This is a genomic window from Natronococcus sp. A-GB1 (assembly GCF_029688845.1).
GTDB lineage: Archaea > Halobacteriota > Halobacteria > Halobacteriales > Natrialbaceae > Natronococcus.
The window spans coordinates 52,760-110,430 of record NZ_JARUKW010000014.1 but is presented as its reverse complement, the minus strand read 5'-3'; the positions used below and the strand labels follow the sequence as shown (position 1 = coordinate 110,430).

Sequence of the window (57,671 nt, the reverse complement as noted above, 5' to 3'; positions counted from 1 at the left end):
TTCCGACGCAAGCGAACCTTCGACGCCGGCGCGACCCCCGGCCTCGAGGAGTTCGAACGACCCGACCTCAAGTCGGTCTCCGACACCCTCGTCGACGACCTCCAGGAGATCTCCGAGCGCGAACGACGGGAGGCCGACCGGGTCAACGAGCTCGAGGCCGAACTCGAGAAGCGCGACCAGCGAATCGCGACCCTCGAGAGCGAACTCGAGTCCGCCCGCGACATCTCGACGGCGGCCCAGCAGCTCGCCGACGCCGTCGCCGGGGTCGAGACGACCCAGACCCAGCTGCCCGGAAACGACGAGGAGCGACGGCGGCTCCACGAGGAGGTCGTCGACCTCGAGGCCGAACTCGAGGACCGCGAGGAGCGCATCGAACGCCTCGGGGAGAAACTCGCCGATCGGACCGACGAACGGGATCGGCTGCGCGAGCGCGTCGCGGAGCTCGAGAACCCGGAGGCGGGCCGCGAGATCAGCTACACCGAGTTCGGCGACGAAGAAGGCGAGGAGAGCGAAGCGAGCCGCGACGGGGGCGACGTCGATATCGAGGCGCTGTTCGACGAGGAACGGGTCGCCGACCGCCTCGAGCGGGCCTGTGATCGGTCGCTGTGCTCGCTCGAGGCGGGCGAGGAGATCCTCGAGACGCTCGTCAGGGAGGGACCGCTCAAGACCGAGGCGCTGGCGTCGCGGGTCGGTCGGTCGACGATCGCAGTCCAGAGTCTCGTCTCGGAGCTGCGGACCCGATCGGTGCTCGAACGAACCGCCGACGGAGCGTACGGGCTCGAGGACAGGCTCCGATCGACGGCTGGCGAATCCCCGACGCGAGCGGACTGAGCGAGGCGGTGTCGACCGGATCGGGACCGAAACTGCGGTCCCTGACGAGACCGGTAGTACCGCGACTCGAACGTTCGGGACAGGTTACTCGACCGAATCCGGATACCCGCATCGACGATACGCCGGCGTTTGAGACCACACTGCTACAGCCGTGTCCTATAGCCACGAGACGCCGTTCGAGCGTGCTTCGGTGGCCGCTTACAGCGACCGCCTACAGTCCGCCCAGTGGTTGCATAACAAAGCCCGGACGGGCACAGCAGACGCCTATGGATGGTTCGAACGACGGAGACGGTCTTCGACTACTCGTCATCGGGCTCGACGCCGGCTGTCGGCCGATCCTCGAGCCGCTGTTCGAGGCGGGGGAGACGCCGACGTTACGGCGGCTGTTCGAGACGGGGACCAGCGGCCCCCTCGAGTCCCAGATCCCGCCGTGGACGGCCAGCGCCTGGCCGTCGCTGTACACCGGGAAGAACCCCGGCAAGCACGGCGTCTTCGACTTCCTCTCCTTCGACGGCTACGACTGGACCGTCGTCAACTCGACGCACGTTCGCGAACGCCCCGTCTGGGAGCTGCTGAGCGAGCACGGGCTCTCGAGCGTCGTGGTCAACCTCCCCGTAACCCACCCCGCACGGGAGTTCGACGGGGCGCTGATCCCGGGGATGACCGCGCCGGAGGAGCCCGACTGTCACCCCGAGGGGATCCTCGAGGAGGTTAAGAAAGCCTGCGGGGAGTACCGGATCTACCCCCAGAACGGCGCCGAGCCCGCGGAGTCGATCGAGGCCTACGAACGGGTGACGGAGCTTCGGGGGAAGGCGTTTCGCTACCTCTGTCGGCGCTTCGAACCCGACTTCGGCTTCCTGCAGTTCCAGCAGACCGATTCGGTCTTCCACGAGCGCGGCGGGGAAAAACGAGCGGTCGAGGCCGTCTACCGCGAGGTCGACCGCCAGATCGAGACGACGATCGAACGCCACGACCCGGAGAACGTCCTGATCGTCAGTGATCACGGGATGGGTCGGGTGACGGGCCACGAGTTCCGCGTCAACGAGTTCCTCAGAAACGAGGGCCTGCTCGCCGCGCAGAAGGGCGGCGAGGGGATGCCTGACTGGTCGCGGGCTTGGGAGAACGATCTGCTTGCCGGGAACGACGCCGACGACCACGAGGCCGGCCCGCTCGAGCGGGCGATGAACGTCGCGGCGACGGTCGGGATCACGACCCAGCGCGTCGCCGACGCCCTCGATCTGGTCGGGCTGAAGGAGCCGATCGGCAGGCGCGTGCCCAACGACGTGATCCGGGCGGCGAGCGCCCAGGTCGACTTCCCCGAGTCGCGGGCCTACGTCCGTTCGAAGAGCGAACTCGGGATCCGGATCAACCTCGAGGGACGCGAACCGAACGGGACGGTTCCCCCCTCGGAGTACGAGTCGATCCGCTCGGCGCTCGTCGAACGACTGTCGACGATGCGAACCCCCAGCGGGGAGCCGATGTTCGAGGCCGTCGAACCGCGGGAACGGTACTTCAGCGGCCCGTACCTCGACCACGGACCGGACGTGGTCACGGTTCCAAGCGGGTTCGACAACACGATCGTCGCCGACCTCGACAGCGCCGAATTCGCCCGACCCCGCGAGTCGTGGAACCACAAGCGGACTGGCGTCGTCGCCGCGGTCGGGTCGGCGTTCGACGAGTCGGTCGATCTCGAGGGTGCGACGATCTTCGACATCGCGCCGACAATCTGTTCGCTGTTCGACGTGCCGATCGACACTGACATGGACGGCACCGCGCTGTCGATCGTCGACGAGAGTGGCGTTACCGACTACCCCGCCTACGAGCCGGCGACACTCGCCGTCACCGACGACGGTGCCGTTGAAGACAGGCTCTCGGATCTCGGATACCTATGAGTGTCGAGGTCACTACCCTCGATCCGGAGGCAGACGCCGAGGAGTGGAACCGATACGTCGAGCGCTCCGACGGAACGAACCCGTTCAGTCGGGCGGAGGCGATCCGCCTGCAGGCCGAAGACACCGACTCGACACCGCACCTGCTCGCCGGCTTCAAGGGCCAGGAGGCCGTCGGGATCTTTCCGGTCTTCGAGTACACCAGGGGTCCGATCACGGGCGCGTTCTCGCCGGCTCCGCAGGCGTGGTCGTGTTATCTCGGCCCCTCGGTGTTGAACGTCGACAAGCTCAAACAACGCAAGGCAGACAGACGCGTCCAGCGCTTTCTCGAGGGCTGTTTCGAGTGGATCGATCGCGAACTCTCCCCGCAGTACTCCAAGTTCGTCGTCGCGGAGTTCGAGGACGTCAGACCGTTCGTCTGGAACGAGTACGACGTCAAGCCGGGATACACCTACGTCGTCGACCTCGAGGGCAGCGAGGACGACCTGCTCGATCGCTTCAGCAGTGACGCCCGGAACAACGTTCGAAACGCTGACCCCGACGCCTACGTCGTCGAGGAGGGCGACAACGACGACGTCGAGCGGATCGTCGACCAGGTCGCCGCCCGCTACGAGAGCCAGGGCCGATCGTTCCAGCTCAATCCCGAGTTCGCCCGTGCCGTCCACCGCGAACTCCCTGAGGGAGCGATCCGCCCCTACGTCTGTCGGGTCGACGGCGAGTTCGTCGGCGGGATCCTGGTCGTCGAATCTCGGACGACCCGGTACCGATGGCAAGGCGGCGTGAAGCCCGACACCGAACTCGATCTACCGATCAACGACCTACTCGACTGGCACGTCATGCGCGACGGGCTCCACGCAGGGCTCGAACGTTACGACCTCGTTGGGGCCGGTGTGCCGAGTATCAACCGCTACAAGGCGAAGTTTAACCCCCGGCTCGAGACCAACTACACGATTACGGCGGGCTCGTTCGGCCTCGATCTGCTGATCGATCGCTACAGAAAACTGCGGTAGGCGGTCCGAAACCGACTGTTTCGAACGCGAAACGAACTACTCCTCGATCCAGTACTTCGACTGTCTGGCGTCAGCGAGGCTAACCCGACTGTCGACGACGTCGTGGTCCATGAGCGTTCCCAGCGCGTACCTGACCGTTCGGGGACAGAGCCGCGACTCGAGTGCGATCTCCTCCTGGGTCATCGCGCCCTCGTACTCGAGGACTTTGTAGACGAGCTTCGAACTCGGCGGGAGCTCGGAGACGGAGGACGAGCCGGCGTCGTGCTCGGTCGCACTCATCGGCGGTCGCGGCGGCCGGGCTCGCCGGCTCGCTCGACTCCCAAGGCGGTCGGCGTCGCGGTACGAACGGGACGATTCCGCTCTCGAACGTGTGTGAGCATGCCGTCCGGACGGCCACCGCGGGGACGTATATACGATATCGACGGTTCAATTCGATAGGGGGTGGCTACCGATTCGTTCGAAGGGAGACGTAACCGCGAACGCCCCCGTCGAAAACCGACAGCGGCGGGTCGGGACCCGGAAGTCGATACATATTAACGCCGGGGCCGCCGTCACGATTCGTATGTTCGGGACCAGTGGTATCCGTGGAACCGTCGGGACGGACGTAACGGCCGCACTTGCACTTTCGGTCGGTCGTGCGGTCGCCTCCGACGGCTACGACCGTGTCGTCGTCGGCCGCGACGTTCGCGACAGCGGCCGCACGCTCGTCGACGCGATCGCCGCGGGACTTCAGGAGTGTGGCGCCGACGTCCTCGAGGTCGGCGTCGAGGCGACGCCGACGGTCGCCCGGGCGATCGACCATCTCGAGGCCGACGCGGGGATCGTCGTCACGGCCTCGCACAACCCGAAGACCGACAACGGGATCAAGCTCTGGACCCCCTCCGGGAAGGCGTTCGGTCCCGAGAAGCGCGAATCGATCTCCCGCCGAGTTCGTGAAGACGACTACGAGCTAGCCGACTGGGACGGCCAGGGACGACGGGAGCGACGCGAGGGGGTCCGCGAGCACCACGCGAGTCAGCTCGAGGCCGCGGTGGCTCTCGCCGAGCCGCTCGACGTCGTCGTCGACGTCGGCAACGGAGCCGGCGCCGTCACGGCGACGGTTCTCGCGAACCTGGGCTGCCGGGTCCGGACGCTAAACGGCCAGCCCGACGGTTCGTTCCCGGGACGGCCGAGCGAACCGAATCGGGAGACACTGGGCACGCTGATGACTGTCATGGCCGAGACCGACGCCGAACTCGGGATCGCCCACGACGGCGACGCCGATCGAATGATGGCCGTCGACGAGACCGGCGAGTTCGTGCCGAAGGACGCCCTGCTCGCGCTGTTCGCCCGGAACGCGGCCGGCGAGGGCGACCGCGTCGCAGCCCCCGTCGATACGAGCCTTGCGGTCGACGACGCGCTGGCGGCGGTCGGGGCCTCCCTGACCCGAACCCAGGTCGGGGATGTCTACGTCGCCGAGCGAACCACCGAGGACGACGTCGTCTTCGGCGGCGAACCCAGCGGCGCCTGGATCTGGCCGACCGAGACCCGCTGCCCGGATGCCCCGCTCGCGGCCTGCAAGCTCGCCGAACTGGTCTCGCGGGAGGGACCGCTCTCGAAGCTCGCCGCCGACATCGACCAGTACCCGATCCGACGGACGTCGATCGAGGTCGAGGCGAAGGAGGCCGTAATGGAGGCGGTCGAGACGACGGTCGAGGAGGAGTACGACGACGTCGACGCCCTCGACGGCGTCCGGGTCGAGACCGACGACGGCTGGTTCCTGATCCGGGCGAGCGGAACCGAGCCGGTCGTCAGGGTGACCGCGGAAGCGCGCGCGGAAGCCGACGCGGACTCGGTCTTCGCGATCGCGACGGGAATCGTCGAACGAGCGACCGAGGCGGCGAACGTTCTCGACGAACAGTAGCGAGAAGCATCAGCGGGGACTGCAGTGGCAAACGATCGTTATCGTCGCTCCTCCGGGATGAAGTCGGAGGTTTTCATCTCCCGGTAGGTCGCACAGTCGGGACAGGCGTGGACGACGTCCCGGTTGTCACCGAACACGCGGGCGAACTGCCGGGTCACCTGGTTGTCGCAGTTGACACACCGTGGCGAGGTCGTTTGCTGCCCGGACGAGATCGGCGTCCACTTCGCGTCGGTTGGTTCCGTCGACATCACCAGCGGCTAATCACAGAGCGGTATTTAATATAGGCAGCATAACGATCGCGATGAAATTTAGTCCGATCTTTCCGTTCCGAACGGTCCCTCGAGAGTGGATGCCAACCCCTCTCTCGATATCGACGGCGTCGCGGGTTGAACCTGCAGAAATTACATATTTCTGAACAGTAATGGGCCGATTAACGAGGGATAAAACCGTTCTCGATCGAACGGACGGGACCGACGCTCGAGGTTTCGGGGCGCTCTCGGAGTGTATTGGAAGAAGGGCCGTTCACCTCGGCCAGCGGTCCCGTTCGACGGGTCGAATCGGCCGGCCGAACCGGCGAGCGATTATCGGCCGTATATTAATCCCCGAAATCGAACTATGCGATCGTAATGAAAGCTGTCGTGCTTGCCGCAGGACAAGGGACGCGGATCCGACCGCTCTCCTCGTCGGTGCCGAAACCGATGTTGCCCGTCGCCGACCGACCGCTCGCCGCCCACACCGTCGACGCCGCCGTCGACGCGGGCGCCGACGAAGTGATCCTCGTCATCGGCTACGAGGCCGAAACCGTCAGGGAGTACTTCGGCGAGGAGTACCGCGGCGTGCCGATCTCGTATGCGATCCAGGAGGAACAGGCCGGAACGGCCCACGCCGTCAACGCCGCCAGCGACCACCTCGAGGGCCCTTTCGCCGTGCTGAACGGCGACAACCTCTACGATCAGGACGCGATCGACGAACTGTTCGACGAGTGTCCGGCGATCTGTGCGATCGAGGTCGAGGACCCGCGTAACTACGGCGTGCTCAGCACGACGGACGGCACCGTCACCGACATCGTCGAGAAGCCGGACGATCCGCCGACGAACCTCGCGAACGCGGGCGCCTACGCGTTTCCCCAGGAGGCCATCGAGTGGCTCGACGTCCCCGCGAGCGAGCGGGGCGAACACGAGATCACTGACGTCGTCGCGCAGGTCATCGACCAGTTTGCCGTCTCGCCAGTTACCCTCGAGCGCTGGATGGACGTCGGCCGCCCCTGGGAGCTGCTCGAGGCCAACGAGTGGAAGCTCGGCGAGCTCGAGGGCGACGTTGCGGGCGAGGTCAGCGAGGACGCCCACCTCGAGGGTGCGGTCGTCGTCGAGGAGGGTGCGACGGTCAAACCCGGCGTCGTGATCGAGGGGCCGGCCCTGATCCGATCGGGAGCGACGGTCGGGCCGAACGCCTACGTTCGCGGCGCGACGCTGATCGACGAGGGAGCGAAGGTCGGCAACGCCGTCGAGGTGAAAAACAGCGTCCTTTCGTCCGGAGCGACGGTCGGCCACCTCTCGTACGTCGGCGACAGCGTCCTCGGGCGCGACGTCAACTTCGGGGCGGGAACGACCGTCGCGAACCTCCGTCACGACGGCGGGAGTGTGAAGTTTACCGTGAAGGGCGATCGGGTGTCGACGAACCGACGGAAGTTCGGCGTGGTCGTCGGTGACGACGCGAAGACGGGCATCAACACGAGCCTGACGCCGGGGCTCAAACTCGACACGGGGGCGACGACGACGCCCGGCGAGGTCGTCGAACGAGATCGATAACGGAGCGACCCGCGAGCGCAAGGCTCGGCGGTTCTACTCGACGGTGACGCTTTTCGCGAGGTTTCTGGGCTTGTCGATCGGTCGATCCAGCAGGTCGGCCGCGTAGTAGGAGACGAGCTGCAGCTGGACGTTCGCGAGCAGCCCCGACAGCGCCGGCTCGGTGTCGGGGATCTCGAGGTGAGCGTCGGCCGTCTCGAGGGCGGGGTGGCCGTCGGGGCAGACGGCGACCAGCGGCGCCCCGCGGGTCTGGGCCTCCTCGGCGTTGTTCAGCGTCTTCGCGTCCTCCTGGCCGGTGAAGACAGCGAACACCGGCGTATCCGGGGTGACGAGCGCCAGCGGCCCGTGTTTGAGTTCCCCGGAGGCGAACCCCTCGGCGTGCTCGTAGGTAATCTCCTTGAATTTCAGCGCTCCCTCGAGCGCGACCGGGTAGCCCAGTCCGCGACCGATGAAGAAGTACGACCGGCTGCCGCGGTAGCGGCTCGCGACCGCCGCGGCGTCGGACGTCTCGAGCACGCGTTCGATCTCCGCGGGCATCCTGGCGAGCGCCGGGAGCAGCGACTCGAGGTCGGCCGGCGGCTCGCCCCGGCGGTCGGCGGCGATTCGCTGGGCGAGCAGCGTGAGCATCACGGCCTGCGAGGAGAACGTCTTGGTCGCGGCGACGCCGATCTCGGGCCCCGCGCGGATGAAGAGCGTTTCGTCGGCCTCTCTGGCGGCGGTCGAGCCGACGACGTTCGTGACAGTAACGGTCTCGGCGCCGCTGGCGCTAGCCTGTCGCAGGGCGTTCAGGGTGTCGGCGGTCTCCCCGCTCTGGGTGACTGCGATCACGAGCGTCTCGTCGTCGATGGGGGGTGCAGCGGCGCTGTACTCGTTGGCCAGCAGGGCGGTGGCCCTGATCCCAGCCTGGTTGAGCGCGAGCGAGCCGTACAGTGCGGCGTGGTAGGACGTTCCACAGGCGACGAGCTGGACGCTTGAGACGTCGGTAAACGTCCCCGGGCCGAAGTCGGCCAGCGCGATCCGTCCGTTCTCGGGGTCGATCCGCCCCTCGATCGCCTGGGCCAGCGAGGTCGGCTGCTCGTCGATCTCCTTGAGCATGAAGTGATCGTACTCGCCCTTCCCGGCCTCTTCGGGATCCCACTCGACCCTCTCGGGCTCCCGCTCGACGGGGTTGCCCTCGAGGTCGGTGAACTCGACGCCGTCGCCGTCGACGATGACGACGTCGCCGTCCCGCAGGTAGACGACGCTATCGGTGTACTCGAGGAAGGCGGGGACGTCGCTGGCGAGGAAGTACTCGCCGTCCTCGACCCCGACGACCAGCGGCGACCCCTGACGGGCCGCGTAGAGGACGTGATCGCCCGAGAACATCGCCGTGATCGCGTAACTTCCCTCGAGGTCGCCGATCGCCCTCCGGAAGGCGGTCTCGTTGTCGGCCCCGCCGTCGAGGTAGTACTGGATGAGGTGGGGGACGACCTCGGTGTCAGTGTCGCTCGTGAACTCGTAGCCGACCGCGCGCAACTCCGCGCGGAGCTCGGCGTAGTTCTCGATGATCCCGTTGTGCACGACCGCGACGTCCTCGGTTGCGTCGGTGTGAGGGTGGGCGTTCTCGTCGGTCGGTGGTCCGTGGGTGCTCCATCGGGTGTGACCGATTCCGACCCGCCCCTCGAGTGGATCGTCTGCGACCGAGTCGATCAGCGCCTCGACCTTCCCGGATCGCTTCTCGACGGCGATTCCAGAGCCGTTCTGGACGGCGACCCCTGCCGAATCGTAGCCGCGATACTCGAGATTCTCGAGGCCCGTCAGTAGCGTCTCCAGCGCGTTGCCGTCCCCGACGCGGCCGATGATTCCACACATCGACAGGTCACCGTCCCCCGTCGCCGACGCCGTCCGAGAGCGATCCCGCCGCGCCGCGAGTTCGGTCGTTGCGCGCATGCCTCAGCCGAGGGCGACGCGTCCATGCCGTTTGAGACTGATCGACCTGAGAAGCTGTTCGGGAGAACAACCGGTACGTGAACATGAGGCAGCCTAAGAGCTCCGGAACCCATTACTATAGACGGGCTACCGGCGCCCGTAGCAAACGGATACTCGACCCACAACTCCGACGAGCGATGGACGATCTCCCGTAGCGGAACCGGCTGACTCGAGCCGAATCGAAGCCGCTGAGCGACCGTTTCGACGCTCGGCGTTCCGACCGACCGATCGGCCGGGGACTCGTTTCGGGTAGTAGTGAGATCGTACACGTCCCGACGACCATGTCGGGAGGGTGGATCCGAGGTTCGGGTCTCGAGAAGGAGTCGGCTACGAAGACGTCGGCGGTCGATAACCGACCGAATGTGGTCAATAGCTCGGAATTGGTGTTCGGTTCGATGGTTCTCACCGATCTCACCGGCTACTGGGCACCAAAATCCGGAATCACGCGTTTTATTATCCGGCCACACCATCACCAGCCCACGATTGTCTCCTCTCGAACCACGCCGCGACGAAACGCGTTCCACCCGATGATAGGACTACTATACGCCCCCTCGAGTACAGCCCAGCCACGATGAACTGGACCGTGCTCTTCGTCGTCGACGGGTTCGGGTTACCGCTCGACCAGCCGGTGCTGATCTTCGCCCTCGCGATGTTGATCTTTCTCGTCGGGCCGCTGTTCGTCAAGAAACTCGGCCAGCCCGGCATCGTCGGCATCGTCGTCTTCGGGGCGATCATCGGCCCCGGTGCGACTGGTATCGTCGAACACTCGGACGCGATCGAGTTGCTCGGCGAGGTCGGACTAATCTATCTGCTGTTCACTGTGGGACTCGAGGTCGATCTCCGAGGGTTCAAGGAGGCGCCCGAGAACGCCGCCCTGTTCGGTCTGCTGAGTTTCTTCGTGCCGTTTACCGTCGGAACCCTCGCCACGACGGCCTTCCTCGGACTCGACATCTGGGCGGCGCTGTTGCTCTCGGCGGTGTTTGCCTCGCATACCCTGCTCGCCTACCCCATCGTCAACCGATTCGGTGTCACAAAAAACCGCGCCGTCTCGGCCGTCTTCGGCGGTATCCTCTTTACTGACACCCTCGCGCTGGTCGTGCTCGCGATCGTCACCGGCGCGGTCCAAGACGGGCTCTCGGTGTTGCTGTTCGGCGATATCGCGCTCTCGCTCGGACTCCTCTTTGCCGGCGTCTGGTTCCTCGTTCCACCGGCGTCCCGGTGGTTCTTCCAGAACTTCAGCGAGGAGAGCTACTTCGAGTTCCTGTTCGTGATGGTCGGGATCTTCGCGGCCGCCAGCCTCGCGGAGATCCTCGACCTGGATCCGATTCTCGGCGCGTTCGTTGCCGGGCTAGCGCTGAACCAGCTCATTCCGCAGGGTGGGACGCTGATGAATCGCATCGAGTTCGTCGGAAATGCGTTCTTCATTCCGTTCTTCCTGCTCCACGTCGGGATGCTCGTCGACCTCGGGGTCATCTTCGCCGGTCCCGAGACCCTCCAGATAGCCGCGCTCATCACGACGATCATGGTCGTGACGAAGGGCGCAGCCGCCTGGTCCGTCGCCGAGATCCAGGACTACACGAAACACGAGCGCGACGTCATCTTCGGCCTCTCGACGGGACAGGCCGCCGCCGCGCTGGCGATCACGCTCGTCGGGTTCGACGCCGGGCTCTTCAGCGAGGCGATCCTCAACGCGGTCGTCCTCCTGTTGCTGATTACTGCACTCCTCAGCCCGTGGATGACCGAACGTGCCGCCAACCGGCTCGCCCTCGACCGTGAGGTCGAGGACGACTCCGACGACGGACGGGACCCGAACATCCTGCTCCCGCTGTCGCACAACGCCGAACTCCAGCGGCGGCTGCTAGAGCTCTCGTTCGTAGTCAAGGGTGAGGGCGGAAGCAACCCGGTTCACGTGCTGACCGTCGTCCAGCCCGATACGAGCCAGTCGCCGGAGGATCAGATCAGCTCGGTCCAGGCCGAACTCAGCGAACTCGCGGCCGAGGGCAGCGCCGCGGAAGTCCCGATCGAGACGGAAGCGCGGGTCAACCACAACGTCGCCTCAGGGATCGTTCAGGGCGCCATCGAGGTACAGGCTAACCAGATTATTATGGGATGGGACGCAACCCAGAGCTTCAGCCACCGGATCTTCGGGAGCATCATCGATCAGGTGCTCGAGCGGACGAAGCTTCCGGTGCTCATCTCGCGGCTCGGGCATCCGATCAACACGACCCGACGGATCTTCGTCGTCGTCCCGATCGGTGCCGACCACCACGAGGGGTTCTACGAGGCCGTCCACTTGGTCAAGCGGATCGCAGCGAACCTCGGGGCCGAGCTGAACGTCATCGTCGTCGAGGGGCCATCGCATCAGTTCGAGCAGCTGTTCGGCCTCGTCGAGGAGGACGTCAGCGCCGAGTTCGACTCGATCGACGACTGGGGGAAGCTACTGCCGACGCTCGAGGAGCGAACCGAGGACGACGACCTCATCGTCGCGATCTCACCGCGCCGGGGAGACGTCGGCTGGCACAACGAGCTCGGAGATCTGCCGGCCCGCCTCGCTGATATGCCACCGGAGTCGTTCATCATGGTCCACCCGCGCCAGGGCGAACCGGAGTACGACCGACAGTACCTCCGGCTGAAGTAGCGCGCCATCGGCGTGGGATCCCGATCCACGGTGGCATCGAACCACCACGTCTTTTCCGCAGCCGTCCCTCGGTTCCGTCATGGGCTTTGGTAGCTACGACGAGTCCGAACAGCAACAACCACGGGACGACGAGGAAGACGTCGAGGCCGTCAGTATCCACGAACACGACCACGACGGACAGCTCGAGTTCGAGTCCGATGTCTCGACCGATCAGCTGGTCTCCCAGCTCGGGTCGATGAAGGACGAAGACGACGAGTAACGACCCGATCGGCTTCGAAACCCCGTTTTCAGGCGAACGCCGACCCACAGAGCTGCGCGATCGCTCGCCGGAGCCGCTGGGAGATCGCCGACTTCGAGACGTCGAGGCGATCGGCGAGCTCGTCCTGGGAGATCCGTCGGGGGACGTCGAAGTACCCTTCCTCGTACGCCACGGTCAGCAGTTCCCGCTGTTTCTCCGTGAGCGAAACCGGCCCACCGCCGTCGGCGTTGGCCGGTCGGAGGTGGTCGACAGTCACCGAGACGTCCCGCTCCCGACACCGGTCGTTGAACGCGACGAGGGCGTTCCGGTCGGGAAAGCGCAGCCGGAACTGCCATCCCTCCCGACAGCTCGAGCAGCCGCGGAGCCGTCCGCCGACGGCGGCGGTCGCCTCGACGAGGGTGATCGCTCGCTCGGTAAGCTCGAGTCGGTAGCTCCGGCGCTCGGGAGCGCGATCCACGAGGACGGGATCGGTAACGGTCGGATCGGTCCCGAGGGCGGTCTCGAACGCCCCGAACTCGGTGCCCAACGCGGTGACGAACAGGAGGGTTCGGTCGCCGCCCGCGTCGGTCCAGTACTCGGGCTCGAGGGAGATCTCGGGTGCGCGTCGCAGCGTCGGTCGCAACACCAGCTCCGGGTGCGAGAGGGTGAGCTGAGCCAGCACGCCGCCGTTGGCCTGCGTTCGAACGGCAACGCCGTCGGGATCCGCAGCGAGGTCGAGGCTCATCGGTTCATCCGCCGTCCGGGGAGACGGCAGCGATAAGATCTCGTTACCGGGTCCGTAGTCATCGAATGGCTGATTCGAGCGCGAACGGATGGCCGTGGGGGCTAGCTATCGACACGACCCCCCGAAGCGGGGCTATACTGATTCATCGGTCGCCGAAGCCGACTGTCGTCCGCGAGAACTCGACCGTTCACGTAGCCCGATGCTACTCGCGGTAATACGGGTCTACCGCCGTCTCGAGCTACTCGAGTCCGTCGAACTCCTCGAACAGCACCGAGAGCAGCGTCGCCTGTGCGGCCCTGACGTGACGGCTGAACGTCGGCTGGGAGACCCCCAGCGAGTCGGCGACCGCCTCACCGGTGCTCTCCCGGGGCCACTCGAAGAAGCCGGCGTAGTAGGCCGCCTCAAGCGTCTGTCGCTGTCGTTCCGAGAGTCGCTCGCGGAGGACCGAATCGAGCGCGAGCGCGTCCTCGGGGGACTGCTCGCGCTGGCGGCGGGCGACTACCTCGAGCTCCCACCCGCGCTCGAGCGCGTCGACGAACGCTCGAACGTCGGCCGATTCCGAGAGTTCGAGGACGAGTCGGGTCCGGTCGTCGGTCGGCGTCAGTGATCGGACGACGCCGCCGTGCTCGGCGACGGCTACCGCGATCGACGGCTCGTCGACGACGAGCTCGAGCAGCCGATCTCCGCCGATCGTCCCGACCGTTCGCACCGAGTCGATCCCCTCGAGCTCGGCGAGCGAGTCGACGCCCGGGAGCGGGCCGTCGGGGACGGTCACGAACACGGTTTCGCCCCCGGTGGAGCGCGGAACGACGGACCGAACCGTCAGCGGGCGACCGATCCGGTGAGCGATCGTCGCCAGGGGGTCGGGTTCGCGGAGGACGAACTCGAGTTCGGTGACGGCCTCGCCGCGAAGCCCCCGCCTGGTTTCGATCGCATCGACGACTGAGCCGCCGACGTCCCCGAGGCGTTCGATCCCGCGGCGGATCGGCCCGTCGAACGCCCCCGTCTCGGTCGAGTAGACGGTCAGCGTTCCGTACCGGAACGATCCGGATCGAAGCGGGACGCTCAGCACGGATCGGATCCCCCGCTCGAGCGCCCGCTCTCGCCAGGGCTCGTCCGGCGCCTCGGTCAGGTCGTCGTGACAGACCGTCTCCGGAGTCGGCGTCCGTTCCGTCGGCGGTGGTCGTGGGATCGCGAGCGGATCGGGTCGAACGTCGGCGTCTCCGGCGACCGCCTTGGGATCGACTCGTTCGCGGCCGTTTTCGGAGACATCGATCCAGGCGAACTCGCTCGATCCCTCGGCAAACTCGAGGGACGTAATCCCCCGACAGAGCCGTCGGTACACCGCCTCCCGGTCGCTCGCCTCGAGCAGATCCTGCTCGATCGTTCCGAGCCGTTCAAGCCGATCGAGGGTCGCCTCGAGAGCCGTCCGGTCCGACCGACACCCGCACAGTTGGGCCGCCGCGTCCCGCTCGTCGAGCGCGAGCGCGCCGATCTCGGCGAGGCTCTCGATCGGGCCGGGATCGATCGGATCGAACCCCATCGGCTCGGTCGTGGTCGCGACCAGCACCGTTGTTCCGACCGGAACCGTGAGCACCTGTTCGGCCCGGAGATCAGCCGCCTCGAGGAACGACTCGAGCGATCGGGCGTCTCGAGTCGTTGCACCAGCCCCGTCGCAAACGACGTCGTCCGGGATCACAGCGCGATCGACGACGGGAAGGCTGGACGTCCTCGAGTCGCGGCCCACGGCCGCGATCGGCCGGAGTGCCCGTTCTTCGAGTCGATACAGGGCGACGACGTCGCCGCCGGCGAGATTGACCGCGGCCTCGGCGACCGATCGTCCGACATCGGGGACGGTTTCGGCCTCACGAATCGATCCGACCGCGGCCTCGAGCGTCCGTAACGCTCCGGCCGGCGACCGCTGTCGATCCCGGATCAGACAGAGTGTTCGCTCGCCGTCGGGAAACGGGACCACGGTGACCGCGACGGAACGCCGATCCCCGAGCGCGAGGGTTCCGAAAACGGGCTCGGTCCACCTGAACGGTGCCGTCCGCCCGCGTTCGCGAACCGTCTCAGCCAGCTCCCGATCGAACAGTTCCTCGAGTTCTCGGCCGACGACGTCGGTATCGGCCAGCTCCGCCAGCCGCGCGTTCGCCAGCGTGACGACCCCGTCCTCGAGAACGCCGATCCCGTCCGGAAGCGCGTCGACGACCGATTCGGTCAGGCGAGCCGCGCTTTCGGACCGGGTCTCCGGGTCACGCAGCTGGACGACGGTTCCCGACGCCGTCGGGAAGAGGCCGACCGGGATCACCTCCTGCCGATTCGAGGGTTCGATCTCGAGGGTCGTCGCCCTCTCGTCCGTCCGAACCGCTCGAACAGCCTCGAGCAACGGCTCGCGAATCGCCTCGGGGAGCAACTCACCGAGGAGGGTCCCCGGACTCGGATCCCCCTCGAACAGATCTCTCGCTGCAGCATTAGCGTACCGCAGCTCCCAGCCGTCACCGACCTCGAAGACCGGATCGGTGATCCGATCGAGGATCGACGCGCCTCGAACCGACGGCTCGATGTCGCTCGTTGGGTAGACGGTTACCACGACGCCCTCGAGCCGGGGATCGTCGAGCCAATTTACCGTCCGAAGCTCCGCCGACCGCCACGTCCGATCGGGCCGACCGATTCTGGCCGTCACGCGCGTCGAGGTGCCGAACGCCCCCTCGAGGGTCGCCGCGAGCGCCTCGCGAACGTCGTCGCGGTCGTCCGGATGGATTGCCCGCGCCAGCATCCGTCCCTCGAGTTCGTCCGGAGGGACGTCGAGTTCGGCGTCGGTTGCCGGGTTCGCGTACGCGATCTCGCCGTTTGGCTCGATCACCCAGACGACGGCGGTGGTTCCCTCGAGTATCGACCGGTCTCTCGAGTTCGAGCCGTTCGTCTGCCGGCTTCGCTCGCCCTCGACGATGCGTTCGAGTCGGGCGAGTACGACACGGGCGGGATCGGTGGGGCCGACGACGTCGACTGCACCTGCCTCGAGCGCGCCGACGGGAGCGTCCGTGACCGCGACGATCGGCACGGTCTCGCCGGAGTCGGTCTCTCGGCGGAGTCGCTCGAGGGGCGGGCGAGCCCGGTTCGGTTCGAACTCGCAGACGATGCAGTGGACGTCGACCGTCTCGAGGCGGGCGATGGCGCTCGAGACGGTCCGCTCCCGGACCAGCGAGACGGAGTCGAACCCCGCCGTCACCGTCTCCGCCACCGAGACGATCGGTTCGGAGGCGCCGACGACGAGCACCCGGCACAGCGGCTCGAGCGTCGAGCCGGCCCGGCTCATCGGGTTTCCTCCGCACCGGCGGCTCTCCGGGGACTCGAGCGTCGGGAGAACGAACGGACGATCGCCCGCGAATCGGCTGCCTGACGGGAGGCCACGGTTGGCTCCCCTCGTGCTCCGGCGGAGTTAATTATCGCTTCCGTAGTCGTCGGTAGCGATCCATTACATCCCAAGCGACCGCTTCGTAGTCGTCGTTAGCTCTCGTCCCGGACCGTGACGACCGGTACCGGCGCGTTCCGGACGACCTCCTCGGCGACGCTGCCGACGATCAACTGGTCCAGTCCCGACCGGCCGACGGTGCCGACGACGATCAGGTCGGAACCGTGTTGCTCGGCGACATCGACGATCTCCTCCTGTGGAACGCCATGGCGGATCGTCTTTCTGACCTCGATCCCGTGGCCGGCGGCCTTCTCTTCTACCTGTTCGATCGCCTCGGCGGCCTGGTCCTCGAGGTCGGTCCGCATCTGGTCGCGCTTCGTCTCAGCGTGGGGGCCGTCCTCGGAGACCGAAACGATGTGCAGGTCCGCATCCATCTGGCGAGCGAGCTCGATCGCGTGATCGGCCGCCCGCTGAGCGCCGTCGCTGCCGTCGGTTGCGAGCAAGAGTTCCTGGTACATTTTCGTCTCGGCATTCGGCACACTGTCGAATACGTTTCATACCTGCAGTTGCCAGGGCGTTCGCTGGCTCGAGAAATGCAGGCGGGATCCGGAATCAGATCACGTCGAGGAAAAAGGCGACGTACAGCTGTCCGATACCGGCGAGGATCATCACCGCCCCGGCAACTCGTCGGAGCGTGTCGCCGTAGGCCGACAGTCGGCCCGCACCCGCGGCGAGCCCCATCCCGGTCGCGACCGTCAGCGAAACCATGAGGAGAACGACGATCCCGACGTAGGTTCCGATCACCAGCGCCCCCGACGCCGCCGGCAGCGCGGCCGCGCTGGCGACTACGCCGAGAAACACGGGTGCGACACAGCCCGCGGCGGCCAGCGCGTAGCCGGCCCCGAAGAGGCCGAAGCCGAGAGTCCCGGATCGGCGCTTCGGCAGCGCGACCGACAGCGAGGGCGCGCGATCGAAGAGAACGAGCACCCCGAAGCCGACCAGGGCGACCCCGACGAGCGCCTCGAAGATCGTGATGTCCGCGAGCACCGAGTGGCCGATCCAGAACGCGACGCCAAGTAGGACGCCGAACGTGGCGAGAACACCAGCGCCGGCGACCAGACCGCGCCCGACCGCCCTCGTGAGCGACGACTCCTCGGCGTCGGTCTGGCTCACGTAAAAGCCGACGTAGCCGGGCAGCAGGGGGTACGCACACGGCGAAAAGAAGGTGAAGACGCCGGCGGTCAGCGCGAACGCGAGCGTCGACAGCAGCGCCGCGTCGATCATTCGCTCTTGGACTTGAGAACGTCCTCGATGCGAGAGACGATCTCGTCGCTCTCCTTTCGGCCCGACTCCTCCCACCTGACGATCCCGTCGGAATCGAAGAGGACGCCGATCGGGGTCCCCGAGCCGTAGTGGACGATCAGATCCGAGGTCGCGTCCCGGCCGACCGGCCAGTGGCCGTCGTGCTCGTCCCACCAGTCGGCGATATCCGCGTCGGGGACCTGTTCCTCGTTCTCGTTAGTAACCGAGACGAACGTGACGTCGTCGCCGACCCGGTCGTAGGCCTCGCCCAGCGCGGGCATCTGTTCCTTGCACGTTCCGCAGGTCGTCGCGAACAGGTCGACGAACGTGACCGAGTCCTCGGCGGGGATCTGCTGCGTGCCGCCGCTGCTGCCGGCCGCCTCGACGGTGTCGATCGTTACGGGATCGTGTCGGGGCTCCTCGTCGTTCTCGTCGCCCGGCATGCCGTACACCGCAAGCGCTCCGGCGCCAGCAAGCGTTCCCGCGCTCGCGACTCCGGCGAGGACGTCCCGACGCCGCATCGTTACTCGACCACCGTCCGGACGTCGTCGATGATCGCCTGTGGACGGTTCTCCTCGCGGTCGTCGGTCACGTTCGGGTACGAACGCTCGACGATCCCCTGCTCGTTGACGAGGAAGACGATGTAGTAGTGGATGCTTGCGTCGTGATCGTGGTCGTCGTGGTCGTCGTGATCGTCCCCACCGTGACCATCGTGGTCGCCCTCGCCGTGGTCGTCGTGGCCGTTACCACCGACCTGGGCCGGGACACCGATCTCCTCGTTGAGCAGTTCCATCGCCTCGTCTTCCGTCTCCGGTCGGAGGAAGTGCCAGTTCTCCGCCTCGTAGTCGACGCCGTACTGCTCGCCGTACTCCCGAAGCGCGTCGGCGTCGTCGGTCTCCGGATCGAACGTCATCGCCAGCATGGCGACGTCGTCCTCGTATCCCTCCTCGGCCGCGTCTTCCTGGACCAGCCCCAGCAGGTTAGTAAGCACTCCACACTGATCCGGACAGGACGTATAAATAAACGTCAACAGGTACGCGCGTTCGTCCTCGAACTCCTCGAGCGAGACCTCCCGTCCCGCATGCGGGTCCGGAAGCGTGAACGTCGGGAACTCGTCGCCGTAGGCCGGGTGCGACGGGTTGCCTCGTGACTGCTCGGGCTCGCCCAGCGCCGTCTCGCTGTTACCGACGACCGGGAGGTCACCCAGACACCCCGCCAGTCCGCCCATTCCGGCAACCCCCAGCGTTCCCAGATACGCGCGTCGCTTCATACTCGAGTCGTAGGAGCGGGGCGTCAAATGCTCGTTGGTTCACCCGTGAAAACCCACATATCGATAGGTTTGATCCCGCTCGACGATTTTCTCCCCGAACATCTCCGCCCGTTTCGGTCACGCTCTCCTGCCACATTCATTGATTGTCACTGTCTAACAGCTCCCTAATTGGTTCACCGAATCCCGCCTCGGTCCGCAACGACTCGCCTCACCACTCTCTCCGGGACGTTCGGGAGTTCGATCGAAGACGGTCCGACCGACCGCACGCCGAGCCGTGAAACGTCCCGAAACGTCACCGTGCCTGCGGCGCGCCGGAGCTTACGACTCGGATAACTATTTCGGAGTCTTGAGTACGTCGACATATGTCACAATCTAACAACCCGGATGTGCGTGTCGGTTGCCCCCAGTGTAACGGAACCGTAAACGCATCCCTCCCGCCCGGGTCCGGTCTCGGAAGCCCAACCCCCAACCGCCTTCGCGGCACGGAAACCGAGTGCCACAACTGCGGTCACGAACTCGAGTTCTACTACTACTGAACTCGTCGTCCCCGCTTTTTTGCCGTCGTCCTCGCTCGAGGCAGCGACGCCGAGAGCCGTCGCTCGAGGATTGGCCCTCATGCGAGCCGAAAACCACCCATCTGGGATTTGAACCACGCCCAGACGTGCTCGCTACGCTGCGCGCGACTGGTCTGCTTCAAACCCAGCATACAGCATTTACTGCTCACGAGTTGTTCGCAGCAAAATGCTCCGTCTGGGATTTGAACCCAGGTCATCGGCTCGAAAGGCCGAAATGATTGGCCGGACTACACCAACGGAGCGTTCACTTCGTTCACGCTCCGAGCCCTACGTCGCTGCGCTCCGTAGGACAACGGAGTTGAACGCATTCACTGCTTGCCGAGGCCTAGTAAAAAACGTTCCGTTCCGCGGCCGTCGTGACAGGCCCCGGCACACGACCGTCCGTCCTCGAAAGGCGGTGCGATACCCGCCGCCATCTCAATCCTTTTGGAGCCGCGCTACGACCGACCGGCCATGAAATACGTGCGATTCCGTGATCCCGCTGGGGCCGTCCGCCGAGGCGAACTCGAGAGCGGTCACGTCCACTTCGCAAACGAGAGCTACGCGCTCGAGGACGACGAAATCGACGTCCTCCCGCCCTGCGAGCCATCGAAGGTGGTCTGCATCGGTCGCAACTACGCGGCCCACGCCGACGAGATGGGCAACGACGTTCCGGACCGCCCGCTGCTCTTTTTGAAGCCGCCGAACGCGCTGGCGGGCCACGGCGACACCGTCACCGCCCCCGCGGGCAAGGAACGAATCGACCACGAGGCCGAACTTGGCGTCGTCATCGGCGAGCAGTGTCGCCACGTCCCCGAGAGCGAGGCAATGGATGTCGTCGAGGGCTACACCTGCGTCAACGACATCTCGAACCGCGACGACCAGCGCGAGGAACAGAACTGGATCCGCGGCAAGGCCTTCGACGGCGCGGCGCCGATGGGGCCGGTGCTCGCGACGCCAGACGAGGTGCCCGACGACGCGACCGTTCGGACCCGCGTGAACGGTGAGACGAAACAGGACGGCTCGCTCGATCTGCTCATCTTCTCAATCCCCGAACTGATCGCCGAGATCACGACCTACATGACCCTCGAGCCCGGCGACGTGATCGCGACCGGAACCCCCGAGGGCGTCGGCCCGCTCGAGGACGGCGACGACGTCGAGATCGAAGTCGAGGGTGTCGGCACGCTCGAGCACTCGATCCGCCGACCCTGAACCACACCGCCAACGCTTTTCGCCCCGCCTCGCCAATCACCGTCCATGACTGTTCGATACGGCGCGGTCGATATCGACTGGCTCGGCTACGCGACGGTTCGCCTTGAAGGCGAGATGGGGACCGTCGTCTACATCGACCCCGGCCGATACGGGGTGCTCGACGACTACGACGCCCGCGACGGCGACCTGATTCTGGTGAGCCACGACGACCACTACGATCCCGAGGCGATTCGACGGGTGGCCCACGAGGACGCTATCGTCGTCGCCCACGAGGCGATCGACGCCGACGAGATCGACCGGGTCGACGAACGGCTCGAGGAGCTCCCCTACAAGATCGAACGAGTACGAGGCGACGAGTCGTTCGTGCTCGGCCCACTCGACCTCTATACGACCCAGGCGTACAACGAACCCGGCGGCCCCTACACCGACGACGAGGGCGAGCCCTACCACCGCGAGGGCGAGGGCTGTGGTTTCGGTGTCACGATCGACGGCGTCACCGCCTTCTGGCCCGGCGACACCGACGTCCTCCCGGTCCACGAGGAACTGGCCGTCGACGTCTTCCTGCCCCCGATCGGGGGCTCCTTTACGATGGATCGCCGCGACGCGGCCGAACTCGCGGGGACGATGCGGCCGGGCCTCGTCCTCCCGATCCACTACAACACCTTCGAGGCGCTCGAGACCGACCCCGAGGCGTTCGTCGTCGACGTCGCACGCCGTCAGGTTCCGGTCGTTCTGGACGAGTAAGCGGATCGTCGAGACGACCGACGACCGAGCGACCGACCGTCCGCTCTGCGGTCTTCGTCGCACCCTCGAGCGTTTCCGTCGACTGATAGCTCCAAAGAGTTAGTGTCGTCCTCGCCCTCCCCTCGAGTATGAGCGGTGATCGTCGGCGGGGAGGGAGTCGGGTCGCGACCGGTGGGCTGTACTGCGCTCACTGCGGGACGGGACTCGAGGCGTCGATGAACTTCTGTCCGGACTGCGGTCGTTCCACCAGCGACGACGGGTCCTCGGATCCGAACGTTCGCCCCGCCCTCGAGCGACGCGTCGCGGCCGCGATGCGAGACGGCTGGGAGCTCGAGCACGACTTCGGCGACCACGTCGTTATGGTCCGGCGATCCTTCGGCAGCGTCGACGCCCACCTCGTCGTCGCGGCGCTGACCGTCTGGTGGACGATGGGGCTGGGAAACGCCCTCTACGGCGCCTACCGGTACGTCGGCGACGCCGAACGAATGGTGTTGCGGGCCGAGCAGGCCAGCGACGAAGCGGAGACGGACTCGAGCTGGGCGACCGTAGGCCGGGTCGCCGGCGCCGGCTGTCTCGCGGCCGCGCTCGCGCTCGTCGGCTCGGCCGTCTTTCTCGCCGGCTCGACGATCGCGCCGGTTCTGGTCGCGGCCGCGATCGGACTCGCCACCGTCGGACTGGGGCTGTTTCCGGGCGTTCGGCGCCGGTTCGGACTTCGACGCTCCCCGTCGACGAACGGTTCGGCCAGAACGGTCGACGAGCGGTCGATCACCGACTACGACCGCCCCTGTGCGGCCTGTGCCGACCCCGTCGGTCGCGGGCTCGAGCGCGTCTACCGGAAGGGGTTCTACGTCCTCGGCGTGCCGGTGACGCTGTCTGAAGGGCGAAACGCCTACTGCAGACGGTGTGCGAACGCGGAAGCCGACGGCTCGCCGACGGTCGAGGAGATCACGATCCCGATCGAGGACTCGAGTTCGACGGAGCGAGAGACGGAACTCCGGCGCTGAACTCGTGAACCTGGACGCCCATCTCGCTGAGACGCTCGGTTACATCTCCCCCAGCCTCGGACCGATGACCGTCTAGATGACGCCCATCTCACTGAGACGCTCTGGGAGATACGTCTCCGTCACGAAATCGAGCCCGCGAGCCGCCAGCGACTGCTGTTCGGACTTCTTGCCGATCTCGAGCTGGAGCTCGATCTGTTCCTCCCAGTAGTCGGTCTGGAAGCGGGGGTCCTCGAGTTCGCTCTCTAAGGCGTTGATGTCCGAGTCCGACAGCGGATCCGTTGGCAGGTCGTACTCGACGATATCGGCGGGCTGGATGCCGATGTACTGAGCTTCTGGCGTCGCGAGGTACTCCGAGAGGTGGGCGGACTTGATCGAGCCGTAGGCGACCGAGCCGTAGATTCGGTACGACCACGGGTCACCGTCGGCGAAGACGGTGACTGGAAGGTCGAGCTCGTCGTGGAGCCGTTTCGTGATCCGCCGGGTCGCACGCGCGGGCTGGCCCTTGAGGTGGACGATCAGGGCGTTGTACTCCTCGTCGAACCCGTTCTCGACGAGTCGATCGCGCATCCCACCGGTCTCGACGGCGAGGATAAAGTCGGCGTCGGCGTCGAGGAACTCGATCGTGTCCGGGTTGTTCGGGATCTGGTAGCCGCCCTCCCCGACGTCCTCCTGGCAGTGGATCTCGCGCTCGCCGCGGCGGGTCTGCTCGCGGAGGTGCAGCGGCCCCATGATCGTCGCGCCGGACTCCTCCGGGCGCATGTGGAAGTCCTCGCGGGTGACCCCCGAGACGATCTCCAAGTCCTCGATGAGCCCGTTGGATTCGTCCTGATCGTTGAACTGGGCTTCTTTGTTATCCCAGCTCTCCGAGAGGTAGTACAGTTCACGCAGCGTCGAGGAGCGATCTTCCTCGAGCTGGTTCGCGAGGAACTCGATCGTGTAGACCGCCTTGAGCAGTTTGCGGGCGCCACGAACGGAGTTCGCCGAGCGGGTCGACTCGCGGTCGCCGTACACCCAGACGTTCTTCTCCTCGTCATACTCGATGTTGCTCTTCGTCCGCGTCGGCACGGACATGTGGGGGATCTCGCCCAGCTCGAACTGGTCGTAGAACTGTGCGGCGAGATCGAGCAGCTGTTCTCGGGCCTGCTGGTCGGTGTCTGCACTCATTGGTTTGTTACGGTGAGTTTCGCGCTTTCGACGCCCTTCACGTCGAGGTCGAACGCGGCGTCGTCGTCGACCTCGTACTCGAGGATGGCCTCGTCCTCGCTCGATACCTCGGGTTCCCACTTGACGAACCACTCGCCGTCCATCTCGACGGCGGTCGCGCCGTCCGAGAGGTTGCGGGGTTCGGCCGAGACGATGTCGGTGACCTCGAGCGACTCGTTCGTACTCGAATGGTTCTCGACGACCACGGAGACGGCCTGACCGTCGCCGTTGGCCTCGATTCGGCGCTCGACGAGCACGTTGTTCATGATGCGGGCGATGGCGTCGTCGATGTCGGGTTCCTCCCGACCCGTGACCTCCGCGACCTTCTCAGCCATCTCCGGGAGGATCTGTCCGAGGACGTTCTGTTTCTTCCGGCGTTTCTCCATCGAGCGGCGCTTGCTGAGGAAGCTCTTGAGTTCGCGGGCGGCCTCGCGGATCGCGAGTTCGATCTCGTCTTCGATCGCGGGGACGTTCGCGACGGCGTCTTTCGACTCGCTCGTGAACGGGACGTTCGTCGAGGCGACGTGGACCATGATGACGGCGGGGCCGTTGGGCATCCCCGAGCCGCCGGGCTGGTCGAGCCCGTAGTTTCGCCAGCCGATCGATTTGACGACGTCGGTCGTCGCACACGCCCCGCGCTGATAGACCAGCGGAACGCGGTTGGCGAAGCGAAGCACGTCGGCGCTTCCCTCGGCCGGAATCTCGCCGCCGTAGGCGATACCGGCCTCGACGACGAACGGGTCGCCAGAGTGGACCTCGGCGTCTCGAGTTGCTGCAGCGTAGAACTCGGCGTCGAACTCCTTCTCGAGGCCCGCCCGGATGAGGTCGTCGGTGATCGGCGAGAGGCACCGCGTCGGCGGCGCCATGATGTCGGTCGCCCGCATCGCATCGACGAGGTCGCTCGTCGCGTCGCGGTCGCCCGCGAGCTCTCTGACCAGCGGCGGGTCGTCGGGGACGGTCACCATCATGTCCCAGACCGCCTCGGTCACGTTCTCTCGAGCGGTGTCGCCGAAGGACACCTCGTCGTATTCCTCGGTGAGGTCGGCCGCGCGGTCGACGTGTTCGCGGAGCTGTGTGCGGGTGAGGCGGTGGCGCTCGTCGTCCTCGTCCTCGAACTTGGCCGCGAGCCGGCTCGCGAAGCCGTGGATCACGTCGTCGTCCTTGCGGGTGCTTGTCGCCCCGTCGGCGATCTCGTAGCAGTCGGTGACGAGACGGGACTCCGCGACGGCGTCCTCGTCGGGGTCGGCGGTCTCCTCGGGGGCGTCGATCAGCGCGTTCCAGACCGCGTCGGCGGCGTTCTTCTGAACCGTCTCGCCGAAGGCCGTGCCGTGTTCGTCCTCGGCGGCGTCGGCCGCCTCGGCGACGAGGTCGAGCAGTTCGTGGTGGGCGATCCGCTCGCGGTTAGCGACGGCGTCGGCGATGGCATCGGCGAAGGCGGCCGTCGGCTCGGCGCCCTTGTTCGCGGTCGCCTCGGAAACCGCTGCCCCGATGTCGATGCCTTCGGTTTCGTCGGGGGAACTCCAGCGCATCTCGCGGCCGTAGTGGCGGTCGCGGAACGCGTCGATCACCGAGTCGGCGGTCTTCTTCCCGACGCGGGTGAACTCCTCTTGGAGAAAGCCGGAGATGGTCTGGGAGTCCGTCGCCGAGAGCATCTTGATCACGGTGCCGAGTTCGACCCCGTGAGGGTGGGGTCGGATCTCCTCGGTTTCCTCGGGGAGCTGGTCGGTTCCGCGTTCGAATTTGAAGTGAGCGTTCGGTTCCTTGAGCTCGAGCCTGGCGTGGGGGTTGACGACCGCCGTGTGCTTGACGTAGTCGTGGAGCTGCTGGCGGGCGCGCATGTTGCCCTCCATCTCGAGTTCGATGCGGGTGCCGTGGGGACGATCCCAGCTCGTGGTCTCCTCGACGCTGATCTCGGGCTCGTTCTCGTCGGTGTCGACGATGAGTTCGAAGTACTCCGCCTCGCTCGAGCCCTGGGTTCGGCTGGTGATCTTCGCGGGTTTCCCGCTGGTCAGCTGGGAGTAGAGCACGGCCGCGGAGATACCGATCCCCTGCTGGCCGCGGGACTGTTCGCGGGCGTGAAAGCGGGATCCGTAGAGCAGCTTCCCGAAGACCTTCGGGAGCGACTCCTTCGTCAGTCCGGGGCCGTTGTCCTCGACGATCAGTTTGTAGTAGTCGCCCGACTCCTCGATCTCGACGTAGATATCCGGCAGAATACCGGCCTCCTCGGCGGCGTCCAGAGCGTTGTCGACGGCTTCCTTGACGGCCGTGACGAGGCCTCGAGCACCGCTGTCGAAGCCGAGCATGTGCTTGTTCTTCTCGAAGAACTCGGCGATGGAGATCGCTTGCTGGCTCTCGGCCAGCTCCTCGGCGATCCCCGACTCCTCGCCGAGTGTCGACTGGAACGACGTCATCGTCTCCCCCTACAAACGGCGAGGGTAAAAGGCGTACGCTACCGCGGTGAAAGTGAACTATCGCGAGCCGCTCTCCTCGGCGGCGTCGTCGGGACGGGGCACCGAGTCGTCGTCGTCGCCGATCGGCGGCCAGTGCCACGCGTCAGCCTGGACGACGCCCAGCAGGTTCCGCCGACGCTCGGTCAGCTCCGCGACGGCGTCCTCGAACTCCCCGTCGTCGACCGTCGGAATATCGTCCTCGCGGAGTCGCTCGAGGTCCGGCTGCGGGGGGACCTCGTCGGCCGGTTCGATGAAGGCGGTCTCGAGCGTGTCGAGGTAGCTGTCCGTGCTCGAGCGGGCGTTCTCGACCAGGGCCGGGTTGAGCTGGGTGTCGTCGTCGACGCCGTAGCGAAACAGCGTCATGGCCTCGTCGAAGATCGGGACGGCCATCGCCGAGGCCCGCTCGCCCTTCTCGCTGTGGTAGTAGTGAAGGATTGGGTACGCTTTGTGTTTATCCGCGAGTTCGGAGAGATCCGAGGCCAGCGACTCGACGGGGAGGTCCAGCCCGCCGAACTTCTCGTCGCTCCAGCCCGCGCGGACGAACTCCTCGCTTCGCTCGCCGAGCCCGGTGACGCTGTTGGCGAACGCCCGCTTCTCGGAGACCGCGCCGAGGACGGTCAGGATATAGGAGACGCCGAGCGTGACGAAGGCCATCCCCGTCGCAGTCGTAAAGGAACTCGCGATCTCCCAGGTTCCCGAGGTCGGCGAGTAATCGCCGTTTCCGTTCGTGAACATGGTGTAGGCGACGTAGTAGAAGTGTCCCGTCCAGTCCGCGGGCTCGCCCGTCTGCGGGCTGATGAGTGCGGTGTCGCCCCCGGCGAAGAGGAACGTCCAGCCGAACCACAGCAGCGCGATCCACATCGCGAGCGTCAGCGTGAGGATCAGCGGCCCGGCGATGCTGAGCGCCTTCGAGTGATCGCCCGTCAGGATCCGGAGCCCGCGCCAGACGCCCGTCGTCAGCCGACCCGAGAGCGGACCCGAGCCGCCGTCGACCCACAGCGTCGTCCAGATAATATCCACGATGACCGCGATCAGCACGACGATCCCGAGCGCGAGGTACAGCGGTTGCATTTTCAGGGGGTACGGACTCGAGCCCCGTCAACGACACCCCGGTTACTGCACCGCCGGGTGAACGAGTTCGGACTCGTCGCTATCGGTCGTCCTCGACGATATCGGCCAGCACCCGTGCAATCTTCCTGTTGGTCTGCGGACTGTAGTGGCCGCCCTCGCCGCGCTCGACGTACAGCGACTCGACGTCGCCGCCGCCCGAGAGGTGAGTCGCCATGTCGACCGTCTCGAGATCGTCGTACTCGGTGTCGAGTCGCTCCATGAGATCGCCGTAGATCGGGCCGTGCTCGGCCTCGTACTTCGCGTACCGGAGCTGCTGGACCATCACGAACACCGGGGTGAACTCCTGCTCGTCGGCGTAGTCGACGAACTCCCCGATCAGGGCGTCGAACAGGTCCTCGTGGGTGTCGAACAGCCGCTCGTGGTAGCGAACTCGGGGCCGTTCCATCCGGAGTTCGGTGCGATTTTTGGCGTCGTCGAAGTCGACTCCTGGGATCGCTCGCCCGGTTCGTTTCTCGAGTTCGATTCCACCCTCACAGAGCGCGTGGCGGACGTTCTCCGAATCGTCGAGCAGGTCGGCGGTGTAGGGCCGCGAGGCGTGGTGCGGTTTGAACCAGTGGTCGTAGTGGAAGTCGTGTTCACGCAGGAAGTCGGCCTTCGACTCCAGATCGAGCAGGTCCTCCTTCTCCTCGATCGGACTGTCGATGCGCTTCAGGGCGCCGTCCTCGAGTGTGTAGCGGGGTTTGACCGCTAAGATGTTGCCGAACTCCTGGTAGTGTTTCCACACCGAGAGGATGCGGGCGATCGAGGAGGCGGTGACCACGACGAAGACGTAGTCGGTCTCCTCCTCGGGGTACTGGCGTTTCATCCGCATCAGTGCCTGGTCTAACCCGTAGTTGCCGCCGCCGTAGTTGGCGACGTGGGTGTCGAGTTCCTGGGACAGGTAGTGCTGGAACGTCTCGTCGTCGTCGACCTCCCGGCAGAAACAGTAGGAGTCGCCGTAGGTCGACACCGTGACGTCGTCGTCTTCGCCCCGATCGTTCGCGCGACAGACGCGGCTGCCGTACTCGTCGGTCGAGTAGGTGACGACGCTGCGGACCTCCTCGCCGGGGAGGTGGTCGCCGGTGTCCTTCTGTTTCTCCCGGTCGGGCTGGGGGACCCAGCCCAGTTCGGCGTCGAAGCTGCTGAACTTGCCTAGCAGCTCGCGATCGATCCCGGGGAACTCCTCGGTCGCGACGGAGGGATTTCGCTCGAGCGCCCGATAGGAGAGCCGCTCGAGACCGACCGCTGCCACGAGTACCGCAACGCCTAACACGACGTACGGAAGCATTCTGCCGGTGATTTCGGAGCGAGGTGGAAGTCCGTTGGGCCGGCAATGGCCACCGCTGGCCGACCAACACGCGCTTGCGGTCACCGAACGACGGTTACCGGAACCGGCGAGTGTCTGACGACGACCTCCGCGACACTGCCCAACAGGAGTCGCGTCACGCCCGACCGACCGCGACTCCCCATCACGACGTGGTCGAACGCACCCTCCTCGGCGCAGTCGATGATTTCCTGGGCCGGCGAGCCGATTCGACTTCGCTTCTCGAGGGAGACGCCGTGCTCGTTCGCAATCCGCTCTGCACCGCTCAGTTGCTCGTCGGCCTCCTCGCGAATCTCCTGGAACTCCTCGTCGGCGTCGTCGGCCGCGTTCGGGATCACCGGCTGTGAGGCGGTGTCGACGACGGTCAACGCGAGGAACTCGCCGTCCGAAAACAGCTCGATTGCGTACTCGAGGGCCGCTCGAGCGGGATCGGAGCCGTCGAACGGAACGAGGATCCGGGGTGGCATGATATCGGGAGACTAGCCCGGGACGCTCTTGAGTCTGGTACCTGATCGACAGGTTACAGGGGCAATCGCCGATCCGAACCCCCAGGGTTCGAGCGGTCACAGCGCGAGGTACGGGCCGACGCCGAGCAGGACGACGCCCAGCGCGACCTTCAGTCGCGCTGGATTGACGACGTGAGCGATCTTCCAGCCGACGACGACGCCGAGCAACAGCGGCGTCCCGACGACGACCGCCAGCGGGAGGAGGACGTCGCCCTGGACGGCGTAGCCGGCGGTCGCGAACACCGCGATGAAGATCGACTGGACCTGCGCGACCGCGACGGCCAGCAACATTGGGACGCCGACAAGCACGAGCGCCGGCACCGCGAGGACGGGGCCGCCGATCCCCAGCAGGCCGCTGGCGACCCCGAGAACGAGCCCCAGCCCGCCGAGCGCAATCTGCCCCTCCCGGGTCAGCGGATCGACGTCGACGATCGGCGTGAACCCCCGGCGCTCGCGGTAGAGGATGACCCCGCCGACGGTCATCGCGACGCCGCCGAGCAGGATCCCGAACAGCGACCGCGAGACTAACGGATTGATCTGGGAACCGAGCAGGGCGCCGAGGACGCTCGAGAGACTGAGGACGATCGCGATCGCGCGGCTCTCGCCGGTTTTCATCTCGCCGGAGTAGAGGTAGGCAACGCTGCCGACCAGCCCGGTGACGATGAACGTCGCGTGGGCGGTGCCCGCAACCTGGCTCGAGGGAAGGGGCGTCAGCGAGTAGAGCGCGATCGTCACGAAGATGCCGCCGGGTCCGATGGTGGTGATGCCGATCCCGGAGAAGAAGGCGATACAGACGAGCAGTAGCGCGAGCGCGAAACCGAAGGGTAACTCGAGCATCTGGAAGCGTTGTCGGGTCGATTAACTCGGGAGGCCTGACTCTTCCGATTGCATCTCCGGCGTCGATACCGTCGGAATGGGACGCCGGACGGTGGGAGAAACGGCGGATCGAACCGGAGTCTCGTCCGAACGTCCTCGCCCGCTACAGCAGCTCGAAGACGGAGCGAGCGAGGTCTTCACCCGTTACGAGCGACGTGAGGAACAGTACGACGACGGCCGTCAGGAAGACCGCCTGCTCGAGCCGTGACGGGTCGAAGTACCGGCGGACGGCCGCGAACAGCGCCAGCGCGGTCAGCGGAAGTCCGACGACGCCGTTGACCGCGGGCATCAACAGCGCCAGGTCGACCGGCGTGAAGTCGGTGAAGGCGAGGATCGGAATCGCCAGCGCGACCGAGATCCCGATCAGGAAGTGGACGGTGCGCCGAAAGTGCAGATCGCCGAACTGGGTCGAGATCCCCGAGGACTGGGGCACCATGAATCCGGCGGCAAACAGCGTTCCGGTGGCGCTGCTGAAGGAGGCGGCGCCGACCGCGAGGATGAAGAGGCCGAGGACCCACTCGCCGATCATCTCGACCAGGGGTTCGGCGGGCGTGGTAAACGCCAGGTCGGCGTCGGGCATCGAGATCGCGGCTGCGACGATCACGGTCGCACTGAGCGCGATGACGGCCGCCAGTCCGACCGTGTGATCGCGTCGGTAGCGCGAGACGTCCCAGTTTTTCTCGTGTTGCATGCTCGTCTGGATGAAGAAGTTCGGGTAGTAGACGGTCGTCCCGAGCAGGGCGATAATCATCGTCATGTACTCGATGTCCCCGACGATCTCGGGGACGAACCCGCCGGCGATGCCCGTCGCGGGCGGCTGGAGGTTCGCCACGATGACGAGATAGGAGGTGAAGATCGCGAACACGAGCGCCGCGATCACGCCTTCGATCCGGCTGTAGACCCGGAGTTCGACCAGTGCGATTCCCAGCGCTGCCGAGACGATGACCGCGACGTACAGGTTCGACAGCGGCGTGAGGTAGACGAGTGCAGCCCCCGCGAGGGCGTAGTTGGCCACGCTCCAGAACTGCATGATAAACGAGATCCCGAACGCGAACGGTTTCGCCGTCCGCTCCCCGAGAACGTCCCTGATGTAGGTCATTAGCGGACGGTCCTCGGCGGCCAGGCGCGCGGACATTTCGTGCATCACGAGCCCGACGCCGAGCCCGAGGGGCAACACCCACAGGAGGCCGTATCCGAACAGGAGTCCTGCCTCGGTCAGGATGTAGACGGAACCGGCGCCGAAGATGTTCGCTGCGAACAGGAGGCCGAGCCCGTACTGGTGAACCGTTTCCTTCGCCCGCTTAAACGGCACGTCGACGACAGAACTGGTTTGACCCATAAATCGAATCTCACCCTGAACCGCGCTGGAGAGTCGGCGTCGTTCGGTGCCGACTCTCCGACAACTGCTCGCCGTGGATCGGATTCCGAATCACCATACCAGAACCGTCGGGCGTGATTCGTTTGAGAAGACAGCCTGAGATGGCGTATGTTTGGAAGTATATTAAAGAAACTCCAACTCTTCTCCGACCGCCGACCGGGACGCTTCTTGGCACCTGTTTCGGTGATAGCCGTTGTACACCGGTCAGGCCTCGTCGACGACTCTCGACGCGCTCGCGCGCGTACGCGAAGTTTTATACCCAGCCGGGCGCTACCCGAAAACAGGTTTCTCATGTCCCAGGAAAGCGAGTACGGCGCCGGACAGATCCAGGTCCTTGAGGGCCTGGAGGCTGTGCGAAAGCGACCAGCGATGTATATCGGCTCTACCGACGCGCGGGGGCTTCACCACCTCGTCTACGAGGTGGTGGACAACTCGATCGACGAGGCCCTCGCCGGTCACTGCGACGACATTACCGTCACCATCAACGCCGACGACTCGGTGACCGTCTCCGACGACGGCCGCGGGATTCCCGTCGACACCCACGACGAGTACGAGCGCCCCGCACTCGAGGTCATCCTGACGGTCCTCCACGCGGGCGGGAAGTTCGACAACAAGTCCTACCAGGTGTCGGGCGGGCTCCACGGCGTCGGCGTCAGCGTCGTCAACGCCCTCTCCGAGCGGCTCGAGGCGGAAGTCAAACGCGACGGTGCGGTCTTTCGCCACGCGTTCGAGGCGGGCGAGCCCGTCGGCGATATGGAGCGTGCTCGCGACATGGACGACGACGAGGAGACCGGGACTGAGATCACGTTCTGGCCCGATACGGGCGTCTTCGAGACCGGTGACTTCTCGTTCTCGACGCTGTCGAACCGCCTTCGAGAGCTCGCCTTCCTCAACTCCGGCGTTCGCATCACCCTCCGCGACGAGCGCCAGGAAGCCGAGGATGACGAGGCCATCGAGGAGACCTACGAGTACGAGGGCGGTATCCGCGAGTTCGTCGAGTATCTCAACGAGACGCGCTCGGTGATGCACGACGACGTCATCTACTTTGAGGACGAAGAACAGAACATCCAGGTCGAGGTCGCGATGCAGGCGACCGAGGACCTGCAGGGCTCGATCCACGCCTTCGCGAACAACATCAACACTCGCGAGGGCGGGACCCATCTCACCGGGTTCAAGACCGCGCTGACCCGGGTCGTCAACGACTACGGCAACGAGAACGACCTGCTCGGCGATATCGACGGCAACCTCACGGGCGAGGACATCCGCGAGGGACTGACCGCGGTAATCTCGGTCAAACACCCCGACCCGCAGTTCGAGGGCCAGACGAAGACGAAACTCGGCAACAGCGAGGTTCGGGGGATCGTCGAGGGCGCGATGCACGAACAGCTGGGCACCTACTTCGAGGAACACCCCGACACCGCCCAGGCGATCGTCCTCAAGGCCGTCGAGGCCGCGAAGGCCCGCAAGGCCGCCCAGAAGGCCGAGGAGCTCACGCGCCGGAAGTCCGCCCTCGAGTCGACCTCCCTCCCTGGTAAGCTCGCGGACTGTCAGACGAAAGACCCCGATGAGGCCGAACTGTTCATCGCGGAGGGTGACTCCGCGGGCGGCAGCGCAAAGCAGGCACGCAACCCCGAGTTCCAGGCCGTCCTCCCGATCAAGGGGAAGATTCTCAACGTCGAGAAACATCGCCTGGATCGCATCCTCGAGAACGACGAGATCCGCAACATGATCACCGCGATCGGCGCGGGGATCGGCGACGAGTTCGATATCGACGACGTGCGGTACAAGAAGATCATCATGGCGACGGACGCCGACGTCGACGGCGCCCACATCCGCACCCTGATGCTCACGTTCTTCTACCGGCACATGCGACCGCTGCTCGAGGGCGGCTACGTCTACGCGACCCAGCCGCCGTTGTACCGCATCCGCTATCGCGGCGAGACCTACGACGCGATGACCGACGCCGAACGCGACGAAATCGTCGAGGAGGTCTGCGACGGGAATCCGACCCAGGTCCAGCGGTTCAAGGGACTGGGCGAGATGAACCCCGAACAGCTCTGGGAGACGACGATGAACCCCGAGAACCGCATCCTCAAGCAGATCACGGTCGAGGACGCGGCCGCGGCGGACAAGATGTTCTCCGTGCTGATGGGCGACGCCGTCGAACCGCGCAAGCAGTTCATCAAGGACCACGCTCCCGAGGCGGAGTGGATCGACATCTGAGGTAATCGAATGCACGAGACTACACGAAGACGAGACCGAGACACGGTGAGTATCCACGCATGAGTTCGGAAGTACCCGATCCCACCGATATCGAGGCGGCCTCGATCGAGTCCGTCCGGATCGAGGACGAGATGGAGCAGAGCTACATCGACTACGCGATGAGCGTCATCGCGGGCCGGGCCCTGCCCGACGTCCGGGACGGCCTCAAGCCGGTTCACCGGCGCATCCTGTACGCGATGCACGAACTGGGCGTTTCCTCGGGTAGCAGCCACCGCAAATCCTCCTCGATCGTCGGGGAGACGATGGGTGACTACCACCCCCACGGCGACAGCGCGATCTACGACACCCTGGTCCGAATGGCCCAGGACTTCTCGATGCGCTACCCGCTGGTCGACGGCCAGGGGAACTTTGGCTCGATGGACGGCGATCCGGCTGCTGCACCCCGGTACACGGAGGCCCGGATGGCCCCCGTCGCCGAGGAACTCCTCGAGGACATCGGAAAAGATACGGTCGACTTCTCGGCGAACTATGACGACCGCCTGCAGGAACCCGACGTTCTGCCCGCGGCGTTCCCGAACCTGCTGGTCAACGGCTCCTCGGGGATCGCGGTCGGGATGTCGACGAACATCCCGCCGCACAACTTAGGCGAGGTGATCGACGCGACGATCGAACTGATCGACAACCCCGACGCCACCGTCGAGGAGCTGATGGACCACGTCAAGGGTCCCGACTTTCCGACCGGCGCGAACATCGTCGGTCGCGACGCCGTCTACTCGGCGTACAAGACCGGCCGCGGACGGGTTCGAGTCCGCGCCGAGTTCGAAGTCGAGGAGTGGAAGTCCGGTCGCGAGCGGATCGTCGTCACCGAACTTCCCTTCCAGGAGAACAAGGCTCGCCTCGTCGAGCGCATCGCCGAGGACGTCACTGAGGGCGACCTCGAGGGGATCACCGACCTGCGCGACGAGTCCGACCGCGACGGCGTCCGTATCGTCATCGAACTCAAGCGCGGCGCGAACGTCGACGTCGTGAAGAACAAGCTCCTCGAGAGCCACCTCGAGAAGACGTTCGGCATCATCAACCTCGCACTGGTCGACGGCCAGCCACAGGTGCTCTCGCTCAGAGAAACTCTGCAGGAGTACGTCGACCACCGCCGCGAGGTCGTCCGCCGGCGCAGCGAGTACGATCTCGCGGAGGCCGAGGACCGAGCGCACATCCTCGAGGGGCGGCTGAAGGCCGTCGAGAACGCCGAAGACGTCGTCGAGCTGATTCGCAACAGCGAGGACCGTTCCGCGGCCAAAGCGGGGCTGCAGGACCAGTACGGGTTCTCGGAGGAACAGGCCCAGCACATCGTTCGGATGCAACTCGGCAGTCTCACCTCGATGGAGGCCGCCGAGATCGACGAGGAGTACGAGGAAGTCCAGGCGGAGATCGAACGCCTGACGGAGATCCTCGAAAGTGAGTCCGAACTGCTGGAGGTCATTAAGGACGAACTTCGTGAGATCAAAGATGAGTACGGCGACGAGCGCCGGACCTCGATAATCGAGGACCAGGGGACGGTCACTCACGAGGACCTCATTCCGGAGGAGGAGGTCGTCGTCGTGATGACCGAGGACGACTACGTCAAGCGGATGCCGATCGACGATTTCGACCCCCAGGGCCGAGGCGGAAAAGGGATCATCGGCGCGGACGTGAAGGACGATGACCGCGTTTCGACGGTGTTCCGGGCGAACACCCACGACTTCCTGCTTTGCTTTACCAACCAGGGGAAGGTCTACCAGCTGAAGACCTACGAGATCCCCGAAATGGGCCGGACGGCCCGCGGGAAGTCCGCGGTCAACATCCTCGATCTGGACGCCGACGAGGATATCACGGCGATCGTCGACACCGATGCGTTCGGCGACGACGAGTATGTGACGATGGTCACCAGAAACGGCTACGTCAAGCGGACTGCCGGCGAGGAGTTCGACAACATCCGCTCGACGGGGATCATCGCCGCCGATCTCGAGGAGGACGACGAACTGGTCGACGTCGAGGTCACTGACGGCTCCCAGGACCTGGTGATCGCCACCGAAGGCGGGATGACGATCCGCTTCGACGAGGGCGAGGTCCGGGCGATGGGACGAAACGCCCGCGGGGTCAACGGGATCAAGCTCACCGACGGCGACGCCGTCGCCGGACTGGTCGCGACCGACGAGGCCGACGAGCGCGCGCTACTGACCGTCACTCGGAACGGGTACGGCAAGCGAACGCCGCTCTCGGAGTACCGGACCCAGTCCCGCTACGGCAAGGGGCTGATCGACATCAAGACTGACGGGCGGAACGGACACGTAGCCACCGTCAAGGCCGTCGACGCCGACGACCACCTCGTGATGATGAGCGAGCGCGGTCAGATCGTCCGGACACGGGTCGACGAGATCTCGACCGTCGGCCGGAACACGATGGGCGTGATCGTCATGGACGTCGAAGACGGCGACGCCGTCGCGAGCGTTGACGTCCTGCCGGCGGCCTCGGTGACCGACGAGAACGAGCACGCCGACGCGAACTGACGGCACCGCAGCCCGGTTTTCCGGGAGGAAAGAACGGACGACAGATCGGGGAATCGAGAGAACGGTTCCCAGTCAGCTAGTGGCTTGGTTCCTCGGCCGGCGCGACCATATCGTCGATCCGGAGGATGAGGATGTTGTTCGTATCGTCTCGTCCGTCGAGGGTCCCCTCAATGACAAGCTTCGACAGCGGCGTCGGGCCGACCGTGACCGAGTCACCTTCCTCGATCCCGTCCGAGGTGCCCTGCATGTGAATCTCCGCCCGGCAGAGTTCGGGGTGGTGGACGCTCGAGAGGTCGATCTCCTCGACGATGATGCCCTCGAGGGGTTCACCCTCGTGTTCGACGGGGACGGAGGCGGGGTCGTCCATCTGCTGGATCTCGAGGGCCTCGAACGCGGCGGCGGTCGGCTTGTAGCCGCCTTTCGGACCGGGAACGCCCTCGACCAGCTGGAGCGCCTTCAGGCTCTGCATCTGGTTGCGGATAGTGCCCGGGTTGCGGTCTACCTGTTCGGCGATATCCTCGCCCTTGATCGCGTCTTCCGATTCCTTGTGCAAGTTCGTCAACGCGCGGAGAATTTTCTTCTGGCTAGGGGTGAGTTCGATTGATGACATGCTGTATTCTTCGTGATTGATTTCCTTAAACCCGACGGGTAGGTCGGGACGTTCGGTCGATTAGGAGGTAGCTGCCCGACCCAGTAATCAGTTTCCTTTCCGCCCTCTGTGGAATTCGGGCTACAGCCGCGTCATCGTGAACGGGTCAGCCGGGGAGGATCCACCCCTCCACGATGACGTCCTCGAGCACGAACATGAGCGCGACGCCGGCGACGAACGTCACGGCGTTGAGACGCGTCACGATCGTGTCGGCGTCGAAGCGAATGAGTTCGGCGAGCTCGACCAGCACCTGCAGGATCGCGCCGATCGCGATCGCGTAGAAGATCACTGCGAGCAGCGCCGAGTCGGCGAGACTGCCGATCCAGCCGCCCAGGATCACCGGACCCCCGGCCAGTACGCCCATGATGGCGAAGTGGTGAAGCGGCGGGCTCGCCGTATCACGGGCAACCGCGGCGACGACGGTCGGGCCCTCCATGATGTTGTGCATGACGAATCCGATCACCAGGAGCATCACGAGTTCGCCCTGGCCGAGAACGAACGCCGTTCCGATGGCCAGCCCCTCACCGATGCTGTGGAGGCCGAGCGCGACGGCGACCAGGTAGGCGACGTGGAGGCCGCTCTTCTCGGCGCCTGTCGCCACCGTCCGCTGGCGCCACCTGCTGAGCGCGTACATGATCCCGAACGTCACGGCTACACCTCCGACCGCGGCGGCTACCGCGAGCGACGTGCTCTCGAGTTCGCCACCGTAGTCGAAGACCTGCTCGGTCATCTCGAAGGCGATAAAGGCGAGGACGCCGGCCGAGAGCGCGAGAAACGCGTGGATGAACCGATACTCCAGTGCGCGAATGAACGGAAACCAGAGCATTCCGATCGCGACCGGAACGATCCCGGCCAGGAAGCCGATGATCGTGAGCATCCAGAGGATATCGACGGTGCTCGCGTCCGCCATCGATCCGAGATCACCGAACGGCGAGGTAACGACCAGCAGGGCGAGCACGGCCGCCAGAACGACGAGCGGAGCGATAGCGAGAACCCAGTGCGGGACTCGTTCGTGTATCGGCAACTCGTTATCCATACTGCCACACCTTGATCTGAACGCGTCGCTGATTCATTACGCATCCTTTAGACGCGTCTAATCATATGCCTTTCTCAGTTATCTTTCGACTGAGACTAATCAAATGTCGGCGACAAAACGACTACGGTTCGGAATCGTAACTTAGCCTTCGGCCTCGACTGGTCGGGCGACGCGAACGTGATGAGCGACCGTCTCGGGGATCGATACCGGCTCGTCGTGTACACTCGAACGGGCCGTCACCATGCCGAAGGGTGCGACCTCGAGGATCTCGAGTTCGACCCCCGGTTCGATGCCGTGGTCGGCCAGGTACGAGAGGATCTCCGGATCGCGGTCGGCGACCTCCTCGACGACGACGACGTCGCCTTCCTCGAAACCGGCGATAGATTCGCCCGTTCGGCGCTCGGGTGGCTCGAGGTCCGCGCTAGGGATCGGCGACCCGTGGGGGTCGACCGTCGGCTCGTCGAGCGCGGCCGCGACGCGAGCCTCGAAGTCCTCGCTGATGTGGTGTTCGAGCCGGTCGGCCTCCTCGTGGACCTCCGACCAGTCGTAGTCCAGGTGCTCGGTCAGGTAGGACTCGAGCAGCCGATGGTGGCGAACGACCTCGAGCGCGACCGTCTCACCCTCTTCGGAGAGGGTGACGCCGCGGTACTTCTCGCGGTCGACGAGCCCGCGTTCCTCGAGTTTCTCGAGCATGCTGGTGACGGTCGGCGACGTAACGTCCAGTTCCTCGGCGATCGCCGACGTCTTGATCCGGTCGTCGGTCCCCTGCTGGAGCTGGTAGATCGCCTTGAGATAGTCTTCCATCACGTCGCTCAGCATCATTTCGATCGGTTTTCGAGCCGTCTAACCCTAAACCTATCGCCGCCGAGATTCGACGTGAACCGGCACGAACAAAACGGTGCTCCCGAAAGGGATCGTATGGGACAGACAGTGCGAATCATCGGCGCGCCGATGGACTACGGGGCGAACCGTCGCGGCGTCGACATGGGTCCGTCGGCGATCAGGTACGCCGGACTGGCCGACGAACTCGAGGGTGCGGGCGTCGAACCGGTCGACGCCGGCGATCTACACATTCCGCGGGCCGAGGAGCGTGATCCGGACGCCACCCAGCCCCGCGAGGGGAACGCGAAGTTCCTTCGCGAGGTCGGCGACGTCTGCTCGCGACTCTCCGAAGAGGTCGCCGAGACGCTCGACGACGAGGAATTCCCGCTCGTGCTGGGTGGCGATCACTCGGTCGCGATCGGCTCGATGACAGGCGCCTCCCGAACCGCGGAGCTGGGTGCGATCTGGTTCGACGCCCACGCCGACCTCAACACGCCCGAATCCTCCCCGAGCGGGAACGTCCATGGGATGCCACTCGCCGCGGCACTCGGCTGGGGGGCGTTCGACGAGATGGAGTGGGCCAGCGCCCGGAACCTCCGCGAAGAGTCGATCGCGTACGTCGGCCTCCGCAGCATCGACGAGCGCGAACGCGAGTGGATCCGCGACAGCGAGATGACCGCGTTCACGATGGCCGATATCGACGAGCGAGGGATCACGAACGTCGTCGAGGACGCCCTCGACGTCGCGACCGACGGGACCGACGGGATCCACGTCAGCCTCGACCTCGACTGGCTCGATCCGAAGGCGGCCCCCGGCGTCGGGACCCCGGTTCGTGGCGGCGTCACCTATCGGGAGGCCCACTCCGCGCTCGAGCGGGTCTCGACGCGAAACCGGCGCGACGACGTCCTTCGCTCGATGGACGTCGTCGAGGTAAACCCGATCCTCGACGAGCGAAACGAGACGGCGACGCTCGCGGCCGACCTCACGGCGAGCGCCTTCGGCAAGCGGATCCTCTAAGCTGCGCTCGCTCGGGCAGACTCCGAGCGTGTGAATCTCACTCTCGGCCGTTCCTGTTTCAACACCTTTGTATCGGAGTGTTTCAGAGTGACACGTATGACCGAGAACGTCGTCGTACTCGGCGCCGGCTACGCCGGGGCCGGTGCGGTCAAAACGCTTCAATCGGAGCTCGATGACAACGCGCGCCTGACCTGGATCGCCGACGTCGACTACCACCTCGTCCTTCACGAATCCCACCGCGTGATCCGTGATCCCGACGTCCAGGAGGATATCACGATCCCCGTCGAGGAGATCGCAGCACCCTCGACCCGGTTCGTCGAGGACGAGGTCACCGGTCTCGACACAGACGAGCGAGTCGTCGAACTCGCCGACGGCGAGGACGTCGACTACGACTACGTCCTCGTCGCGCTGGGAAGCCAGACCGCCTACTACGGCATCCCCGGCCTCGAGGACCACTCACTGACCCTCAAGGGCCTCGACGATGCCCTCCAGATCCACGAGGCCGTCGTGGAGGCGAGCCGTGAGGCGACCCGCGGCGACCCCGCCCAGATCGTCATCGGCGGCGCCGGTCTCTCGGGTATCCAGACCGCCGGCGAAATCGCCGAGTTCCGCGACAACCACCGCGCGCCCCTCGAGATCCACCTTGTCGAGGCCTTGGAGGAGATCTTCCCAGGCAACGATCCGGAGATCCAGCAGGCGCTTCGAGACCTGCTCCAGGACGCTGGCGTCCAGATCCACACGGACGATCCGATCACCGAAGCGAACGACGACGTGATCCACTTCGACGAGGGCGAGCCCCTGAGCCACGACGTACTCGTCTGGACCGGCGGGATCACGGGCCGGGATGCCCTCGAGACGGCCGACCTCGAGAAGGAGCACAACCGCGTCAACGCCGGTGCGAACTTCCAGACGTCGAACGAGCGCGTCTTCGCGATCGGCGACTCCGCGGTCGTCGACCAGGGCGACCGACCCGCACCGCCAACGGCCCAGGCCGCCTGGCAGGCTGCGGACGTCGCCGCCGAGAACATCAACCGCGCCATCCAGAACCGACCGCTGAAGACCTGGGAGCACAAGGACAAAGGGACCGTCGTCTCCGTCGGCGACAAGGCCGTCGCCCACGGCGTCAAGCCGGCGTTCGGTCTCGCACTTCCCGTCGACACCTTCGGCGGCGCCCCCGCGAAGAACCTGAAGAAGGCGATCGCCGCCCGCTGGATCGCCGACATCTCCTCGGCGAACCGCGCTCGAAAGGCCTGGCCGTCCCTGTAGCTTCGAAGTCGTTCGATCAGTCCCCGGCGAGCGATTCGGCGTCCATCGGACGGGCCGGCACACCCGCCACGGTTGCTCCCGGTTCGACGTCCCGCGTGACTAGGGAGTTTGCCGCGACGCTCGCGCCCGCGCCGATCTCGACGCCCGGTAACACGATCGCGCCCGCGCCGATCATCGCCCGCTCGCCGACGACGACCTCGCCCGTTCGGTACTCCTCCTGAAGGAACTCGTGACACAGCAGCGTCGCATCGTAGCCGACGATCGCGTGATCCTCGACGGTGATCAGCTCGGGCCAGAACACGTCCGGCGTGGCCTCGAGTCCCCAGGAGACGCCGGTGCCGACGGTGGTACCGATCCGTCGGAGCAGCCAGCGCTTGAGCCGCAGGCTCGGCGAGATCCGGACGAGCCAGACGACGACGTAGTTGATCGCGACCCGGAGCGGGCTACGCGCTCGAGTCCAGTGGGCGAGGGAGTTGGCGACACCGGGTGTCCGGTGGCTGCGCACGCGGTCGTGGCGGGAGGGCGTCTCGTCGGTCACTGCGGGGAATGTTCGGACTGTCGCGACATGAAACCGACCGGTTTCGCGGTCTTCACTCGGGTACACTTCGTCTCGAGGGCGGGTCCGCACTCGAGCGCTCCCCGGGAAGCCCGACTTTCTCGCGGAAGCGCTCCCCCGAGAGTTCACAGCGGTAGGCGGGTTTGAACATCATGTTCGCACCGCCCTCCCGGACGTTCCACGCGGACTCGATCTCCTCGCGCAGGTAGTACTGGGCCTGGACGTTACCCTCCCTGACGTAGTAGTCGCTGATCCGGATCGGATCCCTGTCGAACAGTCCGCCCGGCTCGCCGCCGTCGACGATCACGACCGGCTTCTCGAGGTAGAGCTCGTCGCCCCGCGCGCGCTTGGCGTGGGCGTTCTCGGGGTGGGCCTCGAGGATCGCTCGCCGCTCCTCGTCCGACTGTTCGGGGGTGACGACGGCGACCGAGTCGACGGTGAAGTAGCCGATCAGGTAGCGGTGAGCGCGGTCGCCGCCCGGTCGCCGGAGCCCGGCGTAGAAACCGACGACGTCGCCGGGTTCGAGGCCGCGCAGCCGGGAGACGTAGCCGCTGGTGCGGTGTTCGCCGTAGGTCAGCGCCTCGAAGTTGGGATCGCGGTGGAGCGGCCAGGATTCGAGGTCGTCGCCGGAAACGGGCTCACGGCCGCCACGGACCGGCTGGGGTTCGATTCGGGTCGTGAGATCGGCCGCGACGCCGTCGTCGCCGCGCAGCGCCCAGGAGCCGAGCGTCTCCGTCTCCGTCGTCTCATGGGTCTTCTCCGGGATCGGGACGTACTCGAACCGTCCGTCGTCGTACAGCGGCCCGAGCGCTCCGAGGTTCGTGCTGTCGGCGCCAACGCCGGCGAGAACGACCGTCATAGCCGATCCCTCCGCAACGAACGCCGATAAAGCCGCCGGTCGGGGCCGACAGAGTCCGACTCGAGCGAGCATTGGTCGCTCTCGGGTCGTGTCGGACGTGAGCCATACCTACACAACGTGGTGAAGGCTACTCAACCGTCGAGTTCCAATCGGTTGCCAGTGCGCGAGTTCGTCGAGTGCAGCGACTGCGAGTTCGTCTTACTGGCGGGGGGCGGCTCCGAGCCCGTTCCGAAACGCCAGGACGTCTGCCCGAGGTGCAACGGAACCGAATTTCGATTCTCCGACGGAGGATCTGCCGAATAAGAACGATTCGCACAGCAGTCTACGACCGTCGCGTAGTCCGACCCGGACTGACGGTCAGCGGCTGCTACTGCTCTCGTCGGGCGGTCCGAGCACATCGACGACGCGAAGCGCTCGCTTCTCGCAGCCACAGCCACTCGTGGAACTGATCGGACGAATCTCGCCGTCGGGTCGGCGCCAGACGGCACAGACCTCGCCGCAGTTCTCACAGACGGCGGCTCGCTTCTCTCGGTTTTGCGTCGTCATCGTCGAAACGCCGGGTCGGGGTGGTGGTCGGTAGGTGGTGGTGTGTCACCGGTAACGCTTCCCGGCATCGTTCGCTACTCGCGACGAGCGTATTGAACCGGGTGATCGTCCGCTCGAGTTACCGATCGTTTATCGGAATTGTCGTGACTTTCTCCACGCCATCCCGAACCCGTTCGGATCCCACTTTCGTCGTCCGGTCTGCGAACGGTCGGGTCGGCGATCCTGCCACTATCCGCGTCGATCACCGAATCAGCGCGCGCACTCGAGACGACACGCCGACCTCGGCTGCTCTCCGCGTTCACTACGACGATACGAGCGCGTTCTGAACGGTGTTCTCGTCAGAATCCCACTGCCGACGCGTTCAACGCGGGTATTACCGTGGTTGATGATCCCTCGAGTCGACCTCCCCGGTGAAATACGCCGGCACTCGACTTCTGCGGCTCACGTTTTTGCTCGCGTCAAAAGAGAGAGTACGGGGACTCGCTACGCTCGCCCTCGTATCCCCACGTTCTCTCCGAAAACAGTGGGACCACGGTCGCAGCAAAGCTGCTCCCTGCTCCCATTTCCACTCCTCACGTCACAACGGTCGCTCCGCTCCCTCGTTCGTTACGTCGTGAAAATGGGACCGCCGAGAATTGAACTCGGGTCCTACGGACCCCATCCGCAGAGGATACCACTACCCCACGGTCCCGTACCTTGACCGATGGCCGTCTGCCGTTTAAGCGTGTCGTTTCGACTCGAGACTGCCGTCCGAACTCAGACCAGCACTCGCTCGAGGTCGACGACGGTTCCCGACTCCGCGTCGGAATCGCCGACCAGTGTGCCCAGACAGACGGCGGCGCCGTCGGACGTGAAACAGGCCACCAGCGACCCTCGCTCGGCGTCGTCGGCCTCGAGCACGCCGGGCGCGTAGACGGGCGCACCGGTCGCGACCTGCTCGGCCGCGCTGTCGGCGATCGTCACTCGAGGGATGTGCTCGAGGATGCGCTCGGCGGGCTCGACCACGTCGTACAGAGGCTCGGGGTCGTCGTCCTCGAGCCAGAACGCGAGCGCGTCGTAGAACGCCTGTGCCGTGTGCAGCGTCGAGTCGTCGAACGGCGTCGTCGACGTCCGGCGGAGGTGGCCCATGTGGCCACCGGTGCCGAGTGCGAGCCCCAGGTCGTGACAGAGTTTGCGAACGTAGGTTCCGCTCTCGCACCTGATTCGCAGGAGCAGCCGACGATCCTCGACCTCGAGGACGTCGAGGTCGTAGATCTCGCGTACCCGGAGCCGACGCGAGACGGCGCTCTTCCGGGGCGGTTTCTGGTAGATCGGTCCCTCGAACTCGCCGGCGATCGACTCGGCGTCTCCCGGCACCGAGCCGTGACACTCGAGGACGGCGACGTACTCCTTTTCGCCCTCGAGGAACGTCTGGGCGAGTCGGGTCGCCTCGCCGAGCATGACCGGCAGACAGCCCGTTACCTTCGGATCGAGGGTGCCGGCGTGGGCCGCCTGGTCGATCGGCTCCGCGCCGTGTTTGGTGAGGGCGTCGGCGACCTCGTCGCGGAGCCAGCCGCTGACCTGGTGAGAGGACGGTCCCGGAGGTTTGTCGAGGTTGACGACGCCGAAGCGCAACAGTTCGGCGGGCGAACGCTCCTCGGGTGGACCACGCAACGCCATCAAAACTTGTAGTCTGCGGTGACGGGCGCTTTCCCCTCGTCGCCGTCGGCCTCGTACTCGTCGACGGCGGTGACGAGCATATCGAGGACGGCGTCCGGATCCCAGCGGGCCGTGTTCACCGAGAGGTCGTAGATCGTCAGATCCCGGATGTCGATCCCGTAGTACTCCTGGTAGCGCTGGGCCTCGCTCGCCTCCCGGGCCTCGGTCTCTTCGGTTGCTCGTCGTGGATCCTTCTCCTCACGTTCGGCGATTCGCTCGCCGCGGACCGACGCCGGCGCGTCGAGCCAGAACCGGAAGTCGGCGTAGTCGCCAGCGAGCCAGCCCGCCAGCCGCGACTCGAGGACGAGGTCGTCGTCCTCGATGGCGATCTCCCGGAGTCGGCGGTCGAGGTCCCGGTCGATCTCGTCGTTCTCCTCGGCCAGCTTGTTGAACTCGAGAGGGGTGTAGCCGCGTTCGTCGGCCAGTTCGCGGAAGATGTCTCCGCCGCTGACGTGGTCGAGATCGAAGGTGTCGGCGAGTAACCCCGCGGTTGTACTCTTCCCGCTTCCCGGCGGGCCGGAGACGGTAAGTAACATATTCGAACTGCGGCGGGGCGGGTAAAATGGGTTTTGAATCGGTCGACGCCTCGAACTCGGTCGCGCGGGGAGTGTGTCCGTGCTTTACGTACTCGAGGGCGTCATGTCGATGTTCAACGCCTTCCGTAGCAGCTGGGTAAAGCCCATCGAGCACAGGAAGTACCAGACGATCCAGGCCCACATCGGTCCGAGCAGCCCCTCGTCAAGCGCCACCTCGCCGACGAGCGGCATGATCATCATTCGGTCGGCCTCGGTGATGTGGCCGCCGAGGATTTTCCAGTACATCCAGAGGAACAGCGGGATGGTAAACAGCATGATCCAGACCATCGGCCGGAACTGCTCTTTGAACATCCCGAGGTTGTCGGCCATCGCCTCCATCTGTTCCTCGCGGACCTCCTCCATCTCGTTCTCGAGGCGCTCGATCTCGGCCTCGCTCGCGTCGCGTTCCTCGGCTTCCTTCTTGCGCTCGCGGACGTCCTTCTGTTTCTCCTGCATCGCCTTCATCCGTTCCTGGTACTTGCCGATCCGCTCGGGGTTCATCAGGTTCGCCTGCAGGAGCGTCGAGTACAGTCCAGTCAGCAGCGCGACCGAGAGGATTACCGCGTAGAACGGCAGCGCCGCGTCGAGCGGGCCGAACACGAGATCGATCGTGCCGCCGACCGTGTTCCGGACGGAGTCGAGCCAGTAGCCGATCATCAACAGGACGGAGCCGACGGCGGCCAGCTTGTCCCACTGCGACCAGCTCGCGGCATCCTCGTCGATGTCGACGTCCGGCACCCCGCCGCTGACGTCGCCGTCGCCGTCGAGGGCCTCGTCATAGGCCTCGCGGTCGGCGATTTCGAACCCCTCGTCGCCGTCGACCAGCACCCCCTTCTCGATCAGTCGGCCCCACTGTCCGCTGGTCAGATCGTCGTTGACGTCTCCCCACTGAACCTCGCCGCCGTTCCTGTCGGCCTCCTCGCGGACCGCCTCCAGGGCCTCCGTTATCGAGGAATCCTCGCGGACGAGGGCGTTGATCTTCTCGGCTGTACGCGTCATCTGCCAGAGGCTAGGGTACGTCCGATATACAAGTGTTTTTCTTCGCGTGCCCGAGTCCCGACCGGACTCGAGTCTCGGTCGGTTGGCCCGGGCGACGTCTTCGATCGTCGCCCTCTCGATACTACTCCGGTGGGAGACAGCCTACAGAGCGAAACACCGCACTCGAGACGTTACTCCCGCCCGAGCTGGTCGTACGTCTCCCTGTTCCGATCCCGATTGTAGCAGGCAAGATTCAGTATCGCTTCACGGCGCTCCTCAGCCATGGATCCGGTTCGAACCACCTCGAGAAGCCTCAAGCCTCGAGTGTTGGGAGTCGATCTCACCGGACGTCACGTTTGAGACGTCGTTCTACGCGGCGTCTTCGATCGTCGCCTTCACGTCTGCCCAGACCTCGTCGGGCGCCTGGTTGCCGTCGACGCGCTCGAGGACGCCCTCCTCCTCGTAGTGTTCAACGACCGGCTCCGTGTTCTCCCGGTACACTCGCAGTCGTTCCTTGACCGTTTCCTCGGTGTCGTCCTCGCGCTGCTCGAGGCGACCCTCGATCTCGGGGTCCTCCGGCGGGTTGTACTCGACGTGGTAGATCTCGCCGGTCTCGGGATCCATCCGACGACCCGTCAGCCGGTGAACCAGCTCCTCCTCGTCGACGTCGAGGTAGAGCACGACGTCGAGGTCGGTCATCTCCGAGAGCTCCTCGGCCTGTTCTAAGTTCCGCGGGTAGCCGTCGAGCACGTAGCCGTCGGCCTGGGAGAGCGCCTCGTCGACGATGGCGTTGACGACCTCGTCGGGGACGAGTTCGCCCTGGTCCATGTACTCCGCCGGCGTGTCGTACTCCGTGTCCATGTCGGAGATATCCATCTCCTTGTTCGAGCGGAGCGCGTCGCCGGTCGTGACGTGTTCGACGTCGAACTCTTCGGCGATGTTCGCGCTCTGTGTCCCTTTTCCCGCCCCGGGTGCGCCCAGGATCAGGATGTGTGGCTGTGCCATGTTCCCCCGTTCAGCACCGTCACATAAAGGCTTAAAGAATCGGGCACGTCGGTACGGGTATGACGCGATTCGACGCCGACGAGCCGGCCGAGCGACGGAAGCTGTACGCCGACGGAATCCAGGCACACCGCGAGCGAGGAGACGGGTTCGTCACGTTCGAGGTTGATACGGACTTCGTCTCGGCGGCCGAGGACCTCGACCCCGAACTGGGAACGCCGTGGGTCCAGTTCGCCGACGGCACGATCAACGTCGACTGCACCGACGAGGAACTCGAGGCTCTCAAGGGACTGCTCTCGGAGTTTCCCGTGTTCAAAATCGACGAAATTCACCGCTCCGAGGAGGTCGAGGGTGTCAACGTTCGGATCAGCGCGAAGGCCGATCCGAACCGGATCGGACAGTTCGTCGATGCCGTCTTCGCCCGCGTCTACGGGCTTCCCGAGGAGTTTCACGTCTGGGTTGTCGATCTCTGATACGGTCTGTTGTACTATTTGCCGGGTACAACCGCAGGGCGGTCGCGGTTGCACCGGGACTGACGAACAGCGGTCCGTGAGGTTACTCGATTCGGAGCTCGCCGCCCGAGCCGTCCTCGCCCTCGCTTCCCTCGTCCCACTCGAGTTCGAACTCGACGCTGAGCTCGGCAGGGCCGCCCGAACTTGAGGTTTCGCGTTCGGCCTTGATCTCGAAGGTCGGGCGAGCGGGCGGAGACATCGTGACCGACTCGCCGCCGGCCTCGAGGGAGATGTCGCCGCCGCCGTCGATCGAGTCGGCGACCGACCGGAGGTAGTCGGCGATCTCGTCGCGGTCTATCGATTGTTCGAACTTGAACAGCACTTCTTCTGGCATACGAGAACGGAGGGGCTATCGGGTATAGAACCTGTCGCCGAGTTCTGATCGACGGGAGCGAGCGAAAGCCGGTCGGTCCGTCCAGTCGCTGGATTTATCGCATCCCGAAAGAGAGAGAACAACACACTCGCGACCGGTTCGCTCCGGTCTACGGATTCGAACGTTGCCCGTTCGGAACGGCGGGTCTTCGCTTGTTACGCATGACGTCTCCCAGATCTCCGCACTGTCGATCGTCGTCTCGCCACGAGCACCTCCAGTGTCCGCAGTCGATCGCCGATCCGGAGGTGTCGTCGTGTACGTAATCATCGCCGGCGCCGGCGAGGTCGGCCAGTCGATTGCGGAGAACCTGCAGGAATCTCACGAGGTCGTTGTCGTCGACCGGGACAAAGAGATCGTCGAAGATCTCACATACTCGATGGACGTCCTCGCGATCCAGGGGAACGGAACCGATATCTCGACGTTGCGGGAGGCGGGTATCGAGAACGCAGACCTCGTTATCGCCTCTACTGACAACGACGAGTCGAACGTCGTGATCTGCGGGGCCGCCAAGACCGAAAGCGACGCGTTCACGATCGCTCGGGTTCGACGCCGGACGTTGCTCGAGACCTGGCAGGGAACCCAGGGTGCGTTCGGCGTCGACTTCATGGTCTGTACGGACCTGCTCGCGGCCCAGACGATCTTCCGGATCTCCGGGCTGCCGGCAGCCCAGGACGTCAACATGTTCGCGGGCGGGCTCGTCCGCATGGCGGAGTTCGAGATCGGCCCGGACAGCCCCGTCGCCGACCTCTCTATTCAGGAGGCGGACCGGTACGATTCGATGACGTTCGCCGCAATCTTCCGAGAAGGGGAGATGACCGTCGCGAGCGGGGAGTCGATCATCCGCACCGGGGATCGGGTCGTCGTCATCGGAAGCCCCGACTCGGTGAAAGGATTCGCCTCGGACATCACGAAGCCAGATCACGGCGAAAACAGGGAGATCGTCATCATCGGAGCCAGCGAGATCGGCTTCCAGACCGCCCGCGAGTTCGAGGACCACGGCTACGAACCCCGTCTGATCGAGCAAGACCACGACCGCGCCCGAGAGGTCGCAGAGGCGTTGCCGAACACGATGGTGATGGAAAGCGACGCGACCGACACGGACTTTCTCGTCCGGGAACACGTCGACGAGGCCGACATCGTCATCGCCGCGCTCGACGGCGACGAGAAGAACCTGCTCGTCTCGCTGTTGGCCAAACGGCTGGGGGTCGATCGAACGATCGCGGTCATCGAGAACCTCCAGTATGCCGAACTCTTCGAGCAGGTCGGCGTCGACGTCGCGATCAATCCCCGCGAGGAAACAGCCGAGGAAATCATCCGCTTTACGCATGCCGACCACACCGAGAAAATCGCGATGGTCGAACACGACCGCGCCGAGGTCATCGAGGTCGAGGTCAGCGAAGACAGCGCACTCACCGGACGGCCGATCGCCGAGGCGACTGCGGAGTTTCCCGACGGCGTCGTGATCGGTGCGATCTCGAGGCGGGGTGATCTGATCACGCCCCGTGGCACGACCGTTGTCGAACCCGGAGACCACGTCGTCATCTTCGTCGACGCGACGGTTCTCGATCAGGTCCTCGAGATGCTGTAGGCCGCCGTCCGCCTACCGACTGCCGTCCGGTCATCGGTTCTCGAGTTGCCTCCTGCTCTCCACTACGAACTCCCTCTTTCGGTTCTCTCGGCTCGAGCTGTGGCGTTCACGCCGTCACCCTGTTCCCCCCAATGCGACCGATCGCTCACGACGCCTCCCGAGCCAAATCGCTCGGCGGAACCCGTCCTCGAACGTATTCCGAATCAACTGCACTTATCCCTCCCGACGAGAGAGTACGAACGCAACGCCATACGCACGGCGCCGTCTCGGCTACGTCGATGTGATCCGTAGCTACGAACCCTCTCAGTTATATTCGAGAGCTTTCGCGACGATACGCCCCCGCCAAAATGATACGAAACACTCAACGAGCGGTGAGCGGCCATGAGCGATAACGAAGAACTCGCGAAAGACCTCGGACCGCTCGCCGCCCTGACGATCGGAATCGGCACGATGGTCGGCGCAGGGATCTTCGTGCTCCCCGGAACTGCGGTGATGCGAGCGGGACCGCTCGCGGCGCTCACGTTCGTCCTCGGCGGCGTCATCGCGCTGTTTACCGCGCTTTCGGCGTCGGAGCTCGGTACCGCGATGCCGAAATCCGGCGGCGCATACTTCTACATCAACCACGCGCTCGGGCCGTTGTTCGGCTCGATCAGCGGGTGGGCCAACTGGATGGGACTCGCGTTCGCCTCCGCGTTCTACATGTACGGGCTCGGCGAGTACGTCAACACGTTTATCGGTATGTCCGCGATCGCGCTCGGTCCGCTCACGCTGGAAGCCGCCCAGCTCATCGGGTTAGTAGGGGCGCTGCTGTTTATCGGTGTCAACTACTTCCGCGCCAAGGAAACCGGAGGACTGCAGATCGTCATCGTACTCCTGCTGATGGGGATCCTCACGATCTTTACCGTCGTCGGTCTGCTGAACGCCGACTTCGAGACGCTCACTCCAGTTGCGCCGCCAGGGACGACGGGGGAGATCCTCCCGGTGACCGCTATCATCTTCGTCTCCTACCTCGGGTTCGTCCAGATCACGTCGGTCGCCGAGGAGATCAAGAATCCGGGCAAGAACCTTCCGCGTGCGGTCATCGGTTCGGTCCTGATCGTCACAGTCGTGTACGCGCTGTTTCTCGCCGTGTTGCTCGCGGCGGTGCCGACGGAACTCGTCGCCGGCAACGACACCGCCGTCGTCGACGCGGCTCAGCTGCTGTTCGGCCAGTACAGCTTCTTCGGAGTAGAGATGGGGGTCGTCGGCTGGGCGCTACTGCTGTTCGGCGGACTGCTGGCGACGGCCTCGAGCGCGAACGCTTCGATCCTCTCGTCGTCCCGAATCAACTTCGCGATGGGACGCGAGAAGATCGTCACGCCGTCGCTCAACGAGATTCACCCCCGATTTGGAACGCCGTACAAATCGATCGCCATCACCGGCGCTCTCATCGTTCTCTTCTTGCTGGTTGGCAACCTCGAGCTGCTGGCGACGGCCGGCTCGGTACTTCACCTCATCGTCTACGGACTGCTGAACGTTGCACTGATCGTAATGCGGGAAGCGGAACCGGACGGGTACGATCCGGAGTTCGAGGTCCCGTTCTATCCGTTCGTCCCCATCATCGGCGCCGTAACGTCGTTCGCGCTGATCGCGTATATCGAGCCCCTCGTCATCGGTCTCTCGGTCGCGTTCGTCGGCTTCGCCGCACTCTGGTACTTCCTGTACGCTCGCTCGCGCGTCGAGAATACCGGCGTTCTCGCGAACTGGGTGCTCGATCGCTCCGAGGAGCTTCCGGAGCCCGCAGTGTCGGCTATGACGTCGGTTCAGCCCGAGGGCGACGACTACCGCGTGATGGTCCCGTTGTCGAATCCCGCGACCGAGAAACACCTCATCACGCTCGCGTCGGCCATCGCAAACCAGCACGACGGGACGGTCGTCGCGGTCAACGTCGCGAACGTCCCCGACCAGACGTCTCTGGAGGCCGCTCGAGATCGGGGGGCCCACAACGCGGCCCACGACCTGCTCGATCGGGCCCAGGACGACTCGGAAACGTTCGGCGTTGAGGTGGAGACGCACGTCGTCCTCTCACACCGTGCCTTCGAGGAGGTGTTCAACGCGGCGGATACCTACGGTGCCGACATCACCGTTATGGGGTGGGGGCCGGAGTCTCACGGAGCGCCGGGACGCGCCGAGCCGATGATCGACGAACTGGCCCACTCGTTGCCGTGTGACTTCCTCGTCTTCCGCGACCGCGGGTTCGATCCGTCGAGAATCCTGGTCCCGACCGCCGGCGGCCCGGACTCCGACCTCTCGGCTGCGGTTGCCCGGATGCTCGAGTTGGAGTTCGACGCCGAGGTAACCCTCCTGCACGTCGCCGACGACGAGGACGCGGGCCGGACGTTCCTCGCGGAATGGGCCACAGAACACGGCCTGTCCGACGCCGAGCGACGGGTCGAAAGCGGCGACGTCGAGGAGAGTATCGGGCGGGCCGCCGAGGATGCGACGCTGTTGATCATCGGCGCCACGGAGAAAGGAGTTCTCTCTCGGCTGGTCCGCGGGTCGTTGGTGCTCGATGTGCTCAACGAGGTAGAGTGTTCGGTGCTTCTCGCGGAGAAAAAACACGATCGCGGCGTGCTCAGTCGGTTCGCTGGCTCCGGCGAGCAAGACGATTCACCGTCCGAAACTGGCGTCACGAGGACGCTAGAGGAAGACGAGAAGCGCTGACGTCAACCGAACTCGTCGCTTGCCACGACTGAAGCGATCGCTCGAAAAACAGGTAGTGTCGGTACTATTTGACCGATCGTTCCCAAGACGTCGTATGGTCGACGAACTCTTCGAGACAGTACTGGTTCCGATCGCGGATCCGGCCGACGCGCGCCAGACCGCCCGAGCCGTTCGATCGCACCTCGACCCGGACTCCGAAATAATCGTCGTTCACGTCGTTCCCAAGGGGGAAGGCGTCCCCGACAAGGCGTCGCTCGAGCAACGAGAGGAGTTCGCCGAGAACGCCTATCGGGTCTTTCTCGACGTGCTGGGGCGGGGCCCTGGACTGGTGGGACGGCGCACCCTGTACGGCCGAAACGTCGGGAAGACGATCGCCGACGGTTCGCGGGAACTGGGCGCCACCGCCATCGTGTTCACTCCACGGGGTGCGAGCCGATGGGTGAAACTCGTCACCGGTAGCGTCACCGACAACCTCATCTCGAACACGACTGTTCCCGTTTTGGTCCTCCCGCCACGGGAGGACGACGTTGCTGGTATCTGATACGGATTGCCGTACCGAGTTTCCGTTGCAACCGCCGACCGGGTTGCGGTTGCGCTGGAAATGGCTCACAGTAACCCGTATGACAGTACCCGCGTCGTCGACGCTGCGCTCGGATTCGAGCAGGTGAACGGTTCCGAGACAGAACGTGGCGAAACGTACCGCGATCGATTCCGGCCAACTTATACCGATTAGGTAACTTCACCCGAGTATGCACCCATCGTCCGGCACGGTTACCCACGTATCTTCGACCGAACCGGTCCGTTTGCGAGAGGAACGATCGGCGGAGGTGTCCTAAGTGCCGCGGTCAGAGTGTGGCCCCCCGCTTCCGATCGATAACGGTTGTGGGCTTCGCGAGACCGGCTGTCGCTCGAGGTGGACGATCGATGAGTGACGAGGAGCTCGCGAAGGACCTCGGACTCCTCTCGGCGCTGACGATCGGTATCGGGACGATGATCGGCGCGGGGATTTTCGTCCTGCCGGGGATCGCCGCCCAGGAAGCCGGACCCGCCGTCGTCCTCTCGTTCGTTATCGGCGGCATGATCGCGCTGATCAACGCCCTCTCGGTGAGCGAACTCGGGACGGCGATGCCGAAAGCCGGCGGCGCCTACTACTACATCAACCGCGCGCTCGGACCGCTGTTCGGCTCGATCTCGGGCATGGGCGACTGGATCGGACTCGCCTTCGCCAGCGCCTTCTACTCGATCGGGTTCGGCGGCTACCTCGCCGACCTTCTGGACGGCGTCGTCGTCTCGTTACCCGTTCTCGGAACCGTTTCGCTGTTGCCGACGATCGCGCTCGGTCCGTTCACGTTGAACGAGATTCAGATCGGCGCAATCATCGCCGGTGCGGTATTCGTCGGCGTCAACTACATCGGCGCCAAGGAGACCGGTAGCATCCAGACCGTTATCGTCACGATCCTGCTCGGGATCCTGACTATCTTCGCGGTCGTCGGCTTCTTCTCGTTCGACTGGGCAACGGTCACCGCCGAGGGCGGGCTGACTCCGGAGGGAACGGGCGCGATCCTTCCGGGCGCCGCGCTCGTGTTCGTCTCCTATCTGGGCTACGCGAAGATCGCGACGATCGGGGAAGAGCTGAAAAATCCCGGTCGGAACCTTCCGATCGCGATCGTCGGCAGCGTCGTGATCGTGATGACCATCTACACGATCCTTGTCGGTCTCCTGATGGGGCTGATCCCCCACAGCGAGTTCTTTATCGAGCAGGCCGAGAACGCGCCGATGTCCTACGCGGCCGAGACCGTCTTCGACTACGAGTTCGCGGTCGTCGGCTTCGAGATTCCGATCCTCGGTATCGGAGTCACTTCGATCACGCTCGCTGCGCTGTTAGCGACGGCCTCGAGCGCGAACGCTTCGATCCTCGCTTCAGCCCGGATCAACTTCGCGATGGGGCGGGACAAGATCGTCACCGACTGGCTCAACGAGATCCACCCCAACTACGCGACGCCGTACCGCTCGATCGCGCTCACGGGGCTGATGATCATCGTCTTCATCATCGCGCTCGGCGAGACCGTCGAGATTCTCGCGAGCGCCGCCAGTGTCCTCCACCTGGTCGTTTACGCGCTGATTAACGCGTCGCTGATCGTGTTTCGAGAGGCCGACGTCCCGGAGTACGATCCCGAGTTCGAGGTGCCGTTCTACCCGTTTACCCCGATCGCGGGCTTCGTACTCTCGCTCGCACTCATCTACTTCATGGGTAACGTGGCGACCGCGATCAGTGGTCTGTTCGTCGTCTTCGCCATCCTCTGGTACTTCTTCTATGCACGCACTGAAACCGATCGGGAGGGGATCCTCACCGCCTACATCCTCGATCGATCCGACGAGATGCCCGAGCCGGCGGTGTCCGCGGCGACCGCGGTGAAGCCGATCGGCGACGGCGAGTCGGGGCCCCGTATCATGGTCGCCATCGCGAACCCACGTACCGAGCAGGCGCTGATCACGCTCGGTAGCGCTATCGCGCAAGCGAAGGGTGGGTCCGTCCTCGCGACCCACATCGTTCAGGTTCCCGACCAGACGCCCCTGCAGAAGGGTGCCGAGCAGATCGATCAGATCAGCGCCGAGTCCGAGCGGCTGCTGGCCGACGCGGAGGCGTCCGCCGAGACGTTCGACGCCGATGTCGAGACGAGAACGATCGTCTCCCACCGGTCCTTCGAGGAGGTGTTCGACGCCGCCGGAACGTACGACGTCGACACCGTCGTCATGGGCTGGGGTCGATCGACCGTCGGCGAGGGTCGCGTCGAGCGTCCGCTCGACGAGCTCACACACGACCTGCCGTGTGACTTCGTCATCCTCGACGGCGAGGAGATAACGGCTGATCGAATCCTCCTCCCGACCGCGGGCGGAAGCGGCTCGGAGGTCAGCGCTGCCGTCGCACGCGCGCTTCAGACGGAGTACGGTAGCGAGATCAGCCTGCTCCACGTCGTCGACGATCCGGACGAGCGCGAGGAGGGGGCGGCCTTCCTTGAGGAGTGGGCCACCGAGCAGGGGCTCGAGGAAACCACACACATCGTCGACGACTCCGGAGACGTCGGCGCGGCGATCGAGCGCGCGGCGTCGGACCACTCGCTGGTGATTCTCGGTGCGACCAGACGGGGCGTACTCTCTCGACTCGTGCGCGGATCGCTCGTCTTCGACGCGGCGACCGACCTCGACGTCCCGGTTCTGCTCGCGGAGAAGGAAAGTTCGCGGTCGCTTCGCGAGCGAGTCCTAGGCGACCAACGGGACTGAACCCGCTTCGCCCGAACCTGTTCGTTCGTTCGACGGTCCTATCAGACGGCCGTCTGTGAGTAGGGGACACAAGCGACAGAAAAAAGGTTCCCCACTCCAACTGGCTCGTGATGGATCGACATGGAAACGGTCGAGCGGGTCGGTCGAGGGAGGCAATATCCACCCGACAGCGCGCCGCAATGCGAATTACCCGGGTGCGTTTCCAAATAGATAAGTGCCCACGGAAACCATCGACCGACATATAAGCAGTCTTCAAACGAGGTGAACACAATCTTCAGCACAGCTACAATTCCCCTGGAAGTGCAAACGCGTGTTGACGTCTTCGAGCAGATTTTCCTGGTCTTTCTCGGACTCGGAACGCTCATCGGCGTCGTCGTCGTCGCGTACACGTTGTACAACGCGTACAAGTATCGCGACGGCGCTGCGAAGACGTCCGACGAGGACACGCCAGTACTCGGGGAGTTACCGACGGGTGGAGAGGGCGGCAAGAAACTGTTCCTATCGTTCGGCCTGAGCGCGATCGTCGTGATCTCGCTCGTGATCTGGACGTACGGAATGCTGTTGTACGTCGAGGATCCGGGTGACGACATCCCAGAGGACGACGCTATCGAGATTGACGTCGAGGGTGATGGCTTCGCCTGGCACTTCGAGTACGAGAACGGTGCCGAGACGACTAATACCATGACAGTTCCGGAGGATACGCCGGTGTGGATCAACGTCACTGCCGGTGACGTCTGGCACACGTTTGGTATCTCTGATCTACGCGTGAAAGCCGACGCGATCCCCGGCGAGCAGTCCGAGACGTGGTTCATGACCGAGGAGGCCGGTGAAACCCACACGATCGAGTGCTTCGAACTCTGTGGCGACGGCCACTCCGCGATGGACGGCACTCTCGACGTCGTCGAGGAAGAGGAGTTCGAGGAGTTCCTCGAGGACGAAGCGCCGGACGATGACGAGAACGGCGACGACGAGGAAGCGGAGGACGAAAACGGTGATGACGAGGCTGACGACGAAGAGAACGGTGACGACGACGAAGCCGACGAAAACGGTGATGACGAGGACGATGAGGAAGAAGAGACCGACGACGAGGACGACGAGGAAGACGACGGGGGTGACGACTGATGGGTGATCTGCCGCCGATGACATCCGTCAAGCGCTGGCTCGTCACGACCAACCACAAGGACGTCGGGATTCTCTATCTCGGAACCGCCCTGTTCTTCCTGCTGCTGGGCGGTGTGCTGGCGTTGCTGTTCCGTGTGCATCTCTGGGAGAGCGGCGGAACCGGACTGCTGACGGACAACCAGTTCAACCAGGCCGTGTCGACCCACGGACTGCTGATGGTGTTCTGGTTCCTCTCGCCGTTTGCAGCCGGGTTCGCGAACTACTTCGTCCCGCTACAGATCGGGGCGAAGGACCTGGCGTTCCCGCGACTGAACGCCCTGAGCTACTGGTTTTACCTGTTCTCGGGCCTCCTGCTCGGGATCTCGTTCTTCCAGGGCGGGTCGTGGTCTGCCGGCTGGACGATGTACGCCCCGCTGAACGTGCCGACGTACACGCCCGCACTCGAGGCGACGGCCGGTGGCAACGCGACCATCCTCGCGTTGATGCTGTTCGTCTTCTCGATCACGATCGGGACGGTCAACTTCCTCGTGACGATCCACCGCGCACGCGCGGAGGGACTCGGCCTGTGGAACATGCCGCTGTTCACGTGGTCGTGGCTGCTGACCGTCTGGATGATGCTCTTTGCGTTCGCGGCGCTGCTGGCTGCGTTGCTGTTGCTCTCTATCGATCGGCTGTTCCTGACCCAGTACTTCGCGACCGATCAGGGGTCGGGACTACTGTGGGCGCACCTGTTCTGGTTCTTCGGACACCCGGAGGTGTACATCGTCTTCTTCCCCGCGCTGGGGATCATGTTCGAGACGTTCCAGACCTTCACGGGACGGCGACTTGTCGGCCGCAAGTGGGTCATCATCTCGATGGTCCTCGTCGCGGTCCAGTCGTTCCTCGTCTGGATGCACCACATGTTCCTGACGACCATCAACTTAGAGATCAAGACGCTGATGAT

General features: G+C 65.1%; 48 protein-coding genes and 2 tRNA genes (2 of these 50 running past the window's edge). 21 read left to right on the top strand and 29 right to left on the bottom strand.

What is annotated here, in order from left to right; genetic code table 11:
- The 3 genes from QA600_RS16350 to QA600_RS16340 all read left to right on the top strand — a co-directional run.
- Nucleotides 1–831, top strand: the 3' portion of a protein-coding gene (locus QA600_RS16350) for a DUF87 domain-containing protein (RefSeq protein ID WP_278293009.1). 753 nt of this gene lie to the left of the window's left edge; only the last 831 of its 1,584 coding nucleotides appear in the window; its start codon lies off the left edge, out of view; it ends in the stop codon at nt 829–831.
- Between the two features lie 266 nt (nt 832–1,097).
- Nucleotides 1,098–2,723, top strand: a complete 1,626-nt coding sequence (locus QA600_RS16345; RefSeq protein WP_278293008.1) for an alkaline phosphatase family protein — start codon at nt 1,098–1,100, stop codon at nt 2,721–2,723.
- Nucleotides 2,720–3,730: a GNAT family N-acetyltransferase gene (locus QA600_RS16340; RefSeq protein ID WP_278293007.1), complete on the top strand. Its 1,011-nt coding sequence runs from the start codon at nt 2,720–2,722 to the stop codon at nt 3,728–3,730. Before QA600_RS16345 ends, QA600_RS16340 begins: the two co-directional genes overlap by 4 nt.
- Before the next feature lie 36 nt (nt 3,731–3,766).
- Here the strand turns inward: QA600_RS16340 and QA600_RS16335 are convergent, their stop codons facing one another.
- Nucleotides 3,767–4,009: a MarR family transcriptional regulator gene (locus QA600_RS16335; protein WP_278293006.1), complete on the bottom strand. Its 243-nt coding sequence runs from the start codon at nt 4,007–4,009 to the stop codon at nt 3,767–3,769.
- 283 nt (nt 4,010–4,292) lie between these two features.
- On the opposite strand from QA600_RS16335, the gene glmM reads away from it, so the two are divergent.
- Nucleotides 4,293–5,633 carry a phosphoglucosamine mutase gene (glmM, locus tag QA600_RS16330; RefSeq protein ID WP_278293005.1) on the top strand — a complete coding sequence of 447 codons (1,341 nt, stop codon included), beginning with the start codon at nt 4,293–4,295 and terminating at the stop codon, nt 5,631–5,633.
- A 38-nt stretch (nt 5,634–5,671) separates the two neighbouring features.
- Here the strand turns inward: glmM and QA600_RS16325 are convergent, their stop codons facing one another.
- The gene (locus tag QA600_RS16325) at nt 5,672–5,881 is read right to left on the bottom strand and encodes a hypothetical protein (protein ID WP_278293004.1); all 210 of its coding nucleotides are present in this window, start codon (nt 5,879–5,881) and stop codon (nt 5,672–5,674) included.
- A gap of 378 nt (nt 5,882–6,259) precedes the next feature.
- Here QA600_RS16325 and glmU point away from each other — a divergent pair, with 378 nt between their 5' ends.
- Nucleotides 6,260–7,441, top strand: coding sequence for a bifunctional sugar-1-phosphate nucleotidylyltransferase/acetyltransferase (glmU, locus tag QA600_RS16320; RefSeq protein ID WP_278293003.1), 1,182 nt, complete (start codon nt 6,260–6,262; stop codon nt 7,439–7,441).
- Between the two features lie 33 nt (nt 7,442–7,474).
- Here glmU and glmS read toward each other — a convergent pair whose 3' ends face one another.
- The gene (gene glmS / locus QA600_RS16315; RefSeq protein WP_278293032.1) at nt 7,475–9,289 is read right to left on the bottom strand and encodes a glutamine--fructose-6-phosphate transaminase (isomerizing); all 1,815 of its coding nucleotides are present in this window, start codon (nt 9,287–9,289) and stop codon (nt 7,475–7,477) included.
- Nucleotides 9,290–9,977: 688 nt separating this feature from the next.
- On the opposite strand from glmS, the gene QA600_RS16310 reads away from it, so the two are divergent.
- Both QA600_RS16310 and QA600_RS16305 read left to right on the top strand, forming a co-directional pair.
- Entirely contained in the window at nt 9,978–12,044 is a 2,067-nt protein-coding gene (locus tag QA600_RS16310; RefSeq protein ID WP_278293002.1) for a cation:proton antiporter, read from the top strand.
- Between the two features lie 79 nt (nt 12,045–12,123).
- Nucleotides 12,124–12,303, top strand: coding sequence for a DUF5786 family protein (locus tag QA600_RS16305; RefSeq protein WP_278293001.1), 180 nt, complete (start codon nt 12,124–12,126; stop codon nt 12,301–12,303).
- A 28-nt stretch (nt 12,304–12,331) separates the two neighbouring features.
- On the opposite strand, the gene QA600_RS16300 is transcribed toward QA600_RS16305, so the two are convergent.
- The 7 genes from QA600_RS16300 to QA600_RS16270 form a co-directional block, all read right to left on the bottom strand.
- Complete coding sequence (locus tag QA600_RS16300; protein WP_278293000.1) at nt 12,332–13,027, bottom strand: helix-turn-helix domain-containing protein; 696 nt, start codon at nt 13,025–13,027, stop codon at nt 12,332–12,334.
- Between the two features lie 238 nt (nt 13,028–13,265).
- Complete coding sequence (locus QA600_RS16295) at nt 13,266–16,346, bottom strand: bacterio-opsin activator domain-containing protein (RefSeq protein WP_278292999.1); 3,081 nt, start codon at nt 16,344–16,346, stop codon at nt 13,266–13,268.
- Between the two features lie 191 nt (nt 16,347–16,537).
- Complete coding sequence (locus QA600_RS16290) at nt 16,538–16,960, bottom strand: universal stress protein (RefSeq protein ID WP_278292998.1); 423 nt, start codon at nt 16,958–16,960, stop codon at nt 16,538–16,540.
- Nucleotides 16,961–17,054: 94 nt separating this feature from the next.
- On the bottom strand, nt 17,055–17,726 hold the full coding sequence (locus QA600_RS16285) for a cytochrome c biogenesis protein CcdA (RefSeq protein WP_278292997.1): 672 nt from the start codon (nt 17,724–17,726) through the stop codon (nt 17,055–17,057).
- Complete coding sequence (locus tag QA600_RS16280; RefSeq protein ID WP_278292996.1) at nt 17,723–18,265, bottom strand: TlpA disulfide reductase family protein; 543 nt, start codon at nt 18,263–18,265, stop codon at nt 17,723–17,725. Before QA600_RS16280 ends, QA600_RS16285 begins: the two co-directional genes overlap by 4 nt.
- 2 nt (nt 18,266–18,267) lie before the next feature.
- Nucleotides 18,268–19,014: an SCO family protein gene (locus QA600_RS16275; protein ID WP_278292995.1), complete on the bottom strand. Its 747-nt coding sequence runs from the start codon at nt 19,012–19,014 to the stop codon at nt 18,268–18,270.
- A gap of 742 nt (nt 19,015–19,756) precedes the next feature.
- Nucleotides 19,757–19,831 (bottom strand) — tRNA-Glu (locus QA600_RS16270).
- A 211-nt stretch (nt 19,832–20,042) separates the two neighbouring features.
- On the opposite strand from QA600_RS16270, the gene QA600_RS16265 reads away from it, so the two are divergent.
- From QA600_RS16265 to QA600_RS16255, 3 genes are all read left to right on the top strand, one after another.
- Nucleotides 20,043–20,780 carry a fumarylacetoacetate hydrolase family protein gene (locus tag QA600_RS16265; protein ID WP_278292994.1) on the top strand — a complete coding sequence of 246 codons (738 nt, stop codon included), beginning with the start codon at nt 20,043–20,045 and terminating at the stop codon, nt 20,778–20,780.
- A gap of 45 nt (nt 20,781–20,825) precedes the next feature.
- Nucleotides 20,826–21,524 (top strand): MBL fold metallo-hydrolase, encoded by a 699-nt coding sequence (locus QA600_RS16260; protein WP_278292993.1) that lies wholly within the window; start codon nt 20,826–20,828, stop codon nt 21,522–21,524.
- A gap of 128 nt (nt 21,525–21,652) precedes the next feature.
- On the top strand, nt 21,653–22,528 hold the full coding sequence (locus QA600_RS16255) for a zinc ribbon domain-containing protein (protein ID WP_278292992.1): 876 nt from the start codon (nt 21,653–21,655) through the stop codon (nt 22,526–22,528).
- Nucleotides 22,529–22,600: 72 nt separating this feature from the next.
- On the opposite strand, the gene QA600_RS16250 is transcribed toward QA600_RS16255, so the two are convergent.
- The 7 genes from QA600_RS16250 to QA600_RS16220 all read right to left on the bottom strand — a co-directional run bounded on the left by QA600_RS16250 (nt 22,601) and on the right by QA600_RS16220 (nt 31,336).
- Nucleotides 22,601–23,692, bottom strand: a complete 1,092-nt coding sequence (locus QA600_RS16250) for a DNA topoisomerase IV subunit A (RefSeq protein ID WP_278292991.1) — start codon at nt 23,690–23,692, stop codon at nt 22,601–22,603.
- Nucleotides 23,689–26,142 carry a DNA topoisomerase VI subunit B gene (locus QA600_RS16245; protein ID WP_278292990.1) on the bottom strand — a complete coding sequence of 818 codons (2,454 nt, stop codon included), beginning with the start codon at nt 26,140–26,142 and terminating at the stop codon, nt 23,689–23,691. The genes QA600_RS16250 and QA600_RS16245 overlap by 4 nt, the downstream gene beginning before the upstream one ends.
- Before the next feature lie 57 nt (nt 26,143–26,199).
- The gene (locus QA600_RS16240; RefSeq protein WP_278292989.1) at nt 26,200–27,252 is read right to left on the bottom strand and encodes a potassium channel family protein; all 1,053 of its coding nucleotides are present in this window, start codon (nt 27,250–27,252) and stop codon (nt 26,200–26,202) included.
- A gap of 79 nt (nt 27,253–27,331) precedes the next feature.
- Nucleotides 27,332–28,579, bottom strand: a complete 1,248-nt coding sequence (locus QA600_RS16235) for a hypothetical protein (RefSeq protein WP_278292988.1) — start codon at nt 28,577–28,579, stop codon at nt 27,332–27,334.
- 80 nt (nt 28,580–28,659) lie between these two features.
- Entirely contained in the window at nt 28,660–29,082 is a 423-nt protein-coding gene (locus tag QA600_RS16230) for a universal stress protein (protein WP_278292987.1), read from the bottom strand.
- 96 nt (nt 29,083–29,178) lie between these two features.
- Nucleotides 29,179–29,958: a sulfite exporter TauE/SafE family protein gene (locus QA600_RS16225; protein ID WP_278292986.1), complete on the bottom strand. Its 780-nt coding sequence runs from the start codon at nt 29,956–29,958 to the stop codon at nt 29,179–29,181.
- Nucleotides 29,959–30,100: 142 nt separating this feature from the next.
- A complete protein-coding gene (locus QA600_RS16220; RefSeq protein WP_278292985.1) occupies nt 30,101–31,336 on the bottom strand; it encodes a divalent metal cation transporter in 1,236 nt (411 codons plus the stop codon).
- A gap of 330 nt (nt 31,337–31,666) precedes the next feature.
- On the opposite strand from QA600_RS16220, the gene gyrB reads away from it, so the two are divergent.
- Nucleotides 31,667–33,598, top strand: a complete 1,932-nt coding sequence (gene gyrB, locus QA600_RS16215; RefSeq protein ID WP_278292984.1) for a DNA topoisomerase (ATP-hydrolyzing) subunit B — start codon at nt 31,667–31,669, stop codon at nt 33,596–33,598.
- A gap of 59 nt (nt 33,599–33,657) precedes the next feature.
- Entirely contained in the window at nt 33,658–36,144 is a 2,487-nt protein-coding gene (gyrA, locus tag QA600_RS16210; RefSeq protein WP_278292983.1) for a DNA gyrase subunit A, read from the top strand.
- A gap of 76 nt (nt 36,145–36,220) precedes the next feature.
- On the opposite strand, the gene QA600_RS16205 is transcribed toward gyrA, so the two are convergent.
- The 3 genes from QA600_RS16205 to QA600_RS16195 form a co-directional block, all read right to left on the bottom strand.
- Nucleotides 36,221–36,754: an Rrf2 family transcriptional regulator gene (locus QA600_RS16205; protein ID WP_278292982.1), complete on the bottom strand. Its 534-nt coding sequence runs from the start codon at nt 36,752–36,754 to the stop codon at nt 36,221–36,223.
- Between the two features lie 145 nt (nt 36,755–36,899).
- Complete coding sequence (locus tag QA600_RS16200) at nt 36,900–37,829, bottom strand: metal cation transporter (protein WP_278292981.1); 930 nt, start codon at nt 37,827–37,829, stop codon at nt 36,900–36,902.
- Nucleotides 37,830–37,970: 141 nt separating this feature from the next.
- On the bottom strand, nt 37,971–38,651 hold the full coding sequence (locus QA600_RS16195) for a metal-dependent transcriptional regulator (protein WP_278292980.1): 681 nt from the start codon (nt 38,649–38,651) through the stop codon (nt 37,971–37,973).
- Nucleotides 38,652–38,747: 96 nt separating this feature from the next.
- Between QA600_RS16195 and rocF the strand changes: the two genes are divergently transcribed.
- Nucleotides 38,748–39,668 carry an arginase gene (gene rocF, locus QA600_RS16190; RefSeq protein ID WP_278292979.1) on the top strand — a complete coding sequence of 307 codons (921 nt, stop codon included), beginning with the start codon at nt 38,748–38,750 and terminating at the stop codon, nt 39,666–39,668.
- 96 nt (nt 39,669–39,764) lie between these two features.
- Nucleotides 39,765–40,934: an FAD-dependent oxidoreductase gene (locus tag QA600_RS16185; protein WP_278292978.1), complete on the top strand. Its 1,170-nt coding sequence runs from the start codon at nt 39,765–39,767 to the stop codon at nt 40,932–40,934.
- Nucleotides 40,935–40,950: 16 nt separating this feature from the next.
- Here the strand turns inward: QA600_RS16185 and QA600_RS16180 are convergent, their stop codons facing one another.
- The 8 genes from QA600_RS16180 to QA600_RS16145 all read right to left on the bottom strand — a co-directional run bounded on the left by QA600_RS16180 (nt 40,951) and on the right by QA600_RS16145 (nt 47,151).
- Nucleotides 40,951–41,472, bottom strand: a complete 522-nt coding sequence (locus tag QA600_RS16180) for an acyltransferase (RefSeq protein WP_278292977.1) — start codon at nt 41,470–41,472, stop codon at nt 40,951–40,953.
- A gap of 52 nt (nt 41,473–41,524) precedes the next feature.
- Nucleotides 41,525–42,349: a hypothetical protein gene (locus tag QA600_RS16175; RefSeq protein WP_278292976.1), complete on the bottom strand. Its 825-nt coding sequence runs from the start codon at nt 42,347–42,349 to the stop codon at nt 41,525–41,527.
- Nucleotides 42,350–42,706: 357 nt separating this feature from the next.
- The gene (locus QA600_RS16170; RefSeq protein ID WP_278292975.1) at nt 42,707–42,895 is read right to left on the bottom strand and encodes a hypothetical protein; all 189 of its coding nucleotides are present in this window, start codon (nt 42,893–42,895) and stop codon (nt 42,707–42,709) included.
- A gap of 620 nt (nt 42,896–43,515) precedes the next feature.
- Nucleotides 43,516–43,586 (bottom strand) — tRNA-Pro (locus QA600_RS16165).
- 65 nt (nt 43,587–43,651) lie between these two features.
- The gene (locus QA600_RS16160; RefSeq protein ID WP_278292974.1) at nt 43,652–44,554 is read right to left on the bottom strand and encodes an RNA-guided pseudouridylation complex pseudouridine synthase subunit Cbf5; all 903 of its coding nucleotides are present in this window, start codon (nt 44,552–44,554) and stop codon (nt 43,652–43,654) included.
- Nucleotides 44,554–45,129 (bottom strand): (d)CMP kinase, encoded by a 576-nt coding sequence (gene cmk, locus QA600_RS16155; protein ID WP_278292973.1) that lies wholly within the window; start codon nt 45,127–45,129, stop codon nt 44,554–44,556. Before cmk ends, QA600_RS16160 begins: the two co-directional genes overlap by 1 nt.
- 84 nt (nt 45,130–45,213) lie before the next feature.
- Nucleotides 45,214–46,167 carry a DUF106 domain-containing protein gene (locus QA600_RS16150; RefSeq protein WP_278292972.1) on the bottom strand — a complete coding sequence of 318 codons (954 nt, stop codon included), beginning with the start codon at nt 46,165–46,167 and terminating at the stop codon, nt 45,214–45,216.
- A gap of 348 nt (nt 46,168–46,515) precedes the next feature.
- The gene (locus QA600_RS16145) at nt 46,516–47,151 is read right to left on the bottom strand and encodes an adenylate kinase (protein ID WP_005559201.1); all 636 of its coding nucleotides are present in this window, start codon (nt 47,149–47,151) and stop codon (nt 46,516–46,518) included.
- A gap of 59 nt (nt 47,152–47,210) precedes the next feature.
- Between QA600_RS16145 and QA600_RS16140 the strand changes: the two genes are divergently transcribed.
- Nucleotides 47,211–47,621 carry a hypothetical protein gene (locus tag QA600_RS16140; RefSeq protein WP_278292971.1) on the top strand — a complete coding sequence of 137 codons (411 nt, stop codon included), beginning with the start codon at nt 47,211–47,213 and terminating at the stop codon, nt 47,619–47,621.
- Nucleotides 47,622–47,703: 82 nt separating this feature from the next.
- Here the strand turns inward: QA600_RS16140 and QA600_RS16135 are convergent, their stop codons facing one another.
- The gene (locus tag QA600_RS16135) at nt 47,704–47,994 is read right to left on the bottom strand and encodes an amphi-Trp domain-containing protein (protein WP_278292970.1); all 291 of its coding nucleotides are present in this window, start codon (nt 47,992–47,994) and stop codon (nt 47,704–47,706) included.
- A 292-nt stretch (nt 47,995–48,286) separates the two neighbouring features.
- On the opposite strand from QA600_RS16135, the gene trkA reads away from it, so the two are divergent.
- From trkA to QA600_RS16105, 6 genes are all read left to right on the top strand, one after another.
- Nucleotides 48,287–49,621 carry a Trk system potassium transporter TrkA gene (trkA, locus tag QA600_RS16130; RefSeq protein ID WP_278293031.1) on the top strand — a complete coding sequence of 445 codons (1,335 nt, stop codon included), beginning with the start codon at nt 48,287–48,289 and terminating at the stop codon, nt 49,619–49,621.
- A 381-nt stretch (nt 49,622–50,002) separates the two neighbouring features.
- The gene (locus QA600_RS16125; protein ID WP_278292969.1) at nt 50,003–52,324 is read left to right on the top strand and encodes an amino acid permease; all 2,322 of its coding nucleotides are present in this window, start codon (nt 50,003–50,005) and stop codon (nt 52,322–52,324) included.
- Between the two features lie 94 nt (nt 52,325–52,418).
- Nucleotides 52,419–52,865 (top strand): universal stress protein, encoded by a 447-nt coding sequence (locus tag QA600_RS16120; RefSeq protein ID WP_278292968.1) that lies wholly within the window; start codon nt 52,419–52,421, stop codon nt 52,863–52,865.
- A gap of 383 nt (nt 52,866–53,248) precedes the next feature.
- Entirely contained in the window at nt 53,249–55,606 is a 2,358-nt protein-coding gene (locus QA600_RS16115) for an amino acid permease (RefSeq protein WP_278292967.1), read from the top strand.
- Between the two features lie 294 nt (nt 55,607–55,900).
- Nucleotides 55,901–56,728, top strand: a complete 828-nt coding sequence (coxB, locus tag QA600_RS16110; RefSeq protein WP_278293030.1) for a cytochrome c oxidase subunit II — start codon at nt 55,901–55,903, stop codon at nt 56,726–56,728.
- Nucleotides 56,728–57,671: the beginning of a cbb3-type cytochrome c oxidase subunit I gene (locus QA600_RS16105; protein WP_278292966.1), read on the top strand. It continues 1,540 nt past the right edge of the window; 944 of the gene's 2,484 nt are visible here — the first part of the coding sequence; its start codon is at nt 56,728–56,730; the stop codon falls past the right edge of the window. Before coxB ends, QA600_RS16105 begins: the two co-directional genes overlap by 1 nt.

Coding starts and splice junctions, on each gene's coding strand:
- QA600_RS16345 (WP_278293008.1), top strand. CDS start 1,098: ATGGATGGTTCGAACGACGGAGACGGTCTTCGACTACTCGTCATCGGG.
- QA600_RS16340 (WP_278293007.1), top strand. CDS start 2,720: ATGAGTGTCGAGGTCACTACCCTCGATCCGGAGGCAGACGCCGAGGAG.
- QA600_RS16335 (WP_278293006.1), bottom strand. CDS start 4,009: ATGAGTGCGACCGAGCACGACGCCGGCTCGTCCTCCGTCTCCGAGCTC.
- glmM (WP_278293005.1), top strand. CDS start 4,293: ATGTTCGGGACCAGTGGTATCCGTGGAACCGTCGGGACGGACGTAACG.
- QA600_RS16325 (WP_278293004.1), bottom strand. CDS start 5,881: ATGTCGACGGAACCAACCGACGCGAAGTGGACGCCGATCTCGTCCGGG.
- glmU (WP_278293003.1), top strand. CDS start 6,260: ATGAAAGCTGTCGTGCTTGCCGCAGGACAAGGGACGCGGATCCGACCG.
- glmS (WP_278293032.1), bottom strand. CDS start 9,289: ATGTGTGGAATCATCGGCCGCGTCGGGGACGGCAACGCGCTGGAGACG.
- QA600_RS16310 (WP_278293002.1), top strand. CDS start 9,978: ATGAACTGGACCGTGCTCTTCGTCGTCGACGGGTTCGGGTTACCGCTC.
- QA600_RS16305 (WP_278293001.1), top strand. CDS start 12,124: ATGGGCTTTGGTAGCTACGACGAGTCCGAACAGCAACAACCACGGGAC.
- QA600_RS16300 (WP_278293000.1), bottom strand. CDS start 13,027: ATGAGCCTCGACCTCGCTGCGGATCCCGACGGCGTTGCCGTTCGAACG.
- QA600_RS16295 (WP_278292999.1), bottom strand. CDS start 16,346: ATGAGCCGGGCCGGCTCGACGCTCGAGCCGCTGTGCCGGGTGCTCGTC.
- QA600_RS16290 (WP_278292998.1), bottom strand. CDS start 16,960: ATGTACCAGGAACTCTTGCTCGCAACCGACGGCAGCGACGGCGCTCAG.
- QA600_RS16285 (WP_278292997.1), bottom strand. CDS start 17,726: ATGATCGACGCGGCGCTGCTGTCGACGCTCGCGTTCGCGCTGACCGCC.
- QA600_RS16280 (WP_278292996.1), bottom strand. CDS start 18,265: ATGCGGCGTCGGGACGTCCTCGCCGGAGTCGCGAGCGCGGGAACGCTT.
- QA600_RS16275 (WP_278292995.1), bottom strand. CDS start 19,014: ATGAAGCGACGCGCGTATCTGGGAACGCTGGGGGTTGCCGGAATGGGC.
- QA600_RS16265 (WP_278292994.1), top strand. CDS start 20,043: ATGAAATACGTGCGATTCCGTGATCCCGCTGGGGCCGTCCGCCGAGGC.
- QA600_RS16260 (WP_278292993.1), top strand. CDS start 20,826: ATGACTGTTCGATACGGCGCGGTCGATATCGACTGGCTCGGCTACGCG.
- QA600_RS16255 (WP_278292992.1), top strand. CDS start 21,653: ATGAGCGGTGATCGTCGGCGGGGAGGGAGTCGGGTCGCGACCGGTGGG.
- QA600_RS16250 (WP_278292991.1), bottom strand. CDS start 23,692: ATGAGTGCAGACACCGACCAGCAGGCCCGAGAACAGCTGCTCGATCTC.
- QA600_RS16245 (WP_278292990.1), bottom strand. CDS start 26,142: ATGACGTCGTTCCAGTCGACACTCGGCGAGGAGTCGGGGATCGCCGAG.
- QA600_RS16240 (WP_278292989.1), bottom strand. CDS start 27,252: ATGCAACCGCTGTACCTCGCGCTCGGGATCGTCGTGCTGATCGCGGTC.
- QA600_RS16235 (WP_278292988.1), bottom strand. CDS start 28,579: ATGCTTCCGTACGTCGTGTTAGGCGTTGCGGTACTCGTGGCAGCGGTC.
- QA600_RS16230 (WP_278292987.1), bottom strand. CDS start 29,082: ATGCCACCCCGGATCCTCGTTCCGTTCGACGGCTCCGATCCCGCTCGA.
- QA600_RS16225 (WP_278292986.1), bottom strand. CDS start 29,958: ATGCTCGAGTTACCCTTCGGTTTCGCGCTCGCGCTACTGCTCGTCTGT.
- QA600_RS16220 (WP_278292985.1), bottom strand. CDS start 31,336: ATGGGTCAAACCAGTTCTGTCGTCGACGTGCCGTTTAAGCGGGCGAAG.
- gyrB (WP_278292984.1), top strand. CDS start 31,667: ATGTCCCAGGAAAGCGAGTACGGCGCCGGACAGATCCAGGTCCTTGAG.
- gyrA (WP_278292983.1), top strand. CDS start 33,658: ATGAGTTCGGAAGTACCCGATCCCACCGATATCGAGGCGGCCTCGATC.
- QA600_RS16205 (WP_278292982.1), bottom strand. CDS start 36,754: ATGTCATCAATCGAACTCACCCCTAGCCAGAAGAAAATTCTCCGCGCG.
- QA600_RS16200 (WP_278292981.1), bottom strand. CDS start 37,829: ATGGATAACGAGTTGCCGATACACGAACGAGTCCCGCACTGGGTTCTC.
- QA600_RS16195 (WP_278292980.1), bottom strand. CDS start 38,651: ATGATGCTGAGCGACGTGATGGAAGACTATCTCAAGGCGATCTACCAG.
- rocF (WP_278292979.1), top strand. CDS start 38,748: ATGGGACAGACAGTGCGAATCATCGGCGCGCCGATGGACTACGGGGCG.
- QA600_RS16185 (WP_278292978.1), top strand. CDS start 39,765: ATGACCGAGAACGTCGTCGTACTCGGCGCCGGCTACGCCGGGGCCGGT.
- QA600_RS16175 (WP_278292976.1), bottom strand. CDS start 42,349: ATGACGGTCGTTCTCGCCGGCGTTGGCGCCGACAGCACGAACCTCGGA.
- QA600_RS16170 (WP_278292975.1), bottom strand. CDS start 42,895: ATGACGACGCAAAACCGAGAGAAGCGAGCCGCCGTCTGTGAGAACTGC.
- QA600_RS16160 (WP_278292974.1), bottom strand. CDS start 44,554: ATGGCGTTGCGTGGTCCACCCGAGGAGCGTTCGCCCGCCGAACTGTTG.
- cmk (WP_278292973.1), bottom strand. CDS start 45,129: ATGTTACTTACCGTCTCCGGCCCGCCGGGAAGCGGGAAGAGTACAACC.
- QA600_RS16150 (WP_278292972.1), bottom strand. CDS start 46,167: ATGACGCGTACAGCCGAGAAGATCAACGCCCTCGTCCGCGAGGATTCC.
- QA600_RS16145 (WP_005559201.1), bottom strand. CDS start 47,151: ATGGCACAGCCACACATCCTGATCCTGGGCGCACCCGGGGCGGGAAAA.
- QA600_RS16140 (WP_278292971.1), top strand. CDS start 47,211: ATGACGCGATTCGACGCCGACGAGCCGGCCGAGCGACGGAAGCTGTAC.
- QA600_RS16135 (WP_278292970.1), bottom strand. CDS start 47,994: ATGCCAGAAGAAGTGCTGTTCAAGTTCGAACAATCGATAGACCGCGAC.
- QA600_RS16125 (WP_278292969.1), top strand. CDS start 50,003: ATGAGCGATAACGAAGAACTCGCGAAAGACCTCGGACCGCTCGCCGCC.
- QA600_RS16120 (WP_278292968.1), top strand. CDS start 52,419: ATGGTCGACGAACTCTTCGAGACAGTACTGGTTCCGATCGCGGATCCG.
- QA600_RS16115 (WP_278292967.1), top strand. CDS start 53,249: ATGAGTGACGAGGAGCTCGCGAAGGACCTCGGACTCCTCTCGGCGCTG.